Consider the following 55,521-nt stretch of genomic DNA (forward strand, 5'->3'; position numbering starts at 1 on the left):
CGATATCCGTGCCTGGATCGACACCTGGAACGACAACCCCAAGCCTTACGTCTGGACTAAGACCGCCGACCAGATCCTGGCAAGCATCGCCAACTACTGCAACCGAATTAATGACTCAGGACACTAGGTTGTTGCCGTCGGGATCGCGGACGAACGCGCCGTAGTAGCCCGGGTGATACTCGGGCCACAGGCGTGGGGCGTGCAGCGACTCCGCCCCGGCTTCCAGCGCCGCGTCGTAGAACGCTTGCACGGCCCCGGTGTCGGCGGCCTGGAACGCGACGTGGACCTCGCGGTTCGGGCCCGCGGCGTCGCCGGCGGTCATGTCAGCGATCCAGAAGTCGGGCTTGCCGTTCCTGCCGTACCCGATCGCGACCTGATAGTCCATCTGCCGCGTGTAGCCGAGTACGCCGAGAACCTTGTCGTAGAACGCTTTCGACTTCTCCCAGTCCGCGCAGTTGATTCCGAGGTGATCGATCATGGGCTGACCGTACATTCGGGGTATGACATTTGATCTCGTGATCCGCGGGGGAACCATCGTCGACGGCCTCGGTGGCGCACCGTTCACCGGGGACGTCGCCGTCCGGGACGGCGTCATCTGCGACGTCGGCGCCGCGGCCGGCTCCGGGATCCGGGAGATCGACGCGACCGGCCTGCTGGTCACTCCCGGCTTCGTCGACCTGCACACCCACTACGACGGGCAGGCGATCTGGTCGGACCGGCTCACACCGTCGTCGGCCCACGGCGTCACCACCGCCGTGATGGGCAACTGCGGCGTCGGCTTCGCGCCGTGCCGGCCCGATGACCACGACGTGCTCGTCGACGTGATGGCCGGTGTCGAGGACATCCCCGGCGTGGTGATGGTCGACGGCCTGCCGTGGCACTGGGAGACGTTCCCCGAGTTTCTCGACGCGCTGGACGCGGGGCGCAGGGATATCGATGTGGCGGCGTTCCTGCCGCACTCGCCGCTGCGGGTGTACGTGATGGGCGGGCGTGGAGTCGACCGCGAACCCGCCACGGCCGATGACCTGATGCTGATGCGCAAGCTCGCCGCCGAGGCCGTGCGGGCCGGCGCGCTGGGCTTCGCGTCCTCGCGCTTCACCCTGCACAAAACCGAGAGCGGCAAGCCGATCCCGACATACGACGCCGACCACGCCGAGATCGAGGCGATCGCACGGGGCGTCGACGACGCCGGTGGAGGTCTGATCCAGTTCGTCCCCGACCTGGTGGCCGGCGACTACGAACCCGTCCTGCAGACGGTGTTCGACGTGGCCGCCGCGGTCGGCCTGCCGGTGACGTTCACGCTGGCGATCGGCAACGCCGGTGACCCGTTCTACCTCGACGCGCTGCGGATGGTGGAGAAGGCCAATCAGAACGGCGGCCGCATCAGCGCTCAGATCTTCCCGCGGCCCATCGGGCTGATGCTGGGACTGGAACTGTCCGGCAATCCGTTCGTGATGTACCCGTCGTACCGGGAGATCGCATCGCTTCCGCTGGCCGAGCGGGTGGCCGAGATGCGCAGACCCGAGGTGCGCGAACGCATCCTCACCGACACGCCGGCCTCCGACGGGCACCCGCTGATGTTCGCCGCGCAAGCCTGGAACTACATGTTCCCCCTCGGCGATCCCCCGAATTACGAACCTTCACAGTCGGATTCGATCGGAGCCCGCGCACAGGCCCGTGGCGTCAGCCCGCAGGAGGAGGCCTACGACCGGTTGCTCGACGATGACGGTCACGCCATGCTGCTGGTCACGCTGGCCAACTTCCGCGACGGCTCGCTGGACACCGTCGCCGAGCTGATCCGGCGCGACGACGTGGTGCTCGGCCTCGGCGATGGCGGTGCGCACTACGGAATGATCTGCGACGCAAGCTTCCCGACCTACATGCTGACCCACTGGGTGCGCGACCGCGCCACGGGCCGGTTGTCGGTCCAGGACGCGGTGCGTGAACTCACCTCGGTGCCCGCGCGGGTGGCCGGGCTCGCCGACCGCGGCCGAATCGCTGTGGGCTACAAGGCCGATCTCAACGTCATCGACGCCGAGGCGCTACGGCTGCACAAGCCGGTCGTGGTCAACGACCTGCCCGCGGGTGGCCGCCGCCTGGACCAGAGCGCGGACGGCTACGTGGCCACGATCGTCTCCGGGGAGGTGATCGCCGAGAACGGCGCCCCGACGGCGGCCCGGCCGGGCAGACTCGTCCGGGGCCGCCAGCCCGCCCCCGTGGCATCACACCACGATCGTGTTGAACCATCAATGGAATGACCGTGCAGCCGATCGAACCCCCAGGCGCTCTGAGTACCCTCATCCCATGAGCGTGAAGGTGGATCCCGACCGGCTCGCCGAGGTTCTCGGTGACTTCCCGTTCGCGTATCTCGTCACCGTCGGAGACGATTACCGGGCGCACACCGTCGCGGTCGCTCCCGTGGCGACCGACGGGATCCTGCGGATCGACTCCATCGGAAACAGCACTCGCCGTAACGCGTCCGCCCATCCGGCCGTCACGCTGGTGTGGCCGCCGCGCGAGCCCGGTGGTTACTCACTGATCGTCGACGGCCGGGCCGAAGCCGCCGGCGACGGCATGCGTATCCGTCCGGCCGGGGCGGTGCTGCACCGCCCCGCTACGCCGGGCGTCCCCACCGCCTCCGGCTGCGGGGACGACTGCGTGCCACTGCGCGAGTGAGGACGACCTTTCCGGTCATTCCAGCGGTGGTCACGAACACACTGCACTACCCCACCACGGGATTTCATCCCGCGTTCGGATCAGCCCGCGCGAAAGTCTGGCGAAGTCCCGCCGAAGTTGGGCTGATAGATCCTCGTGACTGTCACGAATGCGCCCGCCCCCGATCAGCGGACGGTGACCCCGCAGGCCCGCACAGCCCTGTGGGCGAGCCTGGTCGGCACCACGATCGAGTGGTACGACTTCTTCCTCTACGCCACTGCAGCCAGCCTGGTGTTCAATCAGGCCTTCTTCCCCGACCAGACCACGTTCGTCGGCACCATGCTGTCCTTCGCGACGTTCGCGGTCGGATTCGTCGTGCGCCCGATCGGCGGCTTCGTGTTCGGGCACGTCGGCGACCGCATCGGCCGCAAGAAGACGCTGGCGCTGACCATGCTGCTGATGGGCGGGGCGACCGCGTTCATGGGTGTGCTGCCCACCGCCGCGCAGATCGGTGTGCTGGCGCCGATCCTGCTGCTGCTGTTGCGTGTCGTTCAGGGCTTCGCGCTCGGCGGGGAGTGGGCCGGGGCGGTGCTGCTGGCCGTCGAGCACGGACCGCCCCGCCGGCGCGGCCTGTTCGGCAGTATCCCGCAGGTCGGGCTGGCGCTCGGGCTCGCCTTGGGCACAGGGGTTTTCGCGCTGTTGCAAGTGGCACTGCCCAACGAGGCCTTCCTGACCTACGGGTGGCGGATCGCGTTCCTGTTCAGCATCGTGCTGGTGATCTTCGGCGTTGTGGTGCGGCTGAAGGCCAGTGAGACACCGTCTTTCGAGAAAGTACGGGAGAGCGACGACCGTGCCGCGGTCCCGGTGCGCGAGGTGTTCCGGCCGCCGATCCTGAAATCGACGGTGCTGGGCATGCTGTCTCGCTGGGGTGAGGGCGCGGCCTTCAACACCTGGGGTGTGTTCGCGATCGCCTACGCCACCGGCACTCTCGGGCTGGGGAAGGTGCCCGTGCTGCTCGTCGTCACCGTCGCGGCGCTTCTGATGGCGGCGCTGCTGCCGGTGTCCGGCCTGCTCACCGACCGCTACGGCGCCAAGCGGATCTACACCATCGGGATCGCCGCATACGCCGTGGCCGTCTTCCCCGTGTTCGCGCTGTTCGGCACTGGGGACATCGTCTTCTACGCGCTTGCGATGGTGGTGGTGTTCGGTGTCGTCCACGCGCTGTTCTACGGCGCCCAGGGCACGCTGTACGCCTCGCTGTTCCCGGCCCGGATCCGCTACACCGGCCTGTCGACGGTCTACCAGCTCTCCGGTGTGTACGCGTCGGGCCTGACCCCGCTGATCCTGACCGCGCTGATCGGGGTCGCCGGCGGCAGCCCGTGGCTGGCCTGCGGCTACCTGGTCACCACTGCCGTCATCAGCGTGCTGGCCACCCTGGCGCTCAAACCCGCACCGCTGCATACGCTCTAGCCCGCCGAGCGTGGGCCCTATGCACGGAGACTGCCGGATATCTGCGCATAGGCCCCACGTTCGATCAGTTTGGCGCGAACGCGTTCGACGATGACCTCGGGCCGGCGCAGCATGTCACTACTGACCCGTATCAGGGCCCATCCCGCAGCCTCCAGCAGTGCGAGTCTCTCGATATCCCAGGACCTCTGGCTGCGGTCGTTCCAGTGCTGGACACCGTCGTACTCGACGGCGACCTTCCACTCACGCCATCCCATGTCAACACGAATACGCAAGTCTTTGAACACGATCTGGGTCTTCGGGCGAGGCAGTCCACCGCGCACCAGGACAAGCCGCACCCTGGATTCCTGCGGCGATTCCGCACCGCCGTCGACGAGGTCCAGCAGCCGGGGTATCCCCGCGACACCGCGGGCACCCGGGTGCGCCGCAGCGACGGCTGCGATCTCAGCCGCAGAGACGCGTGTCGCGTTCATCAGCGCGTCGATGACCGGTATCGCCTGATCGGGTGGGCGGGTACGGCCGATATCGAAGGCGGTGCGTGCGGGTGTCGTCGCGTCGACGCCGGCGACGAGGCATGTCTCTTCAGCCGCCAAATGCCATGAGTGCGCGACAATGCCTGCGGCTGAGTGCCGGTCGGGGCGAACGATCTCTGCGGGTGCGGTCGCATCGATCCACTTGGTCCCGAAGACAGCGGCAGCCGACATCCCGCCGAGAACGGCGCCCGTCGCCAGCCACGCGCCTTCCGCTTTGATCCGGGCTGTGACTTCGACGTCCTTGGGAAGGTAGACATCACGGAAGATCGCGCGGTAATGGCGAGCCAGGCCACGGCGGGTGAAGCGGCCATTGCGCACAGCGGCACTGCCCAGAAAAGGTTCCATACCCCCGACCGTCGCCACGAGTGCCGACGAAAGTGGGCCTCCTGCACGCTTTTCGATGCAATCCTGTGCATAGGACCCACATTGGGGATGACGAAAGGCCCGGCCCCGCGAACGGGACCGGGCCTCTTCGTACAGGGACTTAGAAGTCCATACCGCCCATGCCACCGGTCGGGTCGCCGGCGGGTGCGGCGGCCTTCTCCGGCTTGTCGGCGACGACGGCCTCGGTGGTGAGGAACAGCGCCGCGATGGACGCCGCGTTCTGCAGCGCCGAGCGGGTGACCTTCACCGGGTCGGCAACGCCGGCCTTGAGGAGGTCCTCGTACTCACCGGTCGCGGCGTTCAGGCCGTGACCCGCGGGCAGGTTCGACACCTTCTCGGCGACGACACCGGGCTCCAGACCACCGTTGAAGGCGATCTGCTTGAGCGGAGCCGACAGCGCGACACGCACGATGTTGGCACCGGTGGCCTCGTCACCCTTGAGGCCGAGGTCGTCCAGCGTAGGAGCCGACTGCAGCAGGGCCACGCCGCCACCGGCGACGATGCCCTCCTCGACGGCTGCCTTCGCGTTGCGGACGGCGTCCTCGATGCGGTGCTTGCGCTCCTTGAGCTCCACCTCGGTGGCAGCGCCGGCCTTGATCACCGCAACACCGCCGGCCAGCTTGGCCAGGCGCTCCTGCAGCTTCTCGCGGTCGTAGTCGGAGTCGCTGTTCTCGATCTCGGCACGGATCTGGGCCACCCGGCCGGCGATGGCCTCGGGGTCACCGGCGCCCTCGACGATGGTGGTCTCGTCCTTGGTCACGACGACCTTGCGGGCCCTGCCCAGCAGCGAGACGTCGGCGGTCTCGAGGGACAGGCCGACCTCTTCGCTGATGACCTGGCCACCGGTGAGGATAGCCATGTCCTGCAGCATTGCCTTGCGACGGTCACCGAAGCCCGGGGCCTTGACGGCGACGGACTTGAAGGTGCCGCGGATCTTGTTGACCACCAGGGTCGACAGGGCTTCGCCCTCGACGTCCTCGGCGATGATCAGCAGCGGCTTGCCGGACTGGATGATCTTCTCCAGCAGCGGGAGCAGATCCTTGACGGTCGACACCTTGGAGGCGACCAGCAGGATGTAGGGATCCTCCAGGACGGCTTCCTGGCGCTCGGCGTCGGTCACGAAGTAACCCGAGATGTAGCCCTTGTCGAAGCGCATGCCCTCGGTGAGCTCGAGCTGCAGGCCGAAGGTGTTGCTCTCCTCGACGGTGATGACACCCTCGTTGCCGACCTTGTCCATGGCCTCGGCGATGAGCTCGCCGATCTGGGTGTCGCCCGCGGAGATCGCAGCGGTGGCGGCGATCTGCTCCTTGGTCTCGACCTCCTTGGCCGACTTCAGCAGCGTCTGGGTGACGGCCTCCACAGCCTTCTCGATGCCACGCTTGAGGCCGAGCGGGTTGGCGCCGGCGGCCACGTTGCGCAGGCCCTCACGGACCAGTGCCTGGGCGAGCACGGTGGCGGTGGTGGTGCCGTCACCCGCGACGTCGTCGGTCTTCTTGGCGACTTCCTTGACCAGCTCAGCGCCGATCTTCTCGTACGGGTCCTCGAGCTCGATCTCCTTGGCGATGGACACACCATCGTTGGTGATCGTCGGGGCGCCCCACTTCTTCTCCAGGACGACGTTGCGGCCCTTGGGGCCGAGCGTCACCTTTACCGCGTCGGCGAGGCTGTTCAGGCCCCGCTCGAGGCCGCGACGGGCCTCTTCGTCATACGCAATTGTCTTGGCCATTGCGAAGTGTTTCCTCCGGATTGGGGATGCACGTCTTGTCGGTCGGAATCGATGCCCGCGACGGACGGCTGGGGCTGTGCTCGCAGATGCGGCCCCGACCTCACCGGCCCGACCTAGCACTCACCGGTCGCGAGTGCCAATTGCATTCTTAGCACTCGACCTGGGTGAGTGCAAGGTTCAGTCGGCTCCCGCCGGGGCCCGCAAGCCGTCTTCGATCACCCGCGCCACCCTGCCTGCGACATCGTCGCTGTAGAGCTGCGGCACCTTGCACACCACCAGCAGGGCCTTGATCTCAGCGACCCCCACGTCGGCCCGAACCGTACCCGCCCGCTGCGCGGCACCCAACAGGTCGCCGAGCAAGCCGAGGAACGCCTCCTCGGCCCCCGGCGCCGCGGTCTCCAGGTCGACGCCGTAGCCGACGAGCGCGTCGACCAGACCGTGGTCGGTGGCCCCGGTACGAATCATCTCGCGCAGAAACGAGAACAGGGCTTCACCGTCGCCGACGGTGGCAAGCAGGTCGCGCGCTCGCGCTTCGATCCAGTGCAGCCGGTCCTCGGCCACCGCGACGAACAGCGCCTCCTTCGTGGGGAAGTGCCGATACACCGTGCCGGCACCCACGCCGGCCCGGCGCGCGATCTCGTCGATCGGGACGGCCAGCCCTTCCGCGGCGAAGGTGTCGTAGGCGACCTCGAGGACCCGGGCGCGATTGCGCGCGGCATCGGCCCGCAACGGGCGCATCGACGTCACCGCGATTTCCCTTCAGGCGAACACGAAACGGGGCGTGCGTTCCGTATAGTCGGAGCAACCGGGGCGTTTGGCCCAGTTTACCGAGTGTATCGAGCCCCAGGAGACAGACATGACCCATTGGACCGCCGCCGACATCCCCGACCAGACCGGCCGCACCGCCGTCATCACCGGCGCGAACACCGGCCTGGGCTTCGAGACCGCCAAAGCGTTGGCCGCCCGGGCGGCGCCCGCGTGGTGCTCGCGGTGCGCGACACCGAGAAGGGCCGGCAGGCAGCGTCCCGCATGGACGGTGACGTCGAGGTCCAGGAGCTCGATCTGACGTCGCTTGCCTCCATCGGCGCTGCCGCGGAAGCCCTGAAGAACCGCTACCAGCGCATCGACCTGCTGATCAACAACGCCGGGGTGATGACCACCCCGAAGGGCACCACCGCCGACGGCTTCGAGCTGCAGTTCGGCACCAACCACCTCGGGCACTTCGCGCTGACCGGCCTGCTGCTGGAGAAGTTGCTCGATGTCCCGGGCGCACGCATCGTGACCGTCAGCAGCAACGGCCACAAGATGGGCGGCGCCATCCACTGGGACGACCTGCAGTGGGAGCGCAGCTACAACCGGATGGGCGCCTACACCCAGTCCAAGCTGGCCAACCTGCTGTTCACGTACGAACTGCAGCGCAGACTCGCCCCGCGTGGCAAGACGATCGCGGTCGCCGCGCACCCCGGGACGTCAACCACGGAGCTGGCGCGCAACCTTCCGAGGCCGGTCGAACGCGCCTTCCTTGCCGCCGCCCCCGTCCTGTTCGCCCAGACCGCCGACCGGGGCGCGCTGCCGACGCTGCGCGCCGCGACCGATCCGGGCGTGCTGGGCGGGCAGTACTACGGACCGGACGGCATCGGCCAGCAACGGGGCAACCCCGTCGTGGTCGCCTCCAGCGAGCAGTCCTACGACATGGCGTTGCAGCAGCGGCTGTGGTCGGTCTCCGAGGAATTGACCAAAGTGGTGTTCCCGGTCGGCTGAGGCGGCGAGCTCACACCGTGTCCCTGGTCGTGGGCGCCTTCCGGACACGCCGCGCCAGGACACGCCGCAGAAATGCGGTGGCGGAACCGCCTGCCCTAGACTGCATTCCGGTTTCGCCGTCAGAGACGGCACGTTCGTCGGGAGGAGTCGTGGGTGCGGGCTGATCCAGCACCCACGGCCGGCGCCGCCGGGACGCCCAGCACCCAGGCGTTGCGCGGCTGGCAGCGACGAGCCCTGGTCAAATACCTGACGGCCAAACCGCGCGATTTCCTCGCCGTCGCAACCCCCGGCGCCGGCAAGACCACCTTTGCGCTGCGCATCGTCGCCGAGCTGCTGGCCGAGGGCACGGTCGAGGCCGTCACAATCGTGGTGCCCACCGAGCACCTCAAGATCCAGTGGGCACAGGCCGCCGCCCGGCACGGCATCGCGCTGGACCCGAAGTTCTCCAACTCGAACTCACAGACGTCCTCGGAGTATCACGGCGTCGTCGTCACCTACGCCCAGGTGGCCAGCCACCCGACCCGGCACCGGGTGCGCACCGAGAACCGCAGGACGCTCGTGGTCTTCGACGAGATCCACCACGGTGGTGACGCGAAGAGCTGGGGCGACGCGATCCGGGAGGCGTTCGACGACGCGACGCGCCGGCTCGCGCTGACCGGCACCCCGTTCCGCAGCGACGACAGCGCGATCCCGTTCGTCACCTACGAAGAGGACGCCGCCGGGTTCAGGACTTCGGTGGCCGACCACACCTACGGCTACAGCGACGCGCTGGCCGACGGGGTGGTGCGGCCGGTGATGTTCATGGCCTACTCCGGCGAAGCCCGCTGGCGTGACAGCGCCGGCGAAGAACATGCGGCGCGCCTCGGTGAACCGCTGACGGCGGAGCAGACGGCGCGCGCCTGGAAGTCGGCTCTGGATCCGAAGGGCGAATGGATGCCCGCAGTGATCGCGGCCGCCGACAAGCGGCTGCAGGGCAAGCGTCAGCACGTGCCCGACGCCGGCGGCATGATCATCGCCACCGACCAGACGGCGGCCCGCGCATACGCCGACCTGCTCACCAAGATCACCGGCGAAGTGCCGACCGTGGTGCTCTCCGACGACAAGGGCGCCTCAGACCGCATCTCGGAGTTCTCCGCGGGCACGTCGCGCTGGCTGGTCGCGGTGCGTATGGTGTCCGAGGGTGTCGACGTGCCTCGGCTGTCGGTCGGGGTGTACGCCACGAGCGCGTCGACGCCGCTGTTCTTCGCACAGGCCATCGGACGGTTCGTGCGCTCCCGCCGGCCCGGCGAGACCGCCAGCATCTTCCTGCCGTCGGTGCCGAACCTGCTGCTGCTGGCCAGTGAGATGGAGGCGCAGCGCAACCACGTGCTGGGCAAGCCGCACCGCGAGACGCTGGAGGATCCGCTCGACGCCGAGTTGCGCGAGCAGAAGCGCGACGAGCCCGGCGAGGAAGAGAACAAGATCGAGTACCTCGGCGCCGACGCCGAACTCGACCAGGTGATCTTCGACGGGTCGTCGTTCGGCACGGCGACCCCGGCCGGCAGCGACGAGGAGGCCGACTACCTCGGCATCCCCGGCCTTCTCGACGCCGAGTCGATGCGGGATCTGTTGCGGCGCAGGCAGGAAGAACAGCTCACCAAACGCACCGAAGCCGGGGTGCCCGCCCCGAGAACCACACACGGCCAGCTGCGCGAGCTGCGCACCGAGCTCAACACGCTGGTGTCGCTGGCTCATCACCGCACCGGCCGCCCGCATGGCTGGATCCACAACGAGCTGCGACGCCGCTGCGGCGGCCCGCCGGTGGCGGCCGCCACCCGCGAGCAACTGCAGGAGCGGATCGCCGCGGTCCGCGTGCTGCAACGCGAATTGACCGCATAGCGCGCCGTCAACGCGACGGGGCGCGAACCGCACTCTCCAGATCAGCCAACGGCCAGCTTGGCGAGGTTGGCCAGCGAGTTGTGCAGATGCTCTACGGGGAACGGCGGGAACTCGATGTGCTCGCGGAGGCCGGCGTCTACCGCCGACCAGTCGTAGGTCAGCGTGACCCTGGTCTGCCGCGGGCCGGCGGGCTCCAGGTCGTAGTTCCAGGTCCATCCGCCGTACTCGACGACCCCGTCCTCGCCGGCCTGTCCGGGCTCCCAGCCGATCGCTCGGTCGGGTTCGAAGGACAGCACCTTGTTGGCCATCTCGTAGTGGCCGTCGGGATGGTTTGGGTGATACATCGCCATCCGGAACATCTGTCCAGACCTGGTGATCACTTCGCCATCGAGGGACTCGCGCACCCAGCCGGTACCGTCGATCGCGGCGTGATTGGCGGGGTCAGCCAGCACCGCGAATACGGCGGAGGCAGGGGCATCGACGATCGTGTCAGTAATCAGTGTCTCGGTCATGCGGGTTAGACCGCCGCCGAGGGCAGGACTCATCGCAGCAGCGCGATGACCTCCGCGATGTCAGGCAGCGCCGACTCTCTCCCCGGTAGTTCGTCGAACACCGTCCAGTAGCCGATCCCGAACTCGCGCTGCCGCTGCACGAGTTGCTCGGCCATCTGCTCGTGAGTCCCGAGCAGCAGGAACGGCGAGTCCAGCAAGGTGTCCGGGTCGGTGTCCAACGTCTCCGCGAGCTCGGCGGCGGCGCGGCGCCGGTCGGTGGTGACGACCACCGCCTGGATCAGCGCGTTGAGTTCGATGTGTGCAAAACGCTGCCCCGCCGCATCCCGCACGACGGAGATCCGGTTGGCCAGGCCTGCACCGTCGAAGTGGCTGAGCCGCACTCTGGTGGCGTCCCGGTTGTGCGAGATTCCGGCGAACCCGACGATGTCGGCAACCCGACCGGCCAACCGCAGCACCCGGGTTCCGTTGCCGCCGACCAAGATCGGCACCGGCCGGGACGGCACGGCGACGATCTCCCCCGCCGCCGCGTGCACGTGGTAATGGTCGCCGTCGAAGTCGACGGCCTCCCCGGCGAGCAGCGCCTTGATGACGGCCACCGATTCGGCGAGCCGCGACACCCGGACGGCGCCGCCGTCGAAACGCAGTCCCGCCGCGTCGTATTCGGACTTCATGTGCCCGGCGCCGATACCGAGTTCGAACCGGCCGCCGGAGACGATCGCGACACCCGCACTCTCCCGCGCGGTCTCGACCGGATGGCGGAAGTCGTTGTTGAGCACCAGGGTTCCGACCCGCAGCCGGGACGTCACCGCCGCGGCGGCTGCCGCACCGCTGAACGGCGACACCGTCGGCGCCAGATGATCGGCGAAGGTCAGCACGTCTATTCCGGTTGCCTCGACCCGCTGGGCGAACTCCCGGGCGCAGACACCGTCGCGGGGCAGCGCGGTGGTCAGTCCGAACCGCATCTACAGCCCCAGCAACGCGGGCAGATCCGCCACCGAATCGATGACGTGGTTTGGCTGCATGGCGAATTCGTCTGCCGCCCAACGGTCCAGGGTGTCCTGGCGGAACTTACCGGTGCGCACCAGCACCCCCGTCATACCGACCACCTGACCGGCCAGCACGTCGTTGTTGAGGTCGTCGCCGACCATGTACATCTCCTCGGGGTCCACGCCCAGCCTGGCCGCCGCGGACAGGAAGCCCTCCGGCGCCGGTTTGCCGACGGCAGTCGCCTTGCGGCCCGAGGTCTCTTCCATCCCGATCAGGTACATGCCGGTGTCGACGCGCAGACCGTCGGTGGTGGTCCACGCGGTGCTGCGATGCATCGCCACCACGGGCACGCCCTGGGCCATCCAGTCGTAGACCCAGGACAGCGTCAGGTGGCTGTATTCGGGGCCGGCACCGCCGAGCAGCACGACGTCCGGCGCCTCCGGGGCCCGGGGACCGGTGAACTCCGACGAGTAGACGATGTCGATGCCCGGCATGTCCTCGGCGATCTGGCCGCTGTTGACCAGAAAGCAGCGGGCGTCCGGATAGCGATCCCGAACGTAGTCGGCGGTGAGCACCGCGGCCGTGATCACCTCGTCGGAGCGCACCGCCATCCCTGCCTCGGTCAGCAGATCGGCGATCTGCGCCCGCGTCCTGGTGGTGGTGTTCGTCAGATACGCGCACGCGATCTGGTTGTCCGCCAAGGTGCGCAGCGTCTCCGCGGCGCCCGGGATCGGCTTCCACGACGTGACCAGCACGCCGTCGATGTCGAAGAGAACCCCGCCGATCGCCATGTTGCGACAGTAAACCGCCGACGGGCGCACGCAACCTGAGACCCGGCTACCCGCGCGCCCACGACGTCGTACCGACCCACGGCGACGTCATCGCGGCGATGGACCAGGCGAGCTCGGCTGGAACGTCGACGACCTCGTAGCGCTTCACGCCCGCCGCGGTCGCGGCGATCAGGGTCGCCACCCCCGCCTTGCGCTGCAGCAGCGACTGCCGCACCGTCCATCCCACGATGCCGGCTGCGGCCACGCAGTCGCGGCGCCGCGCCAGACTGCCCGCCCTGGCCACCAGCCACCCGCCGCCGGCCCGGTGGCCCAGCGCCCGCGCCCGGTCGTGGGCCAGGCCGGCAGCGATCACGACGAGCAGCACGGGCAGCGCCCAGGCCCACAGCGCGACATCGCCCGCCACCGCCGCCACGGCCAGCGCCAACGCGACACCGGCGGGCACAGCCATGGCCCGGGTCCAGCGTCGCCGGGTCGCCGCCGGACCATGTGTGCGCAGCGGTCCTGTCACCGCGCCGGGATCGTCGATCAGGTCCATCAGCACCGCTTCGGCGGTGCCGCGCGGGCACGGCGGAAGCAGCTGCGAGGCCTCCCCGGCGCCGGCAACCCCGGTCATCACCGCATCCAGGCGCGCGCCGCCGAACAGGCGCACCAGCAGCGGTTCTCGCAGGGTGCCGCCCCGCAGCCGGCGCATGTCGAAGGTGTGCTCGCGCAGCCGCACCAGACCGTGCGACAGTTGCAGCACCTCGGCGTCGCGCCGCAGAATCAGATTGCCGTACCTGAGCAGCGACTGCGTCACCGACAGCGCCACCGACGCGAACACCACACCCAGGACGACCGCGACCACCGCGCCGATCACGCCGAGGCGCTGCGCCACCCTTTCACCTTCCGCGACCAGTGCCGAATCGCGCACCGCCGCAAGTACTCCCGGCTGCGAGATCACTCCGAGTGCGGCGATGATCATCACCAGGCCGGCCGAGGTCAGCGGGCTGTACCGCAACCAGGACGGCTGCCACCGCGCCAGCAGCCGGGTCGGTTCGGCGCGCCCGGGTGGCTCCAGCGACTCCGCGAGCAGGGTCGCGCGCAGCCTGGCCACCTCGGAGGTCGGCACCGCGTCAAGCTCGAAATCGTTGTCCCCCTTGGCTTCCTGCCCGGTACTGACCCGAAGCACGGTCAGCCCCAACAGCCGGTGCAGCAGCCGGGCGTCGGTGGACACCGACCGGATCCGGTTGCGGGGCACCGACAGCACGTTCCGCTGCAGCACCCCGGTGCGCAGTTGCACATCCTCGGCACCGATCCGGTACGTCGTGGTGAACCAGCGGGCCAGGCCGTAGGCCACCACCATCCCGACCCCGGCCACCGCCCACAGCGGGTTCCCCGTCGCCGAGCCCAGCACCAGCGACCCGATCAGCACCGGGATCTGGCGGGCCACCTCGTGCACCGGATGCACGAGCAGCATGCGAGGGCTCAGCCGGGACCACGCGGTACCTGCATCGCTGTTGGCGTCCGGGGTGCTCACGTGGCGTCCTCGGCACCCAGTGCGGCGATGTCGGTCAGCCGGGCCACCACCTGATCGGCGACCTCGGCGTCCAGCGCGACGATGCGCACCGCTCCGGCCGACGACGCCGTCGTCACCGTCACGTTGGACAAACCGAACAGCCGGTCCAGCGGGCCGCGGTAGGTGTCCACGGTCTGTACCCGGGAGATCGGTGCGATGCGGCGCTCTTGCACCAGCCACCCCGACCGGGTGTAGACCGCGGTGGAGTCGAGATCCCAGCGGTGCACCCGGTACCGCCACAACGGCGCGACCGCCACCGACACCGTGGCGCCCAGCACGGTGCCGATCGCCAGCAGCACGTGCAGCCACGGCAACCGACCGTCGACGGCGAACCACACCGCCTGCGCGATCGCCGCCATCGTCCACGGGACGGCTGCCCCGATGGCCCAGACAAGCGGCGCTTTCCGGCTCGGCGGATGCGCCGGTTCGACCAGGTGCACGGCTCCGAGACTAGTTGCGCGCCCAGACCGTAAGTTAACCCCATGACTTCCAAATGGACCGCCGCCGATGTGCCCGACCAGTCCGGCCGGGTCGCCGTCGTCACCGGCGCCAACACCGGTATCGGTTACGAGACAGCCGCGGTGCTGGCGGGCAGGGGCGCGCGTGTCGTCATCGCGGTGCGCAACCTGGACAAGGGCCGCAAGGCCGCCGACGACATCGCACGACGGCATCCCGGAGCCGACGTCACGCTCCAGGAACTCGACCTGTCGTCGCTGGCCAGCGTCCGCGAAGCCGCCGACGCGCTGCGGCTGGCATTCCCCCGCATCGACCTGCTGATCAACAACGCCGGGGTGATGTACCCGCCCAAGCAGGTCACCGCCGACGGGTTCGAGCTGCAGTTCGGCACCAACCACCTCGGGCACTTCGCGCTCACCGGGCTGTTGCTGGACACGCTGCTGGACGTGCCGGGCTCCCGGGTGGTGACCGTGGCCTCCATCGCCCACAACATCCGGGCCGGCATCCGCTTCGACGACCTGCAGTGGGAGCACGGCTACAACAGGGTCGCGGCGTACGGCCAGTCGAAGCTGGCCAACCTGATGTTCAGCTACGAGCTGGCGCGTCGCCTGGCCGCCAAGGGCGCCCCGACGATTGCGGTCGCCGCGCACCCGGGAATCTCGAACACCGAGCTCATGCGCCACATCCCCGGCTCGGGCCTCCCCGGGTTCTCGAAGCTGGCCGGGCTGGTCACCAACAGCCCCGCCGTCGGAGCTCTGGCGACGCTGCGCGCGGCGACCGATCCGGGCGCGCGCGGGGGCCAGTACTACGGGCCGTCCGGCATCCGGGAACTGGTCGGCCACCCGGTGCTGGTGTCGTCGAACGCGATATCCCGCGACGAGGACGTGCAACGGCGGCTGTGGACGGTGTCCGAGGAACTGACCGGTGTGAGGTACGACCTCTGATGCGGTCGGTCGACGAACACCGGCGCGTGGTCGCGTCGCTGGTCACGGCGCGGCCTTCGGTGACGGTCCCGGTCGCCGACGCGCTGGGACTGGCGCTCGCCGACGACGTGGTGGCCCCGCTGTCACTGCCGGGCTTCGACAACTCCGCGATGGACGGGTACGCGGTGTTCTCCGAGGACATCGCGAGCGCCACCGAGGCCGCGCCGGTGCGGCTTCCGGTGGCCGAGGACATCCCCGCGGGCCGCACCGACGTCCCCACCCTGCGGCCCGGCACCGCGCACCGCATCATGACCGGCGCGCCGCTGCCCGCCGGGGCGACGGCCGTCATCCCCGTGGAAGCCACCGACGGCGCGACCGACACCGTGACGATCCGCGCCGCCACCCGGCCCGGGCAGCACATCCGACGTGCCGGTGAGGACGTCACCGCGGGCACCACGGTGCTGCGGGCCGGCCAGGTGGTCACCCCGGCCGCGCTGGGCCTGGCGGCCGCTCTCGGTATCGGCGAGCTGACGGTGATCCCGCGCCAGCGCGTGCTCGTGGTGTCCACCGGCACCGAGCTGGTCGCCGCAGGCCGGCCGCTGCAGCCCGGGCAGATCTACGAGTCCAACGGGGTGATGCTGGCCGCCGCCGTCCGGGAAGCCGGGGGCGAGGTCATCGCCTGCCCGATGACCGGCGACGACGTCGACGCGTTCCGTGACGTGCTGCGCCGGCATGCGGGCGAGGCTGATCTGATCGTCACCACCGGCGGTGTCAGCGCCGGCGCCTACGAGGTGGTCAAGGACGCGCTGACCGAGGGTGGCGTCGAGTTCACCAAGGTCGCCATGCAGCCGGGTATGCCGCAGGGCGCCGGCCGGCTCGACGGCCCGGCGCCCGGCGTCCCGATCGTCACGCTGCCGGGTAACCCGGTCAGCGCGCTGGTGTCCTTCGAGGTGTTCGTGCGCCCGGCGGTACGCGCCGCGATGGGCCTGCCCGACACCGAGCGGCCGCGCCGCACCGCGATGCTGACCGAGGACCTCGTCTCACCGCGCGGTAAACGGCAGTTCCGGCGCGGCGTATTCGACCCGGTCAGCGACACCGTCACCAGTTACGGCCCCCCGGCGTCGCATCATCTGCGCTGGCTGGCCTCGGCGAACTGCCTGCTCGAACTCGACGAGGACACCGCCGAGGTGGCGGCCGGGTCCCGCGTACAGGTCTGGGACCTGCGATAGCGGCGGGGGACCCTGCGACAGCGCCGGGGGACCGTAGAATCGCGGCCACGATGGCCAGACGCCCAGACCTCAAGACAGGACCAGCGCGCCTGGCGGCCCTGGTTCGCACCTCCGTTCCCCCGATGCACCCCGCGGGTGTGCCGTTCGTCGGCGCCAGCCTCGCGGTCGCTCTGGCCGGCGGCAAGAGCCGATGGCTGCGCCGCGCCGGGCTCGCCTCGGCCGTGGCCAACGCGGCGTTCTTCCGCCACCCGCCGCGGACCCCACCGACCCGTCCCGGGGTGGTCGTCGCCCCGGCCGATGGGCTCATCTGCCTGATCGAGGAGGCCGTGCCGCCCGCTGAACTGGGGCTGCCCGCAACGCCTCTTCCGAGGATCAGCATCTTCCTCTCGGTGCTCGACGCGCACGTCCAGCGTGCCCCGCTGGGCGGCGAGGTCGTCACCGTCACGCACCGCCCCGGGTTGTTTGGCTCCGCCGACCTGGCCGCGGCCAGCGAGGACAACGAACGCAACAGCGTGGTGATCCGCAGCCCGGACGGCGACGAGGTGATCGCCGTGCAGATCGCGGGACTGATCGCGCGCCGGATCGTGTGCGATGTCAAACCCGGTGACAAGGTCGGGCTCGGCGACACCTACGGCCTGATCCGCTTCGGTTCGCGGTTGGACACCTACCTGCCGGCCGGCTCGAAGATCCTGGTCAGCGTCGGGCAGCGGACCTTGGCCGGCGAGACCGTCCTGGCCGAGCTGCCCCGATGAGGCCGCGCATCAAGAAGTCCGTCGTCAGCGTGCGGATTCTGCCGAGCGCGATGACGGTCGCCGCGATCTGCCTCGGGCTCAGCGCGGTGAAGTTCGCCCTCGACGACCGGCCCACCGAGGCGATGGCCTTCCTCGCGATCGCGGCGATCCTCGATGCGCTCGACGGCCGCACCGCGCGCGCCCTGAACGCGACCTCGCGCATGGGCGAGGAGATCGACTCGCTCGCCGATGCGGTGAACTTCGGTGTGGCACCGGCGTTCATCGTCTACGCCACCCTGCTGTCGACGTCGCGAATCGGCTGGATCGTGGTGCTGCTGTACGCGGTGTGCATCGTGCTGCGGCTGGCCCGGTTCAACGCGATGCTCGACGTCGACCAGCCCGCCTACGAGAAGAAGTACTTCGTCGGGATGCCCGCTCCGGCCGGTGCGATCGGGGCGATCGGTCCGCTGGCGGCCAAGATGCAGTTCGGTGACGGTTGGTGGACCTCCGAACCGGCGGTCGTCATCTGGATGATCGGAATCTCGCTGCTGGTGGTCAGCACCGTGCCGATGCGCAAAATCCACACGTTCTCGGTGCCGCCCAACATGGTGGCGCCGCTGCTGGCGCTGCTGGCCATCGGGGTGGCCGCCTCGATCCTGTACGGCTACCTCGTGCTGCTGGTGATCATCGCGGTCTACTTCCTGCACATCCCGTTCGCGATCCGCACCCGCCGGTTCCTGGCGGAACACCCCGAGGTCTGGGACGACAAACCCCGCCAGCAGCGCGCGGCGCGTCGCGCGATCCGGCGGACCCAACCGCACCGGCGTTCGATGTTGCGCCTGGGCCTGCGCAGGCCGCCGAGAGGATGACGTGTCCGAACTTCACCGGTCCGCCGAGCACCGCCCGTCGCGCGCGCAGCTGACGCTGACCGCGCGGCTGAACACCTCGGCGCTGGACTCCCGCCGCGGGGTGATCCGGCTGCACCCGGAAGCCATTGCGGCCCTGGGCATCCGCGAGTGGGACGCGGTGTCGTTGACCGGCTCGCGCACCACCGCCGCGGTGGTGGGGGTCGCCCCGGCGGGCACACCGACGGGCACGGCACTGCTCGACGACGTGACGCTGTCCAACGCCGGGCTGCGCGAGGACACCCCGGTGCTCGTCGCCCCGGTCACGGTGCTCGGGGCCCGCTGCGTGACGCTGAGCGGCTCGGCGCTGACCACCCGGTCGGTCTCCCCCGCCACACTGCGGCAGGCCCTGCTCGGCAAGGTGATGACCGTCGGTGACACCGTCTCGCTGCTGCCGCGCGATCTCGGGCCGGGCACGTCGACATCGCAGGCCAGCGCCGCCCTGGCGGCGTCGGTCGGGATCACCTGGACCTCGGAGCTGTTGACGGTGACCTCCGTCGACCCCGCCGGACCCGTCAGCGTGCAGCCGAATTCTTTGGTCGATTGGGGGGATTCGGCTGCTCCGGCACCGTCGGCCGGCACCGGCGAGCACGTGGTGACCGCGTCCGAGCAGTCCGGGACACCCGCGGTGAGCTACGACGACCTGAAGGGGTCGCACGCCCAGGCGGGTCGGCTCACCGAATGGCTCAAGCTCGCCCTCGACCAGCCCGAGCTACTCGAGAAACTCGGCGCCACAGCCAATCTCGGCGTGCTCGTGTCGGGGCCGGCCGGGGTGGGCAAGGCCACCCTGGTGCGGACGGTCTGTGCGGGCCGGCGGCTGATCGAACTCGACGGGCCGGGTGTCGGATCGCTGCGCGCCGAGGACCGATTGGCGAACGTGGCCTCCGCGGTCGCCGCGGTCCGCGACGGCGGCGGCGTGCTGCTGGTCACCGACGTCGACGCCCTGCTGCCGGTGCCCGCCGATCCGGTGGCCACGCTGATCCTCACCGAGTTGCGCTCCGCGGTGGCCACCCGGGGTGTCGCGTTCGTGGCCACCACGGCGGTGCCGGACAACGTCGACCCCCGGCTGCGCGCGCCGGATCTGTGCGACCGTGAGCTCGGGTTGACCCTGCCCGACGGTGCGGTGCGCGCCCAACTGCTCGAGGTGCTGCTGCGCGACGTTCCCGCCCAGGACCTGAACCTAGGCGAGATCGCCGAGCGCACACCGGGATTCGTGGTCGCCGATCTCGCCGCGCTGGTGCGCGAGGCCGCGCTGCGCGCCGCGGCGCGAGCCAGCGAGACCGGCGAGGCGCCGGCGTTGCAGCAGAGCGACCTGGTCGGGGCGCTCGGCGTGATCCGGCCGCTGTCGCGCTCGGCGACCGAGGAGGTGTCCGTCGGCTCGGTGACCCTCGACGACGTCGGCGATATGGCCGAGACCAAGCAGGCGCTGACCGAGGCGGTGCTGTGGCCGCTGCAGCATCCGGAGACATTCCAGCGGCTCGGGGTTCAGCCGCCGCGCGGGGTGCTGCTGTACGGGCCGCCGGGGTGCGGCAAGACGTTCGTGGTCAGAGCGTTGGCGAGTTCGGGCCGGCTCAGTGTGCACGCCGTCAAAGGTGCTGAGCTGATGGACAAATGGGTCGGTTCGTCGGAGAAGGCGGTGCGCGAGCTGTTCCAGCGGGCCCGCGATTCGGCGCCGTCGCTGGTGTTCCTCGACGAGATCGACGCGCTGGCTCCACGCCGCGGCCAGAGTTTCGATTCCGGTGTCACCGACCGCGTGGTGGCCGCGATGCTGACCGAACTCGACGGCATCGAACCGCTGCGCGACGTCGTGGTGCTCGGCGCGACCAACCGGCCCGATCTGATCGACCCGGCGCTGCTGCGCCCCGGCCGGCTGGAGAAGCTCGTGTTCGTCGAGCCCCCGGACGCCGAAGCCCGCACCCAGATCCTCAAGACCGCGGGCAAGTCTGTCCCATTGGTCTCGGAAGGACCGGAGGCCGTCGATCTCGCGGCGCTGGCCGGTGAGCTCGACGGCTACAGCGCGGCGGACTGCGTCGCGCTGCTGCGCGAGGCCGCGCTGACCGCGATGCGCCGTTCGATCGACGCCGCCGACGTCACTGCCGCCGACGTAGCGGCCGCCCGCGAGGCTGTGCGCCCGTCGCTGGACCCGGTGCAGGTCGAGGCGCTCCGGGCCTTCGCCGACGCCCGCTGATTCTCGTAAAGCGCCGAGAGTGCGGTGAGATCGCCGCATCGGACGTTTCGGCGACCTGTGCGCACTCTCGTTAGCGGAAACACATCTTGACACTGACTAGTTGAGAGTGGCACTGTCAAGACTAGTCATTGTCAAGATTTGGGAGGGACCGTGAGCTCCACCGTCACAACCACCGTCCGGGCCGGCGACCGTGACCGCGACGCCACCGCGGCCTTGCTCGGGCAGGCGCTGGCCCAGGGATATCTGGACATGGCCGAGTACGAGACCCGCCTGCAGGCCGTGTACGACGCGCACACCACGCCGGACCTCCGCGGACTCACCGCCGATCTGCCGGTGGCTGAGTTGCGCCGCAACGATCCGCAGCGTGCGGCCGCCCGCCGCGCCATGGCACGGCGAGGCATGCACCTTCATCTGGCGGGGTACCTGGCCATGGTCGTCGTGGTGCTCACGGTGTGGCTGGTCGTCGGGCTGACCGCGGGGTCCTGGTACTTCTGGCCGATCTGGCCGATCCTGGGCGCGGGTATCGGCGTGCTCGGCCACGCACTGCCGGTCAGGAACGCGTTCGGGCCGTGCGGTCGCTAGGCCGGGTCGCCGTACTCGTCGAACCAGTAGGCGAGCTTGCCGCGACGGCTGACCGCGCGCAGCCGCCGCTCGGCGAGCTCCCGCGTCACCGACGTCGTCACGATCAGCAGTTCGTCACCGACCTGCAGGCGGGTCACCGGTTGCGGGACGAACGGCCGACCCGCCCGGATGATGAGCGTGATGACGCTCGGATCGGGCAGCCTCAGCTCGAGCACCGTCACGTTGTGCAGCCGCGACCCCGGCAACACCGTCATCGTCAGCAGCTCGGCATCCAGCACGTCCAACGGTGCTGCGTCGATCTGAATCTCACGGGTGGTGTCGCGCGGGATCAGGTGCAGCCGCTCGGCGACCAGCCGCAGGCTCGGCCCCTGAATCACCGTGAAGAGCACCACGAGGATGAACACGATGTTGAGCAGGCGCCAGCTGTCGGGCACGCCCGCCACGATCGGGTAGGTGCACAGCACGATGGGCACGGCGCCGCGCAGACCTGCCCAGGACAGGAACACCTGTTCACGCCACGGAACCCGAAAACCGATGAGCGACACCACGACCGACAGCGGCCGAGCCAGCAGCAGCAGAACCAGCCCGGCCACGACGGCCGGCACCACCTCGTCGAGCAGTTCATCGGGCGACACCAGCAGACCGAGGATGACGAACACCCCGATCTGGGCCAACCAGCCGGCGCCCTCGGCGAACGAGCGCGTCGCCGACCGGTGCGGCAGACCCGAGTTCGCCAGCACCACGCCGGCCAGATAGGCGGCGAGGAACCCGCTGCCGTGCGCGGATCCCGCCGCGGCGAACGCGAGCATGCCCAGACCGAACGTGGCCAGCGGGTACAGCCCGGCCGCGGGTAAGGCGATGCGCCGCAACGTCATCGCACCGAGCACGCCGAAGCCGAGGCCGAGCACCGCCCCGATCGCCAGCTCGTAGGCCATCGTCCCGACGATTTCCACCGGGTCGAGGTCCAGCGGGACGACGCTGAACAACATCACCAGGATCACCGCCGGGGCGTCGTTGAAGCCCGACTCCGCCTCCAGCAGACCGCTCAGCCGCCGCGGCAGCGGCACCACCCGCAGCACCGAGAACACCGCGGCGGCATCGGTACTGGACACCACGGCTCCGAGCAGCAGTGCCAGCTGCCAGTCCATGCCGAGGATCCAGTGCACGGCCAGCGCGGTCACCGCGGTGCTCACCGCGACACCGACGGTGGCGAGCACGGCGGCCGGGGCCAGCACCTTGCGGATGTCCCCGAAGCGCGTCGTCAGACCGCCCTCGACCAGGATCACGGCCAGCGCCGCGGTGCCGAGATCTTGCGCGAGCTGGGCGTTGTCGAACTGCAGTCCCAGCCCGTCCTCACCGACGAGCACACCAACCCCGAGAAACAGCAATAGGCTGGGGAGGCCGATGCCGGTGGCCAGCCTCGTCGCGGCGACGCTCGCCAGGAGCACGAGCCCCCCGATGAACATCGCCACGTAGAGCTGGTGCAGTGTCACTGGAAAGAGTAAATCAGGACAGTCCTCACCCGGCCGGGCAAAAGGAGAGTCGATGCGGATCGCGATCGCCGGTGCGGGTGCCGTCGGCCGGTCCGTCGCGCAGGAGCTGGTCGAGTACGGCCACAAAGTCCTGCTCATCGAGAAGGAGCTCGGCCGCTACCAACCCGCGACGGTGCCCGGCGCCGACTGGCTGTGGGCCGACGCGTGTGAGGTCGCCTCGCTCGAAGAAGCCGAGATGCAGATCTGCGACGTCGCGATCGCGGCCACCGGCGATGACAAGGCCAACCTCGCGATGGCGCTGCTGGCCAAGTCCGAGTTCGGTATCGACCGCGTGGTCGCCCGGATCAACGACGCCCGCAACGAGTGGTTGTTCACCGAGGCGTGGGGGGTGGACGTGGCGGTCTCGACGCCGCTGGCGCTCGTCGCCGCGATCGAGGGCGCCATCGACGTCGGCCACCTGATACGGCTGATGGCACTCGGCAAGGACTCACGCGGCGATCTCGGGGCGCGCGCCGCCAACGTCGCCAAGATCACCCTGCCCGCCGACAGCCCGCTCGTGGCACAGCGCGTGCAGGACCTGCCGATGCCGGCCGACAGCGCGCTGGTGACGCTGACCCGCGGAAACCGTTTGATCGTCCCGGAACCGCAGGACGTACTGCATGCCGGCGACGAATTGCTGTTCGTGTCTGCGTCCGGCGTCGAGGAGCACATCAAAGCAATGGTGCGGGGTACCCGTAGACTGAAGTGACTCCAAAGTCAGTACGGCTGACACTTTTGTCCACCTGCCCGACGGTAAGCCCGCCCGACAGCGTGCCGCCCACGACGAGACGGAGCCATGCTCGCCATCCTCGCTGCCCATGCAGCCGCCGCCCTGCTGGCGCCCCTACTGGTGTATCGCTGGGGGCGAGCCGCGTTCTATCCCCTGGCGCTGGTGCCGCTGGCGTCATTGGTGTGGGTGGTGGCGAACTGGCCGGCGAAGGGCCAGTCGCACACGGTCGACGTGGCCTGGGTGCCGGGCCTGTCGATGGACATCACGTTGCGCTTCGACGCGCTGGCCGCCGTGATGAGCGTGCTGGTGCTGGGCATCGGCGCTCTCGTCCTCTTCTACTGCGCCGACTACTTCCGCCATCACGACGGTCGCGAGGAAAAACGCCTGCCCAGTTTCGCCGCCGAACTGGTGGCGTTCTCCGGCGCCATGTTCGGCCTGGTCACCAGCGACAACATGCTGGTGCTCTACGTGTTCTGGGAGATCACGACGGTCCTGTCGTTCCTGCTGGTGGGCCATTACGCCGAACGGGCGACGAGCCGGCGGGCCGCGATGCAGGCGCTGCTGGTGACCACGTTCGGCGGGCTGGCGATGTTGGTCGGCATCGTCGTCATCGGCAATATCGCAGGCACCTTCCTGCTGTCCGAGCTGATCGCGAATCCGCCGACGGGGCTGGCCGCCTCGGTGGCGGTGATACTCATCCTCATCGGCGCACTGTCGAAGTCGGCGATCGTGCCCATGCACTTCTGGCTTCCCGGCGCCATGGCCGCGCCGACCCCGGTCAGCGCATACCTGCATGCGGCCGCGATGGTGAAGGCCGGCGTCTACCTGATCGCGCGGATGACACCCGGGTTCGCCGACAGCCCCGAATGGCGCCCGACCGTCGTCACCCTCGGGCTGTTGACGATGCTTCTCGCCGGCTGGCGCGCGATCCGCGAGTACGACCTGAAGCTGATCCTTGCCTTCGGCACCGTCAGCCAGCTCGGCTTCATCACTGTGATGGTCGGTGTCGGCGGCAGCGAGATGATGCTCGCCGGCCTGGCAATGCTGTGCGCGCACGCGATGTTCAAAGCCTCGTTGTTCATGGTCGTCGGCATCATCGACCACGCCACCGGCACCCGCGACATCCGCAGGCTGGCCTGGCTGGGTGACCGCAGCAAGCCGCTGCTGATCATCGGCTGCGCGGCGGCCGCCAGCATGGCCGGGCTGCCGCCGTTCTTCGGGTTCGTCGCCAAGGAAGCGGACTTCGAGACGGTGCTGCACAGCCCGTACCTGGGCGCCGCGTCGCCGTTCGTGCTCGCCGGCATCGTGCTGGGCTCAGTGCTGACCACGGTTTACAGCCTGCGGTTCGTGTTCGGGGCCTTCGGCCGGAAAGGGCTGCCGCACCCGAGCACCCGGGTCGAGGAGATGCACCGCCCGGAGACGGGTTTCCTGATCCCGCCCGCGATCCTGGCCGCCGCGGGGCTGCTGTTCGGCCTGTGGCCGAAGCCGCTCGACAACGTGCTGCGCGACTACAGCGACACCGTGCCCGACCCACCGGGCTACAAGGGCGACTATCACCTGGCCCTGTGGCACGGGGTGAACCTTCCGCTACTGCTCTCGGTGTTGGTGCTGGCCACCGGCGTCGCGGTGTACTTCTCGCGGACCCGACTTCGTCGCGCACGCATGCCGTTTGTGCCGCTGGGCAACGCCGACCGCATCTACGACGCGGTGATCCGCGGCGCCGATGTGCTCTCGGTGCGCTTGACCGCGCTCACCCAGCGCGGGTCACTGCCGCAGACGCAGTCGTTCATCCTCATCACGCTGGTGCTCCTGCCGCTCGGTGTGCTGGTATCGGGCGCCCGCGACCGGCCCCACTTCCAGTTGTGGGACTCGCCGCCGGTGGTGGTGGTCGGGCTGCTGATGATCGCCGCCGCGCTGGCGGCCGTGGTGATGCGCAACCGTCTGGCGGCGGTCCTGCTGGTCGGTGTCACCGGTTACGGCTGCGGCGCGATCTTCGCGTTTCACGGCGCACCCGACCTGGCGTTGACGCAGTTCCTGGTCGAGACGTTGACGCTGGTCGCCTTCGTCCTCGTGCTGCGCACCCTGCCCGCCGAGACCAGTCGTGCGGAGAACACCCGCTTCCGGCTGCCGCGCGCCGCGCTCGCTGTCGCCGTCGGCGCGGCGGTGACGACGCTCGCGGCGTTTGCGATGGCCGCCCGCACCGGCCGGCCCATCGCCGAGCTGCTGCCCGAAGCGGCCTACGTGCGGGGCCACGGCTCGAATACCGTCAACGTGATCCTCGTCGACATCCGCGCCTGGGACACCATGGGTGAGGTTTCGGTGCTCCTCGTCGCCGCCACGGGTGTCGCGTCAATGGTGTTCCGCAGCAGGCGTTTCGGTGCCGCGCCACGCGTGTCCGACGCCGGTCAGCCCGACATCGGCCAGCTGCCCGCGGCGTTCAACACCAGTCCCGCCGCCGGGGACATCACCTGGCTGCGGGGCAGCGAACTGCGTGATCCACGGCACCGATCGCTGGTCCTGGAGGTCGCCACCCGGCTGATCTTCCCGGTCATGATGGTGCTGTCGGCGTACTTCTTCTTCGCCGGCCACAACGTGCCCGGCGGTGGATTCGCCGGCGGCCTGATGGCCGGGCTGGCGCTGGTGCTGCGTTATCTGGCCGGCGGGCGTTACGAACTCGGCGAGACGCTGCCGCTCGATGCGGGCAAGATCCTCGGCGCGGGTCTGACGCTGGCCGCCGGAACCGCTGCCGCCTCACTGCTTCTCGGTGCGCCCGTGCTGTCGTCGGCGGTCATCTCGTTCGACGTGCCGGTGCTGGGCACCGTCAAGTTCGTGACGGCACTGTTCTTCGACCTGGGCGTGTACCTGATCGTGGTCGGTCTGGTGCTCGACGTGCTGCGCAGCCTCGGGGCACGCATCGACGTCGAGATGAGCGAACAGCTGCGCCAGCGGACCGGCCGGACGGTGAGGCAGCCATGACCACATTTCTCGTACCGCTCATCCTGATCGGGGTGCTCACCAGCGCCGGGGTGTACCTGCTTCTCGAACGCAACCTCACCCGGATGTTGCTGGGTCTGTTGCTGATCAGCAATGCCATCAACCTGCTCATCCTCCACGCCGGCGGTCCGTCGGGTAACCCGCCTGTCCGCGGGCGCACCAGCGGCACGGAGACGGCAACCGCAGATCCGTTGGCGCAGGCCATGATTCTCACCGCGATCGTGATCACGATGGGCGTGGCCGCCTTCGTGCTGGCGCTGACCTACCGGTCGTACCGGATCAACACCATCGAGGAGGTCAGCAACGACCCCGAGGACATCAGGGTGTCCCAGCTCTCCGGCAAGGAGGACGACGAAATCGAGGAGCGCATGGTGCCGGACGTGTCCCGCGACACCGACCTGCCCGACGAGCTCGACGCTCTGCCCGGATACGAGGGGTCGCGATGATCGGCGCTCAGTTCGCGTCGGTACTCACACCGCTGCCCGTCCTCGTCCCGATGCTCGGTGCCGCGGCGACGCTGTTCGCCGGCCGCCGACCGCGACTGCAGCGCTCGATCGCGGTGTTCGGGCTGTCGGCGGTCGTGGTGGTGTCGGCGGTGCTGCTGTACCTGGCCGACCGCGACGGAACCATCGCCCTGCAGGTCGGCGGCTGGGGTCCGACCGAGGCCGGCATGGGTCCGTTGGGTGTGACGCTGGTGGTCGACAGGCTGTCGGCGCTGATGCTGGTCGTGTCGTCGATCGTGCTGCTCGCCGTGGTGTTCTACGCCATCGGGCAGGGCATCCGCGACGGCGACGAACGCCAGCCGGTGTCGATCTTCCTTCCGACCTACCTGGTGCTGTCGGCGGGCGTTTTCATGGCGTTCCTCGCCGGGGACCTGTTCAACCTGTTCGTCGGCTTCGAGGTGCTCCTCACCGCCAGCTTCGTGCTGTTGACCATCGGCGCCAGCAAGGAACGGGTGCGTGCCGGCATCTCGTACGTGATGGTGTCGATGGTGTCGTCGCTGGTGTTCCTCTTCGGCATCGCGCTGGTCTACGCGACCACCGGCACGCTGAATCTCGCCGAAATCGCGGTCCGCCTCGACGATGTGCCCGAGGGCACCCGGATGGCGCTGTTCGCAGTGCTGCTGGTCGCGTTCGGCATCAAGGCCGCTGTGTTTCCGCTGTCGGCGTGGTTGCCCGACTCCTACCCCACCGCTCCGGCGCCGGTCACCGCGGTGTTCGCCGGCCTGCTCACCAAGGTGGGTGTGTACGCGATCATCCGCGCGCACTCGCTGCTGTTCCCGGGCGGCGGGATGGACCGCATCCTGCTGGTGGCGGGTCTGCTGACGATGATCATCGGCATCTTCGGTGCGATCGCCCAGAGCGACATCAAGCGGCTGCTGTCCTTCACGCTGGTCAGTCACATCGGTTACATGGTGTTCGGCATCGCGCTGTCGACCCACCTGGGCATGGCGGGGGCCATCTACTACGTCGCGCACCACATCCTGGTGCAGACGACACTGTTCCTGGTCGTCGGCCTCATCGAACGCCAGGCCGGCGCGTCCACGCTGGAGCGGCTCGGCGGGCTGGCCGCGGCCAGTCCGCTGCTGGCGTTCGTCTTCGTCGTCCCCGCGCTCAACCTCGGCGGCATCCCGCCGTTCTCCGGATTCATCGGAAAGGTGGCGCTGCTGGAGGCCGGTGCCGAATCCGGATCTGTGCTGGCTTGGATCCTGGTGGCGGGCAGCGTCGTGACCAGCCTGCTGACGCTCTACGTGGTGGCCCGGGTGTGGACCAAGGCGTTCTGGCGGTCCCGCAAAGACGCACCCGAAGGGCACCTGTCGGGTCCGGCGCCGGCGGCTCTGCTGGACAACACCGAAGAAACCATGGACATCGAACTCGTCGACCGTGACGATGTGGGCCGGATGCCGGCCGGCATGCTCGCGCCCACCGGCGCCCTCATCGTGGTCGGCCTGTTGCTCACGATCCTGGCGGGACCGATCTTCGCCTACAGCGACCGCGCCGCCCATGAGGTGATGGACCGCGGCCAGTACATCGGGGCGGTCCTCGGGGGGACGCAATGAGAACAACGACCCTGCGCGTCTGGAGTGTGTGCTGGCTCGTGCTGGTGTGGGTCCTGTTGTGGGGCAACATCTCCGCGGCCAACCTTCTGTCGGGCCTGGCGGTGGCGCTCGTGATCACGCTGCTGCTGCCGTTGCCGCCGGTTCCCGTCGAGGGACGGTTCCACCCACTGTCGGTGTTGCGACTCGTCGCCACGGTGACGGGCTGGCTGGTCGTGTCGTCGTTCCAGGTGGCGGCGCTGGCCGTGAAACCCGGGCCGCCGCCGCTCACCGCGGTGCTGCGGGCGCACCTCCATGTCAAATCCGACCTGGTTCTGGCGCTGGCGGTCAACATCCTCAACCTGACGCCCGGGAACATCGTGCTCGAAATCGACCAGGCACGTCGCATGATCTACGTCCACGTTCTCGACGTCGGGTCCGACCGCACCGTCAACCGCTTCTACCACCAGATCGACAAACTGCAGAAGCTCCTGGTGGCGTCCTTCGAACGCGATGCGGACTGGAAACCCTCGGCGGATAAGGAGGTCGACCCCGCATGATGTACGTCTGGATCGTGGCAGGGGCGATGCTGTCACTCGCGGCGCTCGCCACCATGTTCCGCATGCTGCTCGGCCCGACCACGCTGGACCGGTTGGTCGCATTGGACACCCTGGTCGCCGTGACGATGTGCGCCATCGGTACCTGGGCAGCCTTCAGCCTCGACACGACCGTCACCTACAGCCTGACCGCGCTGGCGCTGATCACCTTCGTCGGTTCGGTGAGCGTCGCCAGGTTCCGTGTGCCGGACGTCGCCGACCCAGCCGACAAGGGGCACATCCGATGACCGTCTCCGACATCGTCGCCGCCGGGTTGATTCTCTCCGGTTCGGCTCTTGCCCTGACCGCCGCGATCGGCGTGGTCCGGTTCCCCGACACGCTGTCGCGGATGCACGCGGCCACCAAGCCGCAGGTGCTCGGTCTGCTGCTGGTGCTGGCGGGTGCCGCGATCCGGCTGCGCGGCAACATCGATGTCGGCATGCTGATCCTGACCGGCATGTTCACCGTGATCACCGCGCCGGTGATCGCGAACCGAGTGGGTCAGCTTGCCTACCGCGAGCAGAACATCCGCGACGACCTGCTGACCAGAGACGAAATGCATGATTTCGCCGCCGAACGGGAACACGGCGGCAATGACGGTTCTGGACGGTGACCCGGGCGCCATCGATGCCCGGCTGACGCCGTTGCGCGTGGCGAACGCACGTGCCGAAGAGGTGGAGTCACCCCGTCCGCTGTTCACCGATCCGTACGCCCGGCTGTTGGTCGAGGCGGCCGGATCCGGTGCACCGGAGCTGCCGTGGGTGACGAGTTACGTTGCGGCGCGGACGAAGTGGTTCGACGATTTCTTTCTGGCCGCAAGTTCGGCCGGGGTTTCGCAGGTCGTGATCGTCGGGTCCGCCCTCGACACCCGCGCGTGGCGGTTGCCGTGGCTCAGTGACACCGTCATCTACGAGGTGGAGCGGCCGGCACTGCTGGAGTTCAAGCAGCGCGTCGTGGCAGGGGCCGGCGCCTCCCCCGCGGCCCGGCATGTGCCGGTGCCGTCGGACCTTCGCGACGACTGGCCGCGGGCGCTGATCGCGGCCGGCTTCGACGCCGGCGAGCCGACGGTGTGGGCGGTGGAGGGTCTGCTCCCCGGTCTGTCAGTCGACGACCAGGAGCATCTGCTCGACAGGATCGACCTGTACAGCGCGCGGGGCAGCAGGATCGGGATCGAAGCACTCGCCGAAGGCCCCGACCACGCGTGCTGGTTGTGCGCGCGGATGTGGGAGATGAACGCGACGGCCACCGCCGATCTCATGGAGCGGTATCACCGCGCACTGCCGGCCGAGGCGGACGATCCGGCGACGCGGAGCGTGTTCCTCGACGGCCGAAAGCTCTGATTCGTCAATGGAACCGGTAAACGGTGACCTCTGCCGGGTGCTCACTCCGACAGCTGGAACATCACCATCGCCGTCACCGTGTCGACCGCCTCGGACAGTGCGGTGACGCGATCGGCCGCAGTCGGCGCGGCCAGCACCGAGTACCGGTCGGCCTGACCCATCGGAAGACGGGTCGCCAACGCGTACAACCACGTCGACGCCTCGCCGGACGCATCCGCGCCGGCCACGATGTCGCGGGCATTGACCTGCGCGCCCCGGGCCGTGGCAATCCGCTCGAACAGCGCCACCATCCGGTCCTCGATGTCGCGGATCGCGTCGACGTCCACCGGACGCCCCGGCTCATCGGGCCACACCTCGACCACCGCCCTCGGGTACGGGTCGTCGGGAAGCCATTCGAGCACCCGGATCCGCTCTCCCATCACGCATGTCAACCGGTACCGACCGGCCCCCAGATCAGCGTGTTCGGTGATGTGGGCCAACGCGCCCACATCGCTACGGCTGTCACCTCCGCCGACCTCCCGGCCCGCGGCGATCAGCACCGTGCCGAAAGCGGGATCGTCGGCGGCCAGGCACGCCTGTACCAGCGCCGAGTAGCGCGGTTCGAAAACCCGCAGCGGCAGCCCCTCCCCGGGCAGCATCGCCACCTCGAGCGGGAACATCGGCACCGTCGGCATCGGTTACAGCACCAGCTCACTCACCAGCGCGTCCACCACCGCGCGCAGGTCACCGTCATGCTCCTCGGCGACCCGACGCTGACGCTGGTACGACGCGCCGCGGTGGTAGATGTCGGGAACCCGAGACAACTCCTCGACACAGGACAGCCGTTTGGCCGCCGGTTGCAGACGTTCGACCAGGTCGTCGAGGTCCTCGGTCACCAGGCGTTCGTTGCTGTCGGCGTCCAGGATGATGATCGCGTCCAGCCCGTAACGCGCTGCGCGCCACTTGTTCTCCTGCACATGCCACGGCGGCATCACCGGCAGCGACTCCCCGGCGTCGAGCCGACGGTCCAAATCCACGATCAGGCAGTGGGTGAGCGCGACGAGGGCCGACAGCTCGTGCAGGTTGGAGACACCGTCGAAGACCCGGACCTCGATCGTCCCGAGATGCGGGGAAGGCCTTATGTCCCAGCGGATCTCATTCATATGATCGATGATGCCGGTCTTCTTCTGGTCGCTGACGAAGCGCTCGAACTCGCGCCATTCCTGGAAGTGGAACGGCAGGCCGGCGGTCGGCAGCTGCTGGAACATCATCGCCCGGTTGCTGGCGTAACCGGTGTCCTCGCCGTCCCAGTACGGCGACGAGGCCGACAGCGCCAGCAGGTGCGGGTACTGATGGAGCAGCGAGGTGATGATCGGCATCACCTTGTGCGCCGACGAGACGCCGACGTGCACGTGCACACCCCAGATCAGCATCTGCCGCCCCCACCACTGCGTCCGCTTGATCAGCTCCGCGTAGCGGGGGGCATCGGTGAGCTTCTGCACCGACCAGTCCGCGAACGGGTGTGTGCCGGCGCAGAACAACTCCATGCCCCGCTGCCGCACGACCGTGCGCACCGGCCGCAGCGTCGAGGCAAGGTCGTCCATCGCCTCGGCGGTGTTGTCACAGATGCCCGTGACCACCTCAACGGTGTTGCGCAGCAATTCCTTGTGCACGCGCGGGTTCTCACCGATCTCGGCGATCACCGACGCGGCTTCGTTGCTCAGATCGCGAGTCACCGCGTCGACGAGGGCGAACTCCCACTCGACGCCCAGGGTCGGCCGGACCGACCCGGCGAAGTCGATTCGACCGTCGGCCCTCTGGTCAGCGGCGGGTGATGACACCGCACGCCACCCGCGCTCCGGCGTCGCCGGTCGCCAGGGTGGTCTGATCCGGCGGCGGATCGCCGTTGATCTGCTGGTACCGCTCCGGCGGAATGTTGGCGAAATTGTCGGGCTTCTCGTGGATGATGATCGCCGTGCCCGCGCCGTCGAGCAGCTGCTCGGCGGTGAACGCGTCGGTGGTGGTCACCAGCTTCGCCGAGCCGTCCTCGCGCACCTGCAGCGACGACAGGTCGCCGCTGGCGGGGTGGCCGCTGTGGCCGGGCACCTGCAGGTGTCCGCCCGCGGAGTTGAAGTTGCCCGGTGCACCGCCGGTCGGGGCGACGGAGTTGGCCTCGCACTTGCCCACCGAGTGGATGTGCATGCCGTGGAAACCGGGCTCGAGTCCACCACCGGTCGCCTCGACCGTGACGGTCGCATAACCGTCCGAGAACGCGATGTCGGCGGTGGCCACGGTGGTGCCGTCGGCCAACTTCAGGTCGGCCTTCAACGTTTCCCCGGCGGCCGCCGAGCCGCCTCCGTGTCCGGCACCGTGCTCGTCCGGCCCCGCCGACGGCGAGGGCGAACCGGTCCATACCGGCGGCGTGGTGCCGGGTGAATCCGAGGGCACTTCGCCGGGAGGAGAGCACGCACTCAACGCAAGTGCGGGCACTGCGAACAAGGTGGCAGCAGCAACGGACCTGAGCATGAGCAAGAGCCTAGCCGGTGACCAGCACGACGACGCCCGGTGGCTGCTCTGTGAGCTCGGGCACCCGCGGAGCGACGGGCGCCTCCAGCACACGGCCCACCTCTTCGGCGGCCTCCTGCTCACCGGGCGTCTCGCCGAAGTACACCGTGGTCGCCGCGACGTCGGGCACGGTCAAGTTGCCGGTCTCGGTGACGTTCCACTCGGCGTCGCGCAACCTCGTGGCGGTCGCCTCCGCGGCCCCCGGGGTCTCGGAGATGTTGAAGACACGCACCTCGGGCCGGGCGGGCTCCTGCGGAGCCGCACTCGTGGCGGTGGTCGTCGACGTCACGGTCGCCGAGGACGCCGAGGACTCGTCGTCGTCGGAGCCACCCAGGGACTGGAGGCCGACGAGCAGGAATATGACACCGAGGAACAACAGCACCATCACCATGGCACGAATGGGCAGCCCGGAGGAATCTCGCTGGTTCATCGGCGCCTACTGTATCCCGGGCCCGCGTGTCCGGCGGTGACCCTAAGTGACCTCGAAACCGAGACGACGCGCCGCGCGCGCCTTCTGCCTGCTGGCGCGCAGCCTGCGCAGGCGCTTCACCAGCATGGGGTCCGCCGCAAGCGCTTCGGGCCGATCCACCAGCGCGTTCAGCACCTGGTAGTAGCGGGTCGCCGACATGGAGAACAGCTCCTTGATGGCGTCTTCCTTGGAGCCGGCGTACTTCCACCACTGCCGCTCGAAGGCGAGAATGTCATGCTCTCGACGGGTCAGTCCGTCGGTGGGCTCGGTGTCGTCCCCAGAACGCTCAGCCCGCGCGATGGCGCCGTCCATTTCGCTACTTGGACCCTTCCGGAAATCGAGAATGACATCAATGTGGTTTCGGCGAGTATTCAATCACGGTTGAGTCACGTGCACCGACAACATCGCCGCGAGTCGGCGGTGGAAACAACCGCGGACACCCCGCACCCTAAGCTTCCTCGCATGGCCGTTAGACCCATCCGCATCGTGGGAGATCCCGTCCTGCACACCGCGACCGAACCGGTGCCCGTCGGGGACGACGGTTCGCTGCCGGCCGATCTGGCCGATCTGATCACCGATCTGTACGACACGATGGACGCCGCGCACGGAGTGGGGCTGGCCGCCAACCAGATCGGGGTCAACAAGCGGGTCTTCGTCTACGACTGTGCCGACGCCCGCAAGAAGACCACCCGCCGGCGCGGCGTGGTGGTCAACCCGGTGCTGGAAACGTCCGAGGTGCCCGAGACCATGCCTGACCCGGATGACGACGACGAGGGCTGCCTGTCGGTGCCCGGCGAGTCGTTCCCCACGGGCCGCGCCGACTGGGCGCGGGTGACGGGACTGGACGCCGACGGTCAACCGATCACCATCGAGGGCACCGACTTGTTCGCCCGGATGCTGCAGCACGAGACCGGCCACCTCGACGGCTTCCTCTACCTCGACCGCCTGATCGGCCGCAACGCCCGCGCGGCCAAGAAGGCGGTGAAGTATCACGGCTGGGGCGTGCCCGGGCTGTCGTGGATGCCCGGCGAGGACCCCGACCCGTTCGGCCACTGAGCGATGACCGAGCTGCCTGAGGTCGGATCTCGGGTCAGCCTGCGTTACCGGCTCCCCACGGGTTCCGAACGGCCGATGTCCGACGTGGTCGGCCACATCATCGAATCCGGCGCAGACACCGGTGAGGTGGTGCGGATCCGCACCCGGCACGGCGACGTCGTCGAGGTTCTGCGTGAGGACGTGCTGGCAGTGCGGGTGGTGCCCGAGATGCCGGTGCGCACGGGGGAGATCCGCAACCTGGAGCACGCGGCGGCGCTGGGGTGGCCGGGCACCGAGCACCAGTGGCTGGACGGCTGGCTGCTTCGACACGGGCAAGGAGTCACCCGGCGCGCGAATTCGGCGGTGCCATTGAGGTTTTCGTCACACAGCGAGATCACACGGGTGATCGAGTGGTACTCGGAGCGAGGGCTGCCCGCGGTGGTTTCAGCTCCGGATCGGCTGCTGCGGTTACCCGCTGGTATCACCACTGATGCCGAGAATCTGGTCATGGCAACGGATGTCGCCGGCGGCCGAGCGACCGACGTGTCCGTCGCAGCGAGACCCGACGACACCTGGATGGCGCTGTACCAGCGGGACGTGCCGGTGGATGTTCTCACCGCGGTGGTCGACGGCGCAGTCGGCTTCGGCGAACTCTCCGGGGCCGCGGTGGGGCGGGTGGCGGTGACGGACGCGCCGGACGGTACCCGGTGGGCCGGGATCTCGGCGGTGCGCGTGTCGGAGGAGGCCCGGCGCCGAGGCCTGGCCAGGCGACTGTGCGAGGGGCTGCTGGACTGGGCGCACACTCGCGGCGCCACACGCGCCTACGTCCAGGTGGTGACCGACAATTCGGCCGCGCGCGCGCTCTACGAGTCGATGGGATTCCGCGTGCACCACCGTTCCCGGTACGTCCGCGCCGAGGGCCTACTGTAAGCCCATGCGACTGGCCACCTGGAACGTCAACTCAATTCGGGCCCGTGTCGATCGCGTCACCGATTGGCTGGAACGCGCCGATGTCGACGTGCTCGCAATGCAGGAGACGAAGTGCTCCGATGACCAGTTCCCGACCATGCCGTTCGCCGCGCTCGGCTACGAGATCGTGCACTGCGGTTTCAACCAGTGGAACGGAGTGGCGATCGCGTCGCGGGTCGGAATCGACGACGTCGAGGTCGGATTCGACGGCCAGCCCACCTGGAGCGACAAGCCCGAGGTGGAGGCCGCGGCCGAGGCCCGCGCGCTGGGCGCGACGTGCGGCGGGGTCAGGGTGTGGAGTCTCTACATCCCGAACGGTCGCACCGTCGGTTCACCGCACTATGCCTACAAGCTGGAATGGCTTGCGGCGTTACGCGACACCGCTTCGGCGTGGCTGACGCCAGAACCGTCGGCGCCGATCGCCCTCGTCGGCGACTGGAACATCGCTCCCCTCGACGATGACGTGTGGGACATTTCGCTGTTTCAGGACAGCACCCACGTCACCCCGCCCGAGCGGGCAGCGTTCAACGCGGTCGTCGATGCCGGGTTCACCGACGTCGTAAGGCCTTTCACGCCGGGACCTGGCACATTCACGTACTGGGATTACACACAGCTGCGGTTTCCGAAAAATCGCGGCATGCGCATCGATTTCATCCTGGGTTCCCCCGCACTGGCCGAGCGCGTCATCCACGCCGAGATCGCCCGAGACGAACGCAAGACCGGCAAGAACCGCGTGGGCACCCCCAGCGATCACGCCCCGGTCGTCGTGGATCTGACCGACTGATCGCACGAAGACGGGGCACCTCCGGTTGGAGATGCCCCGTTGCTCGTCGCTTACTCGACGATCTCGTCGCTCACTTCACGTCGACGTGGTACACGTAGCCCGTGACGCTCTGCTGGAAGGTCCGGTCGTAGCGGTAGTCGCGAACGGTCGAGCGGATCTCGCCGCCCTTGTTGATGCCGACGACGGTGGCTTCGCTCAGCGGAACGTCCGAAAGGCGATTGACCACGACGCGGTTGCCCTCAGCCTCCAGCTGGCTGATCGTCGCGTCGGCGTTGCCACCCGTCGGGGCAGCCATGGCGGGGGCGGCCAGTCCGAGGACGGCGGCGCTCAGGCCGGCTGTGATGGCGGAGGCCATGGTGAGTTTCTTCATTATTGTTGCGCTCTTCCCTTGGTCGGGTCGGAGCCGTCGGAACATGTCGCGCGGTCTCGACTTGTGATGTCTCGTTCGGATCCTCTGTGATCCGTCTCCTTGAACCAGCAGGTCAGGCGAATAATTCCCATGGCAGAAAGTTGCGGCCGGTTGGCATTACTACGCCGGTGAGACTTGTCGCAGCCGGCATCTAGCATCGAATGCATGTTCGAGTCGCGGTCGGAGGCGTCGGTGCTGGCTGAGCTGCTTGACCGGCGCATCGGCGCACAACCCGACCGCGACATGGAGGCAAGTCGATGATCACCGGTTTCGCCCTGGTCGCGCAACGGCCCCCACCCCCACAGCCCGACACCAACCCCGACCACAACGAACCCCCACCCGTCTAGGAGCAGCCGATGAAAATCCTTGTGGCTACCGGCCATACGCAGGGGACACACCCCGGTGACTATCACTTCTGCATCGAGCGGGAGCTGGTGTGGATACAGGAACCGTGCGACCGGGACCGCCGCGATCCCGACGGCCCGTGCGGATGTGGACGCGGGTTCGCCGGCGCGGCGTCGCACCGCGCGACCACGACTGCGATGGTCGTCGAGTCCGAGATGAGTCGCGACGACGTGGTCCTGGCATTCCAGACGAGTCTCGCCGACGGCGGCTGGCCCGTCTCCTGGGCCGATGACGTCGCCGACGACAACCTGGAGATCGCCGCACAATTGCCTGTCGGCGCGATCATCACACGCAGGCTCGAGAACTTCTTCTTACGCGGCGCACTGTTCTAGACGGCATGGGTGACGCTCGATCCTTGACACGCGGATGCGATCCAGCCGAAACACCCTCCTGCGATCGCGCCGCCGTCAAGATGAAACGGATCGAAGGACAACGCGATCGCCGCGACGGTGAACACCGCGAAACCGATGTTGTAGATACGCACCCGGCCGAACATGTCGCCGAGCCGCCCGAAGGGCACCACCAGCACCGCGGTCACCACGAGATAGCCCATCAACATCCAGAGCAGGTAGCTGATGTTGGCCGAGGCGAGGGGGTTGAGCCCGATTCCGCGGAAGATGGCCGGCAGCGAAATCAGCACGATCGACGCGTTGATCGTGGCCAGCAGCGTTCCCAGCGTGGTGTTCGACAGGACAATCCACTTGTAGTGGGGGTGCTCGGCATTCATCCGTCTGCGGCGTCCCTCTGTCTCCGCCGCCGCACCGGTCTGAATCGTCGTCGTCACCGCACCCAATTCGTCCACAAAACATACGTTAGCTATATAAATTTGGTCGGGGCAATTCGCACCGCGCCCGCGCGTGCTGTTCCCTGCGCCCGGTCGCTGCGCTAGCGTGGCACCGACACCACACGCGGGAGCGCGTACCGAGCGCGCTGAGAGGACGGGTAGGCCCGTCGACCGTACGAACCTGACCGGGTAATGCCGGCGTAGGGAGAACTCATATGTCTGACGTCGTCAATGTCACCACCGGGCCCATCCAGGGCAGCACCAAGGTGTACCGGAACGGGGTGCCGTTCCGCCGGGTGAACCTCACCAACGGGGAGCATCTCGACCTGTACGACACCTCCGGCCCGTACACCGACGGCAGTGCCGTCATCGACCTGGGCGCCGGTCTGCCCCGCCGCACCGTCGTGCGCGACCGCGGCACTCAGCTGCAGCGGGCCCGGGCCGGCGAGATCACCGCCGAGATGGCGTTCATCGCCGAACGCGAGGGCGTCTCGCCTGAACTCGTCCGAGACGAGGTGGCCCGCGGCCGCGCGGTGATCCCCGCCAACCACAACCACCCCGAGGCCGAGCCGATGATCATCGGCAAGGCGTTCGCGGTGAAAGTCAATGCGAACATCGGTAATTCGGCGGTGACCTCGTCGATCGCCGAGGAGGTCGACAAGATGGTGTGGGCCACCCGCTGGGGCGCCGACACCGTCATGGACCTGTCCACCGGCCGCGACATCCACCAGACCCGCGATCAGATCCTGCGTAACTCGCCGGTGCCCGTCGGCACCGTCCCGATGTACCAGGCCCTGGAAAAGGTCGGCGGCGATCCGGTGAAAATGACCTGGGAGGTCTACCGCGACACCGTCATCGAACAGTGTGAGCAGGGCGTGGACTACATGACCGTGCACGCCGGCGTGCTGCTGCGCCACATCCCACTGACCGTCGACCGCGTCACAGGCATCGTCTCGCGCGGCGGCTCGATCATGGCCGCGTGGTGTCTGGCCCACCACCGGGAGTCGTTCCTCTACACCAACTTCGAGGAACTGTGCGAAATCCTCGCCCGCTACGACGTGACGTTCTCGCTGGGTGACGGCCTGCGTCCCGGATCGATCGCCGACGCCAACGATGCCGCCCAGTTCGCCGAGCTGCGCACCCTGGGTGAACTCACCAGGATCGCGAAAGCCCATGGCGTGCAGGTGATGATCGAAGGACCCGGCCACGTCCCGATGCACAAGATCGTGGAGAACGTGCGCCTGGAGGAGGAACTCTGCGAGGAGGCGCCGTTCTATACGCTCGGCCCGCTGGCCACCGACATCGCCCCGGCCTACGATCACATCACCTCCGCGATCGGCGCAGCCATCATTGCGCAGGCCGGTACCGCGATGCTGTGTTACGTGACGCCGAAGGAACACCTCGGGCTGCCCAATCGCAAGGACGTCAAGGACGGCGTCATCGCCTACAAGATCGCCGCCCACGCCGCCGATCTCGCCAAGGGCCACCCGGGGGCTCAGGCCAGGGACGACGCCCTGTCCAAGGCGCGCTTCGAGTTCCGCTGGGAGGACCAGTTCAACCTGTCACTGGACCCTGACACCGCCCGCGAGTTCCATGACCAGACCCTGCCGGCCGAACCGGCCAAGACCGCTCACTTCTGTTCGATGTGCGGACCCAAGTTCTGCTCGATGCGGATCAGCCACGAGGTGCAGGAAGCCATGAAGCAGAAGTCCCGAGAGTTCGCCGACCAGGGCAACAAGGTGTATCTACCGGTGGTGACGTCATGACTTTCCTGCCGCTCACCGCAGCGGGACAGGCCCCGCGACGGGTGATGACCATCGCCGGATCGGACTCTGGCGGCGGGGCGGGCATCCAGGCCGACATGCGGACCTTCGCACTGCTCGGTCTGCACGGCCTGGTCGCCGTCACCGCCGTCACCGTCCAGAACTCAGTGGGTGTCAAAGGTTTTCACGAGATCCCGCTCGATGTCGTGGCCGGCCAGATCGAGGCGGTGGCCTCCGACATCGGGCTGGAGGCTGCCAAGACCGGGATGCTGGCGTCGCCGGAGATCATCGAGACCGTCTCCGACACCTGGGTCGAGCAGGGGCTGCACGGCAGGGTCCCCCTGGTGGTCGACCCGGTGTGCGCCTCCATGCACGGCGACCCGCTGCTACACCCGAGCGCATTGAACGCGCTGCGTGACAAGCTTTTTCCGCTCGCAACCCTGGTGACCCCGAACCTCGACGAAGTGCGCCTGCTCGTCGACATCGACGTGGTCGACCGGGAGTCCCAGCGCGCCGCCGCCCGCGCACTGCACGCGCTCGGACCGCAGTGGGCCCTGGTGAAGGGCGGGCACCTGCGCTCGTCGTCCCACAGCCCCGACCTGCTGTTCGACGGCACCGACTTTTACGAGTTCGACTCCACTCGCATCGACACGGTGCACGATCACGGCGCCGGAGACACCCTGGCCGCGGCCACCGCGTGTGCCCTCGCGCACGGCTACACCGTCCCCGACGCGGTCGCGTTCGGGAAACGCTGGGTCACCGAATGCCTGCGCGCGGCCTATCCGCTGGGCCGGGGGCACGGACCGGTGTCAGCTCTGTTCCGGCTCGGGACATGACGGCGGGCCGCGATCTCGACGACATCGCGGGCATCGCGCACGAACCCGACGGCGCCCCCGCAGGCGTCGTCGCGCTGACGCACGGCGCCGGCGGCAGCCGGGAATCGCCGATGCTGGCGGCGCTCTGCGACCAGTGGGCACGCCGCGGCTGGCTCGCCGTGCGCTACAACCTGCCGTACCGCCGCCGCCGTCCCAAGGGCCCGCCGTCCGGTTCCGCGGCCGCTGACATGGCCGGCATCGTCGAGGCGGTCGCCGCCGTGCGCTGTCTGGCCGACGGCCCGGTGATCGCCGGCGGGCACTCCTACGGCGGCCGGCTCACGTCGATGGCGGTGGCCGACGGCCTGGAAATCGACGTGCTGACCTTGTTCTCCTATCCGCTGCACCCGCCCGGCAAGCCGGAACGCGCGCGCACCGAGCACCTGCCGCGGATCACCGTGCCCACGGTGTTCACCCACGGCACCGCTGACCCGTTCGGCACCCTCGACGAGCTCCGGCCCGCGGCCGCGCTCATCGCCGCCCGCACCGAGATCGTCGAGGTCACCGGCGCGCGCCACGACCTGAACTCCAAGAAACTCGACGTTGCGGCCCTTGCCGTCGATGCCGCCCTGCGGATGCTGGCCTGAGTTATCGTCGCAGCGTGACCGTGCCACCACCCGGCGGCTATCCACCGCCGCCTCCGCTGCCGTACCAGGGCGGGCCGGTTCAGCCTTTTGCGACACCCGCCCCGCGGACCAACTGGTGGGCGGTCGTCTCGCTGGTCTTCGGCGTCATCGGCGGGGTCCTGATCAGCCTGGTCTGCGGCTTCGTCGGCCTGAAGAAGGCCAAGCAGTACCGCAGCGGCCGCGGCATGGCGATCGCGGGACTCGTGCTCTCGGCGCTGTGGTCGGTCGGGATCGTCGTGCTCGCGATCGTCGCGGTCGTCTCCGATGACACCGTCGCGGCGACGAAGGTGAAGCTGGGCGACTGCCTGGCCGAGATCCCCGGCGGGGACCGGGTGCTCGACGTCACGACGGTCAGTTGTGACCAGCCCCACGCCGGTGAGGTGTTCGCCGTGCTGACCATGCCGGACGGCGTGTTCCCCGGTCAGGCCGCGGTCGAGGGCTATCACCAGAAATGCGCTCCTGAGCTGCGCAGCTACTCGCCGCAGTCCGTATCCGACGATTCGGTGCAGCTCTACGTGCTCTTCCCCACGGCCGAGACCTGGGCCGACGGCGACCGCGCCGTGACCTGCATCGCGACGGTCAACCCGCCGCGGGCGGGATCGCTGCGCGGCTGAATCGGCACGAACCTCGGGTACCGTTGCGCCATGGCTTCGGAGCACTTCGAGGCGGTCATCGTGGGAGCCGGCTTCGCCGGTATCGGTGCTGCCATCCAGTTCAGGCGGATGGGCATCGAGAACATCGTGATCCTGGACCGAGAGGATGACCTCGGCGGCACGTGGTACGTCAACCACTACCCGGGTCTCGCGGTCGACGTCCCGACGACCACCTATTCCTACTTCTTCGAGCCGAACCCGAACTGGTCGCGGCTGTTCTCCACCGGCGCGGAGATCAAGCAGTACGCCGACGACGTCGCCGACAAGTACGACGTACGCCGCCACATGCGCTTCGGGGTCACGGTCGAGGGTGCGCGCTGGGACGAGGACGCCAAGCTGTGGCGGGTCAACCTCGCCGACGGCTCCACACTCGCCACGCGGTACCTGGTCACCGCCACCGGATTCCTGTCCCAGCCCCGCATGCCCGACATCCCGGGCATCACCGAGTTCGACGGCCGGATCATCCACACCACCGCCTGGGACGACTCCTACGACCCGACCGGCGACAGGATCGCCGTCATCGGCACCGGTGCCACCGCGGTGCAGTTGATTCCCGAACTCGCGGACAAGGCCGCCGACCTGACGGTCTACCAGCGCACCCCGATCTGGGTCGCACCCAAGGTCGACTTCCGGTTCTCCGAACGCGCCAAGCGGCTGTTCGCCCGAATGCCGTGGACGCAGCGCATCATTCGCGCGATCACCGACACCGTCTACGAGACGATGATCAACGTCGGTGTGGTGCACTACCGCGTCCCGTTGTTCCGCCGCCTGAACATCTCCGCGATGGACCTGTGCAAGATCAACCAGTTCATCCAGATCCGGGACAAGGACCTGCGCCGCCGGATGACACCGGACTACGACATCGGATGTAAGCGGCCGACCTTCTCCAATAAGTACTTCCGCACGTTCACCCGCCCGCACGTGCACCTGCAGAGCGATGGTATCGAGCAGGTCACCGCCGACGGGATCGTCAACGCCGACGGCTCCAAGACCGTCATCGACACCCTGGTGCTGGCCACCGGATTCGACCTGTGGGAGGCGAACTTCCCGGCCATCGAGGTGATCGGCCGGGACGGCCGCAACCTCGGGAAGTGGTGGCGGGAGAACCGGTTCCAGGCCTACCAGGGCGTGTCGATGCCCTACTTCCCGAACTACCTCAGCCTGGCCAGTCCGTACGCGTTCCTGGGTCTCAACTTCTTCAACACCATGGAGTACCAGATGCGGTTGATGGACCGGCTTTTCGGTGAGCTCAAGCGCCGCCACGCCACCACCTTCGAGGTCACCGAGCAGGCCAACACCGCGTACCTGGACAAGATGACCGAACTGCTCGGTGACTCGTTGTGGACGCTGGGCAATTGTGCGGCATCGCGCTCGTACTATTTCAACCCGCACGGCGAACCGAGTCTGCTTCGGCCGATGTCGACGCAGAACGCCATCACAGAAGCTTCGACCTTCCCGCTCAGCGACTACCAGATCGTCTAGTATCCGGTTGTGCCCAAAGAAAACTCACGCGTCGCCACTATCGCCGGACTGCTCCTCGCCGGTGCCGGGGTCTCGCACTTCGTCGCCCCCGCTCTCTACGAGGGTCTGACCAAGCCCGCGTTCCCGACCGACACCCGGCAGCACGTGTACATCGACGGCGGCATCGAGACCGCCGTCGGTCTCGGCCTCGCCTACCCGAAGACGCGCAAGCTGGCCCTGTTCGGGCTGGTGGGCTATCTGCTCTACTTGGCCGGCAACGTCGCCCGTAACCGGTAGCGGCCCAGCAGCGTCACGTCCACCAGGCCCTGCACGGTCTGCCTGGCGTCCTCGGAATCCGCGTAGCGGACCAGGCGTCCCAGGTCGACCACCAGGGCCATGGCGGCGTGCACGGCGAAGCGCGCCTCGGCGGCGCTCCACTCCGGCCGCACCGCGACGACGAGCTCGACCCAGGACTCCACGGTGGCACGCTGCAGGTCCCGCACGATGCGTTGGTCGGCGGCGGACATGTTCAGGCGCTCGCTGTAGTAGACGCACTCCAACTCGGGTTGATCGAAGGTCCGCTCGACATAGCCGTCGATGACCGCGGTGAGCGCCTCCTCGGGGTCTGACACCGTCGCGACGACCGACGTCAGTTCGGCCGACACTCGATCGGCGGCGCGCCGGAAGATCGCGGCGAGGATGTCACTTTTGCCCGAGAAGTACTTGTAGATGCCGGAAGTCGGTATCCCGACAGCCGAGGCGATCTCCTCCATCGTGGTGTCTCGGTACCCGTTGCGGTTGAACAGTCGCATCGACTCCGTCAGCAGCGCTTCGTATTTCGACGCCTCAACCGCCGGCCGCACCGGCGCCGGCCCGACGCGGACGCGCGGCGGGTCACCCGTCGGCTCGGCGGCCAGCACCTCGCGGCAGATCTGCGCGAACAGCCGGTGCACCTGCGCGGCAGGCAGTTTCGCGCGATGGTCGACGATGCTGCCGACGATCGAGAGCACCGCCGTCGACCGGATCGACAGCTGCCCGTCGCTCAGCTCCGGCCGTAACACCGCCAGCGGCCGGTGGATCCGTCCATGCACGGTCTGAATCTGTTCGAGCAGGGTCGCCTGGTCCTCACCGCGCAGATACCGGTTCTCCCAGCGGTACAGGCCTCCCGAGCTGCGGTTGGCCAGCGCGGTGTCGGTCAACGCGGACACCAACCGGTCGAGCACCTCCTGCGGGTCGTCCCCGTCGATGTCCGCGGTGCCGTCCACCAACTGCTGACCGAGGTTGAGCACGGCGTCGCGGAACAACTCGTACTTGCCGGCGTAGTGCCGGTACAGGGCGGCGGCGGAGATGCCGACGCGGGAGGCGATCATCTCCATGCTCACGCCGTGGTAGCCCAGCGCGCTGAATGCTTCGGCCGACGCGCGCGCGATCTGCGCTTTACGGTCCTTGGGCCGACGTCGGATGCCGTTTTCCCCGGCGGTGCTCGCCACCGTCCCACGATATCGTGGGTCCGTGAACTCGCCCGATGAGTCGGCATTGCGGCGGCGTCTCGGATTATTCGACACCGTCACTCTCGGGCTCGGGTCGATGATCGGGGCGGGCATCTTCGTCGCGCTGGCGCCGGCCGCGGCCGCCGCGGGCGACGGGCTGCTCGCCGCGCTCGCTGTCGCCGCCGTGGTCGCCGTCTGCAACGCGATGTCGTCGGCCCGGTTGGCGGCGCGCTACCCGCAGTCGGGCGGCACCTACGTCTACGGCCGGGAACGGCTGGGGCCCTTCTGGGGTCACGCCGCGGGCTGGAGCTTCATCGTCGGCAAGACCGCGTCGTGCGCGGCGATGGCACTGACGGTCGGGGCGTACGTGTGGCCGGCCCACGCCCACGCGGTGGCGGCCGCATCGGTGATCGCGCTGACCGCGCTGAGCTACGCCGGGGTGCAGCGGTCCGCCGCGCTCACCCGCATCATCGTGGCGCTGGTACTGGCGGTGCTGACGGTGGTGGTGGTCGTACTGTTCGGCGCCGGCCACGGGTTTGAGCTGGTGCCCGGTCCCGGCGTCAGCGCCTACGGCGTGCTGCAAGCGGCGGGGCTGCTGTTCTTCGCGTTCGCCGGCTACGCCCGCATCGCCACCCTCGGCGAGGAGGTGCGCGACCCGGCGCGGACGATCCCGCGGGCGGTCGCGCTCGCACTGGCACTCACACTGGCGGTGTACGCGTTGGTGGCGGTCGCCGTGGTCGGTGCACTCGGCGTCGCGGGACTGGCGTCGGCCACCGCGCCCTTGTCGGATGCGGTGCGCGCGGCCGGTTTTCCGGCGCTGGCCCCGGTGGTCGGTGTCGCCGCGGCGGTCGCGGCGACAGGTGCACTGCTGGCGCTGTTGCTCGGGGTGTCGCGCACCGTGCTGGCGATGGCGCGCGACGGGCACCTGCCGATGCGCCTGGCCGCCGTGCATCCGCGGCACGGCACGCCGTACCGTGCCGAGGTCGCCGTCGGGCTGGTCGTCGCGGTGGTCGCCGCGCTGGTCGACGTGCGGGCCGCGATCGGGTTCTCGTCGTTCGGAGTTCTGCTCTACTACGCGATCGCCAACGCGTCGGCATGGACCCTGGGCCACCGCCTGGTGCCTGCCGTCGGCCTGGCCGGCTGTCTGGCCCTGGCATTCACGCTCCCGCCGGCGTCCGTGCTGGCCGGCGCGGTGGTGGTCCTGATCGGCGTGCTCGCCTACTGGACTGGCGGCGCGCACCGTCATGGTGTGTAGTCGCACCGTGGCTTTCCCAATGAAGACGTGGCAGCAGGTGGATTCGCGCTCGGATCCGGATTTCGTCGTCGCACCGGGCGAGCGGCTGAGCTGGCCACGCACGGTCGGCCTCGGCGCCCAGCATGTCGTCGCGATGTTCGGTGCGACGTTCCTGGTGCCGGTGCTCACCGGGTTCCCACCCGCCACGACCCTGTTGTTCTCCGGGGTCGGCACCATCCTGTTCCTGCTGATCACCGGCAACCGGCTGCCCAGCTATCTGGGGTCGAGCTTCTCGGTGATCGCTCCGGTGACGGCGGCGGTGGCGTCGGAGGGCACCGGCAGCGCGCTGGGCGGGATCGTCGCGGTGGGCCTTTTGCTCGTGTTGGTCGGCGGTGTCGTGCACGTGGTGGGTACCCGCTGGCTCGACATCGCGCTGCCTCCCATCGTGACCGGTGCGATCGTCGCGCTGATCGGGTTCAACCTGGCGCCTGCGGCGAAGACCAACTTCGAGCAGGGTCCGCTGCTCGGGTTGGTGACATTGGTGCTGCTCGTCGCCGCGCTGGCATTCTTCCGCGGGATGATCGGCAGGCTCGCGATCTTCGTCGCGGTGGCCGCCGGATACGTGCTGGCGCTGCTGCTCGGCGAGGTGGACACCTCAGGCATCGCGGCCGCGCCCTGGATCGGTCTGCCCGAGTTTCAGACGCCGACGTTCACGCTGTCGGTGCTGCCGATGTTCCTGCCCGCGGTCATCGCGCTGATCGCCGAGAACATCGGGCACGTGAAATCGGTGAGCCAGATGACCAAGACGGACCTCGACCCGTTGATGGGGCGCGCCCTGGCCGCCGACGGTGTCGCGACGACGCTGGCCGGGTTCGGCGGCGGGTCGGCGACGACGACCTACGCGGAGAACATCGGGGTGATGGCGGCGACGCGGGTGTACTCGACGGCCGCGTACTGGGTGGCCGCGCTGGTGGCGGTCGCGTTGTCGCTGTGCCCGAAGGTCGGTGCGGTCATCGTCGCGGTCCCGGCCGGGGTGCTCGGTGGAGCGACGGTGGTGCTCTACGGCCTGGTCGGCATCCTGGGCGTGCGCATCTGGCTGACCAACCAGGTCGACTTCTCCAAGCCGATCAACCAGATGACGGCCGCCATCCCGCTGATCATCGGCATCGCCGACTTCACCTGGAGCGCAGGATCATTGACGTTCACCGGGATCGCGCTGGGTTCGATCGCCGCGTTGCTCATCTACCACGGCATGCGGCTGCTGGGATTCCGGCAGCGCGAGGCTACGGCGTCCGCCGGTCCCGTTGCTCACGGGTAGGCACGCCGTTGACACCCTCGATCGACCGCGCGTAGGTGCCGACGGCGAATGCGACCGACGACGCCATCACCGCGAGAGCCTCGCGGTCGATGTTGTCGATGGTGTCGCCGCGGGTGTGGTAGTTGGGGTCGAAGGGCGCTCCGGCCTTGCCACCCCAGAGTCGGGCCTGCACATCGGTTTTGCGCTGCGACGAGCCGGTGGTGAGGCCGCCGACCGGGATGCCCGCGGCCAGGAACGGCTCGTAGTCGGTGATCCGCTGCAGCGGGATGTCCGCCGGGCGCACCCCCGCCGTATTCAGCCTGGCGGCCAGGGTGCGTTCGATACCCGCCGAACCCATTGGCGCCGGGACGATCTCACCGGTCTGTGCGGACTGGTCGCCGTCATCGGTGAAATATCCGGGATTCGGCGAGCCGAGCATGTCGAAGTTCAGGTACATCGCGATGTCGTCAAGCTGCTCATCACCCAGTGACGCCAAATACTTCTTGGTGCCGTCCATCGACACTTCCTCGGCGCCCCAGAACGCGAAACGCACCGCGTTGGCGGTGTCCGGCGCGCCGCCGAGTTGCAGCGCCGTCTCCAGGACGGCGGCCACGCCGGTGCCGTTGTCGTTGATCCCAGGACCAGAACGGACGCTGTCGAGGTGGGCACCGACCATGACGACGTTGCGGGTGTCGCCGGTTGTGGTCTGGGCGACGACATTCCGGGATTTCGTCATCACCGGCTCGTTGTCCAGAACCAGGGTGACCGGCGATTCGGTGCGGCGCAGCGCGGCGTCCGCGGCCGGGTCGATGACCCCGACCGGGATGGTCAGCTCGGTGTAGTACGCCGTGGTGAACAGCGTCGGCGGTGAGCCGGTCGGCCTCGTCGGGGTGGCCTGGCTGACCACGAGCATGCCGACCGCGCCTTCCTGCAGCGCGACCCGGTGTTTGTCGACGACCGAGCATCCGGTGTCGTCGACGACGGCGATGGCCTTGGCGACCGACACGTCACCGTAGTCGGCGGCCGCGCACCCGGCCGGTCTGCGCGGCCGCAACGTGGGCGCCTTCAGCCCGCCGGGCACGGTGGTGATCAGCAGCGAGGCCTGGTCCACTCGGAAGTCGCGGCCGGCCACCGTCAGGGCGGGACTCCCGCCCTTCGAGCCGGACAGCCGCTCGAACTCCGGGGTCTGCACGTCGAAGCCGTTGTCGCGCAGGAGTTGGGCGACGTAGTCGACACTGGCCTGATAGCCGGGTGTGCCGTCGGCCCGGTTGCCGTCGTGTGCGTCGGCGATGTTCTGAAACTCGACCAGGTGCCGGTAGACCCCGTCGATCGTGACCTTGTCGGCGAGTTCGGGTCCCAGCTGCGGCGCGGGCGGCGGGCTGCCCGGCGCGCACGCCGCGACCAGCGCGCCCACCACGACCACGGCCGCCCACCGGCCGGTCATGGTGTGGTCAGCTTGTGCCGGACGCGGTCCTCGCGCACCGGAATCCCGTTGCGCCCGCGCTGGTCCTGGGCATACAGCCCGACCGCGAAGGCCACGCCGCCGCCGTGGATTTGCAACGCGGTCCTGTCGATGTTTCCGATCGTGTCGGTGGCCTTGTGGTAGTTCGGGTCGAACGGCTGGTCGGCCTCACCGCCCCACAGCTCGGCCTGTTCGGCGGACTTCTTGTCTTCGGCCCCCGAGAACAGGCCTCCCACAGGCACTCCCGCTCTGGTGAAGCCGTCGTAATCGGATCGGCCGTCGAAGGAGGTGTCCTGTCCCGGTTTACCGGCCCGGTCCAGGTAGGCGGTCAGCGTGCGCTCGATGCCGGCCGACCCCTCGGGCACCCGGGGCACGCCCTCACCCGGTCCGGGCCTGGTGGACTGGTTGCCGTCCAGGGTGAAGTAACCCGGGTTCGGGGAACCGATCATGTCGAAGTTGAGGTACAGCGCGATGTCCTTGAGCGCCTCGTCGTCCAGCGACGCCACATAGTCGGTGGAGCCCAGCAGACCTTGCTCCTCGGCGCCCCAGAACCCGAACCGCACCGCGTTGGCCACATCCGGCGAAGTGCCCAGCTGCAGCGCGGTTTCCAGTACCGCGGCCACCCCGGAACCGTTGTCGTTGATCCCGGGCCCCTCCTCGACGCTGTCGAGGTGGGCACCGACCATCACGACGTCGGCGGTCGAGCCGGTCGTGGTCTGGGCGATCACGTTGCGGGTCCGCTCCTGGCGAACCCCGGCGTTCAGGTTGATCACCGTGGTCGCCCCCTGCTGCGCGCGCAGCTGCTCACCGACCTCCTTGCTGACTGAGATGACCGGGATCTTGACGTCGGTGGTTTCGCCGAGGGTGCCGGCACCCATGTCGGGACCGCCCTCGTTGTTGGCGACGATCAGCGCCACCGCACCGCGCTCGGCGGCCACGGCCTGTTTCCCGCCGAACGGGCAGGCGCCGCGGTCGACGAGCACGACCGCGCCCCGGACCGGCAGCCCGTCGTAGTCCTCGGCGGTGCAGCCCGGGGTGTCCTCGGCACGCGCCGCGACCAGCGGACCGGAGACCCCTTCGGGCCCGGTGCCGATCGTGAACTGCAGCGGCCGCGCCTCGGCCTTGCTGCCCGCCACCGTCAGCGACGGCTCCTCGGCCCACGGTATCCGCACCTCGAACTCCGGCGTTTCAACCTGGAAGCCTTTGTCCCGCAGAGCTTTCGCGATGAAGTCGACGCTCGCGTCGTATCCGGGTCTGCCCAGGGCGCGATTGCCGCCGTGTTCGTCGGCGATCTCCTGCAGCCGGTCAAGGTGCGCCATCAGCGCGTCGGCGGTGATCTTGCGCGACAGCGCGTCGGCGAACTCGGTGGCCGCGCCGGTGTCCCGGACCGGCTGGGGCGCCGGGGCGGCGTCGCGTCCGCAGCCCGCGAGGGCCAGCACGGGGACGGCCGCCATGGCCACGAGTCTCGTCCGGATCACGACCCCCACGTTAGCGCGGACCGGTGCGGTCACCGAGAAAGCCCAGAACCGCCGACGCGGTGTCCTCGGGTCGCTCGATCTGGACGAAGTGCCCGGCCCCGGGGATCATGACGACCCTGCTGCCCGGGGGCAGCGCCGCGCCGATCGGTTCGACGTACTCGGCCCGCATCGCGCCGTCCTGCTCGCCATGGACGTGCAGGACCGGCACCCGCGGCATCGCAAAGCAGTGGTGGTGCAACTCGGCATACTTCTGCCCCGGCCGCGACGGCCGCACCAGCGCGCGGTAGTAGCCCACCGCCGCGCGGCGGTGGACCGGGCTGGGCAGCGCGGCCAGCGCGTCGTCCAACTCGGAGCCGGTGTCATGGCCGGCGGGTCCCCAGTCCTGCCACAGCCTCGGAATGACGCGCGACAGAACGCGTTCGGGCAGCTGCGGAAGTTGGAAGAACAGGATGTACCAGCTGTTACGCAGCTGACGCGGCATCATCCGCAGTTGCCGGCCGAGCGAACCGCGCATGCGCCTGACCGCACCGATCGGCGGTACGGCGATCGTAATGTGCTCGGCGAATGGCGATTCCGGGTACGCCGCGAGGGCGCCTGCGGTGAACCCACCCCAGTCGTGGCCGATCAGCACCGCGTCCTCGGGCGCACCGAGCCCGCGGTGCACCGCCAGCGCGTCGTACATCAGCGCACCGATGTGATAGTCGCCGTCGGGCGCGGGTCCGGTCGGCGCGTACCCGCGCGAGAACGGCGCGACCACCCGCATACCGCGTTCGGCCAGCAGCGGAGCCAGCTTTCGCCACCCCCACGCGCTATCGGGGAACCCGTGCAGACACAAGGCGAGCCGACCGTTTGGCGGACCCCAGGCCAGCGCGGTCACCTTCAGGTGCGGCAGATCGAGTTCGAGCGTCTGCGGTGCGGTCACCTGCGCCATGCTAGGCGTCGCGCCGGTTGACGGTGATGACCGCCGCGACGAACACGGCGCCGGCCAGGACCGCAAAGCACACCAGCGAGCCCGCCGGGCCCCACCGCATGACGAACCCCGGGTACAGCCACTGCACGTCGAGGAATCGCAGCGCGTTGCCGAACGGCAGGTAGGGGCCGAGCTGCCAGCCGCGGCCGGGCAGGTTGGCCAGCAGCGGTTCCACCAGCAGAGGCCACAGCAGCAGCACGGTCACCGCACCGGCGGTGTGCCGGAACAACACCGCGACCCCGACTCCGAGCACGGCTGCCGACGCCGCGTACAACGCCACTTTCGCGGCGAAGCCAAGCGTGGCCGGCACCGTCAGCGCGGCCGCGACGCCGGGATCGGCGGTCAGCCGCGCGGCCGACACCGCGCCCAGCACCATGACCGCCGCCCAGGCCGCTGAGAAGACGGCGCTGACAACAGCTTTGGCGCATATCACCAGTGTGCGGCCAGGCGTGGCCAGGAAGGTGAGCACGATCAGCCCGCTGCGGTACTCCCCCGTCACCGTCATCGCCGCGACGATCATCAACACCGGAATGCCGAACACCGCGACTCCGAGCGCCGCCTCGGGCACGGTCAGCCGGGCGTAGCCGGAGGCGACCGAGGTCTGCAGCGCGGCGAGCCCTACGCTCAGCGCGGTGGCCGCCAGGGCCGCCCACAGCGGTGAGCGCAGCGTGGTCAGCTTGATCCGTTCGGCGTCGAGGACGGCGGCGGCGCGCCTCATCGGGACCCTGCCCGGAACTCGGTGGCGTCGTCGGTGGAAGCCAGGTAGGCCTGCTCGAGCGAGACGTGGTGTGCGCTCAGTTCGTGCAGCGCGATCGACTGCGCCGCGGCGACCTCACCGACGGCGTCGGTGGTGGCGTCCCGCACGGTCAGGGCGTCTGGTTCGGCCGCAACGGTGAACCCGGCCGCGGTGAGCGCGGCGTGCAGCTCCGGCAGCCGCGGACTACGCACGCGTACCGTCGCGGCACCGGAGCGCCCGACGAACTCCGACACCGTGGTCGACGCGATCAGCCGGCCCTTGCCGATCACCACCAGCCGATCGGCGGTGTTGGCCATCTCCGAGAGCAGGTGGCTGGACACCAGCACAGTGCGGCCTTCTGCGGCCAGCGTGCGCATCAGGGTGCGGACCCAGTGGATGCCCTCGGGATCGAGGCCGTTGACCGGTTCGTCGAACAGCAGCACCGGCGGATCGCCCAGCAGCGCCGTGGCGATGCCCAGGCGCTGACTCATCCCGAGCGAGAGCGTGCCGGCACGGGAGCCGGCCACCGAGGACAGCCCCACCGTCTCGAGCACCTCGTCGGGACGGCGTCTGCCGAGCACGTTGCTGGCGGCGATCCAGCGCAGATGGTTGCGCACCGTGCGGTTCGGATGGATCTGCCGGGCGTCGAGCAGCGCACCAACGGTGCGCAGCGGGTCACGCAGCCGGCGGTAGGCGCGGCCGTCGATGGTGGCGGTGCCCGAGGTCGGGTGGTCGAGGCCGAGGATGATCCGCATCGTGGTGGTCTTGCCCGCGCCGTTGGGGCCGAGGAACCCGGTCACGACGCCGGGTTCGATCGTGCACGTCAGCCCGTCGACGGCCCGCGTCGAGCCGTAGGTCTTGCTCAGCGCGGTCAGTTCGATCACGCGGCGGCCACCACAAGGTCGGCGACCGCGCGCATGCCCGCGGCGTTGGGATGCAGCGGCGCCGGCCGGCCCGGCACGGGCAGCCCGAATCTGGCAGGCAGGGTGGTCCAGGGCTGCGCTGACCAGGCGTGGTGATCGCGGCTCGCTTCGGCCGCGCGCACCAGGCCGCACCCGCTGGCCCGGGCGGCGTCGGCCGTGAGCTGTTCCAGCGTGTCCGCAATGTGCCTGCCCAGCGTCAGCTCCGCGGCGCGCAGCGGCGGCGCGTCGCCCGTGGCCGGCAGCAGCGTCAGATAGTCCACGAACAATACGGTGGCCCGCGGTGCCCGCCGCCGGATCTCGTGTCCGACCTCGATCAGGGCACTGCCGGCTTCCCGGAGCGCCAGGTAGCGGGCCGCCGGGTCCAGCAGGTCGCGCAACCGGCTGCCGAGCAGCGGCACCGACCGCAGTGCCCGCGGCAGCCCAGCCGCGAAAAGCATCGGGACGTAACCGGCGTCGTTGCCGCCGATCGTCACCGTCACCAGCGACTCGGTGCCGTCGAGCGCGCGGATCTGCGGTGGTGCGCCGTGCTGGGTCTCGCGCAGCACGTGCGCCGTCGTCGCCCCGGAGAAGGTGACGTCGGTCAGGTCCAGACCCAGCGCGTCGGCGACCAGGTGCGGATAGTTGCGCGCCGATCGGCCCGCCGCGCGCGGGGAGCCCGGTGCCCGCGGCCCGATGCCCGGCCCGGCGGCCATCGAACTGCCCAGGGCCACATATCTGTTCACAGGGCCGGGCTGCTCGCCTGCGCCCAGAACCTCTTCGGGATGCGGCCGGCCCGGCGGGCCAGATACCCGGCCCGCACGGCGGCGGCCATCGCCGCGGCCATCGCGGGCGGATCGGCGGCGCGGGTGACGGCGCTGGCCAGCAGCACCGCGTCACAGCCCAATTCCATCGCCAGCGCCGCGTCGCTGGCCGTGCCGATGCCGGCGTCGAGGATCACCGGGACCTCGGCCTGGTCGACGATCATCTCGATGTGGTGCGGGTTCGCGATGCCCAGGCCGGTGCCGATCGGGGAACCGAGCGGCATCACCGCCGCGCAGCCGGTGTCCTCCAGCCGTTTTGCCAGTACCGGGTCGTCGTTGGTGTAGGGCAGCACCACGAACCCATCGTCGACCAGTTGCTCTGCGGCCCTGACCAATTCGAGCGCGTCGGGCAGCAGGGTGCGTTCGTCGGCGATCACCTCGAGTTTGACCCAGTTGGTGTGCAGCGCCTCGCGGGCCAGTTGCGCCGTCATCACCGCTTCGGCGGCTCCGCGGCAACCGGCGGTGTTGGGCAGCGGCGTGATGCCCAACCGCGTCAGCAGATCCAGCACGCCGGTGCCGCCGTCGGCGTCGACGCGGCGCATCGCCACCGTGGTCAGCTCGGTCTCCGAGGCCACCAGCGCCGACTCGAGCACCGCGAGGTTCGCGGCGCCGCCGGTGCCGAGGATCAGCCGGGAGCCGAACTCGCGGCCGGCGATGCTCAGCTTGCCCGCCGAGAAAGAGGTGCACACGTCAGCCACCCTGCACCGCCGTCACCACCTCGACCTTGGCGCCGTCGGAAAGCGCGGTGTCCCACTGCGAGCGCGGGATCACCGACCAGTCCACCGCGACCGCGATCCCCTTCTCGGGGAAGCCGAGGCCGTCCAGTAACGAGGCGATCGTCGTGCTCTCGTCGACTTCCACCGTTTCGTCGTTGACCGTGACCTTCATCGAACCAGTGCTCCTTCCAGCTCGGCGGCGATCGTCTGCGCCGTCCACGGCGCCAACAGGAAACCCGACCGACCGTGCCCCGCGGCGACAAGGGTGCGCTCGTCGACCCTGCCGACAAGCGGCAGGTTGTCGGGCGTCATAGGCCGCAGACCGGCGCCGACCTCGGCGAGCTCGTACTCGCCGAGAGCGGGCATCACCGCGCAGGCGTCGTCGAGCAGATCCCGCACGCCGCTCACCGTGGGCGCGGTGTCGCGGCCGTGTTCGTACTGCGTCGCGCCGACCACGACGCCGTCCGCACGCGGCACCACATAGACCTGACGGCCGTGCACCCGGGCGCGCACCACCAGTTTCGGCACCGGCAGACACCCGCGACGCCAGCGCAACCGCAGCACCTCGCCCTTGACGGGGCGCACCGGCAGCCCGGGCCACAGCGTCGGGGCGTCGATGCCGTTGGCGATCACGACGCTGTCGGCGGCACCGGTCTCGGCCAGCGAAGGCACCGGCGGGGCCCACTGCACGCCGAGCCGTTCGCACTCGGCGGCGAGGCCGGCGACGACGGCGCGGTTGTCGACGGCGAGTTCGGTGTCGGCCACAAAGCCGTGCCGGATACCTTGGGCGAGAAGGGGTTCGATATCACGCGCCGACGTGGTCGGCGTCACCGGGTGACCTTGTTCGGACAACCACCCCGCAACGGTCCTGAGGTCGGCGGCGTCCGCGCGGTCGACGGCGACGACCAGCGACCGGCGCGCGGTGACGACCTCAGGCGGCAGCCCGTCGAGGAAGCCGTCATGCCACAGCTGAAGGGATTCCAGGCCGATCCGCAGCAGTTGTTCCTCGCCGGGCCAGCCCTCGCTGTGCGGGGCGAGCATGCCGCCGGCGACCCAGGACGCGCCGGCCTGCTCGGCACGGTGCACGCGGACCGCCCAGCCGTCCTGCAGCGCCCGCCGTGCCACGGCGAGCCCGATGACACCGCCCCCGA

General features: G+C 69.2%; 56 protein-coding genes, 3 pseudogenes and 1 riboswitch (1 of these 60 only partly in view). Of the genes and pseudogenes, 32 read left to right on the forward strand and 27 right to left on the reverse strand.

Annotated features, from left to right (window positions below):
• Positions 1-127, forward strand: a pseudogene (locus ACTWP6_RS19765) (IS630 family transposase); the annotation flags it as partial.
• Here the strand turns inward: ACTWP6_RS19765 and ACTWP6_RS19770 are convergent.
• Positions 116-478, reverse strand: coding sequence for a VOC family protein (locus tag ACTWP6_RS19770; RefSeq protein ID WP_443188573.1), 363 nt, complete (start codon positions 476-478; stop codon positions 116-118). The pseudogene ACTWP6_RS19765 and the gene ACTWP6_RS19770 overlap by 12 nt on opposite strands.
• A 22-nt stretch (positions 479-500) precedes the next feature.
• On the opposite strand from ACTWP6_RS19770, the gene ACTWP6_RS19775 reads away from it, so the two are divergent.
• The 3 genes from ACTWP6_RS19775 (at position 501) to ACTWP6_RS19785 (ending at position 4,125) form a co-directional block, all read left to right on the forward strand.
• A complete protein-coding gene (locus ACTWP6_RS19775) occupies positions 501-2,258 on the forward strand; it encodes an N-acyl-D-amino-acid deacylase family protein (RefSeq protein ID WP_443188574.1) in 1,758 nt (585 codons plus the stop codon).
• Between the two features lie 46 nt (positions 2,259-2,304).
• The gene (locus ACTWP6_RS19780) at positions 2,305-2,676 is read left to right on the forward strand and encodes a pyridoxamine 5'-phosphate oxidase family protein (RefSeq protein ID WP_260756779.1); all 372 of its coding nucleotides are present in this window, start codon (positions 2,305-2,307) and stop codon (positions 2,674-2,676) included.
• A 135-nt stretch (positions 2,677-2,811) separates the two neighbouring features.
• Complete coding sequence (locus ACTWP6_RS19785) at positions 2,812-4,125, forward strand: MFS transporter (RefSeq protein ID WP_443188575.1); 1,314 nt, start codon at positions 2,812-2,814, stop codon at positions 4,123-4,125.
• 17 nt (positions 4,126-4,142) lie between these two features.
• Here ACTWP6_RS19785 and ACTWP6_RS19790 read toward each other — a convergent pair whose 3' ends face one another.
• The 3 genes from ACTWP6_RS19790 to ACTWP6_RS19800 all read right to left on the reverse strand — a co-directional run bounded on the left by ACTWP6_RS19790 (position 4,143) and on the right by ACTWP6_RS19800 (position 7,503).
• Entirely contained in the window at positions 4,143-5,000 is an 858-nt protein-coding gene (locus ACTWP6_RS19790; protein ID WP_443188576.1) for an endonuclease domain-containing protein, read from the reverse strand.
• 139 nt (positions 5,001-5,139) lie between these two features.
• Positions 5,140-6,765 (reverse strand): chaperonin GroEL, encoded by a 1,626-nt coding sequence (gene groL / locus ACTWP6_RS19795; RefSeq protein ID WP_260756776.1) that lies wholly within the window; start codon positions 6,763-6,765, stop codon positions 5,140-5,142.
• 177 nt (positions 6,766-6,942) lie between these two features.
• Positions 6,943-7,503, reverse strand: coding sequence for a TetR/AcrR family transcriptional regulator (locus tag ACTWP6_RS19800; RefSeq protein ID WP_443188596.1), 561 nt, complete (start codon positions 7,501-7,503; stop codon positions 6,943-6,945).
• A 118-nt stretch (positions 7,504-7,621) separates the two neighbouring features.
• Between ACTWP6_RS19800 and ACTWP6_RS19805 the strand changes: the two are divergent.
• Together ACTWP6_RS19805 and ACTWP6_RS19810 are read left to right on the forward strand one after the other, a co-directional pair.
• Positions 7,622-8,526 (forward strand): annotated as a pseudogene (locus ACTWP6_RS19805) (SDR family NAD(P)-dependent oxidoreductase).
• A gap of 153 nt (positions 8,527-8,679) precedes the next feature.
• Complete coding sequence (locus ACTWP6_RS19810; protein WP_443188577.1) at positions 8,680-10,404, forward strand: DEAD/DEAH box helicase; 1,725 nt, start codon at positions 8,680-8,682, stop codon at positions 10,402-10,404.
• 41 nt (positions 10,405-10,445) lie between these two features.
• On the opposite strand, the gene ACTWP6_RS19815 is transcribed toward ACTWP6_RS19810, so the two are convergent.
• Genes ACTWP6_RS19815 through ACTWP6_RS19835 form a run of 5 tightly spaced genes read right to left on the reverse strand, consistent with a single transcriptional unit; the run spans position 10,446 to position 14,689 of the window.
• The gene (locus ACTWP6_RS19815) at positions 10,446-10,916 is read right to left on the reverse strand and encodes an SRPBCC family protein (RefSeq protein WP_260756774.1); all 471 of its coding nucleotides are present in this window, start codon (positions 10,914-10,916) and stop codon (positions 10,446-10,448) included.
• A 29-nt stretch (positions 10,917-10,945) separates the two neighbouring features.
• A complete protein-coding gene (locus ACTWP6_RS19820) occupies positions 10,946-11,878 on the reverse strand; it encodes a TIGR03621 family F420-dependent LLM class oxidoreductase (RefSeq protein WP_260756773.1) in 933 nt (310 codons plus the stop codon).
• The gene (locus ACTWP6_RS19825) at positions 11,879-12,694 is read right to left on the reverse strand and encodes an HAD-IIA family hydrolase (RefSeq protein WP_260756771.1); all 816 of its coding nucleotides are present in this window, start codon (positions 12,692-12,694) and stop codon (positions 11,879-11,881) included.
• A gap of 46 nt (positions 12,695-12,740) precedes the next feature.
• Complete coding sequence (locus tag ACTWP6_RS19830) at positions 12,741-14,150, reverse strand: PH domain-containing protein (protein ID WP_443188597.1); 1,410 nt, start codon at positions 14,148-14,150, stop codon at positions 12,741-12,743.
• Between the two features lie 56 nt (positions 14,151-14,206).
• A complete protein-coding gene (locus ACTWP6_RS19835) occupies positions 14,207-14,689 on the reverse strand; it encodes a PH domain-containing protein (protein WP_260756770.1) in 483 nt (160 codons plus the stop codon).
• Between the two features lie 42 nt (positions 14,690-14,731).
• Here ACTWP6_RS19835 and ACTWP6_RS19840 point away from each other — a divergent pair, with 42 nt between their 5' ends.
• The 6 genes from ACTWP6_RS19840 to ACTWP6_RS19865 all read left to right on the forward strand — a co-directional run bounded on the left by ACTWP6_RS19840 (position 14,732) and on the right by ACTWP6_RS19865 (position 21,263).
• Positions 14,732-15,649 (forward strand): SDR family NAD(P)-dependent oxidoreductase, encoded by a 918-nt coding sequence (locus ACTWP6_RS19840; protein WP_260756769.1) that lies wholly within the window; start codon positions 14,732-14,734, stop codon positions 15,647-15,649.
• Complete coding sequence (moeA, locus tag ACTWP6_RS19845) at positions 15,649-16,857, forward strand: molybdopterin molybdotransferase MoeA (protein ID WP_260756768.1); 1,209 nt, start codon at positions 15,649-15,651, stop codon at positions 16,855-16,857. The genes ACTWP6_RS19840 and moeA overlap by 1 nt, the downstream gene beginning before the upstream one ends.
• 50 nt (positions 16,858-16,907) lie before the next feature.
• Positions 16,908-17,609: a phosphatidylserine decarboxylase gene (locus ACTWP6_RS19850; protein WP_260756767.1), complete on the forward strand. Its 702-nt coding sequence runs from the start codon at positions 16,908-16,910 to the stop codon at positions 17,607-17,609.
• Positions 17,606-18,457: a CDP-diacylglycerol--serine O-phosphatidyltransferase gene (pssA, locus tag ACTWP6_RS19855; protein WP_260756766.1), complete on the forward strand. Its 852-nt coding sequence runs from the start codon at positions 17,606-17,608 to the stop codon at positions 18,455-18,457. The genes ACTWP6_RS19850 and pssA overlap by 4 nt, the downstream gene beginning before the upstream one ends.
• Before the next feature lies 1 nt (position 18,458).
• Positions 18,459-20,681 (forward strand): AAA family ATPase, encoded by a 2,223-nt coding sequence (locus ACTWP6_RS19860; protein ID WP_443188578.1) that lies wholly within the window; start codon positions 18,459-18,461, stop codon positions 20,679-20,681.
• A 150-nt stretch (positions 20,682-20,831) separates the two neighbouring features.
• Positions 20,832-21,263: a DUF1707 domain-containing protein gene (locus tag ACTWP6_RS19865; protein WP_443188579.1), complete on the forward strand. Its 432-nt coding sequence runs from the start codon at positions 20,832-20,834 to the stop codon at positions 21,261-21,263.
• Here ACTWP6_RS19865 and ACTWP6_RS19870 read toward each other — a convergent pair.
• Positions 21,260-22,756: a potassium/proton antiporter gene (locus tag ACTWP6_RS19870; protein ID WP_260756763.1), complete on the reverse strand. Its 1,497-nt coding sequence runs from the start codon at positions 22,754-22,756 to the stop codon at positions 21,260-21,262. The two genes, ACTWP6_RS19865 and ACTWP6_RS19870, sit on opposite strands and share 4 nt — an antisense overlap.
• Before the next feature lie 52 nt (positions 22,757-22,808).
• On the opposite strand from ACTWP6_RS19870, the gene ACTWP6_RS19875 reads away from it, so the two are divergent.
• The 8 genes from ACTWP6_RS19875 (at position 22,809) to ACTWP6_RS19910 (ending at position 30,490) form a co-directional block, all read left to right on the forward strand.
• On the forward strand, positions 22,809-23,504 hold the full coding sequence (locus ACTWP6_RS19875) for a potassium channel family protein (RefSeq protein WP_260756762.1): 696 nt from the start codon (positions 22,809-22,811) through the stop codon (positions 23,502-23,504).
• An 87-nt stretch (positions 23,505-23,591) separates the two neighbouring features.
• Positions 23,592-26,501, forward strand: a complete 2,910-nt coding sequence (locus ACTWP6_RS19880) for a Na+/H+ antiporter subunit A (RefSeq protein WP_260756761.1) — start codon at positions 23,592-23,594, stop codon at positions 26,499-26,501.
• Positions 26,498-26,965 (forward strand): Na(+)/H(+) antiporter subunit C, encoded by a 468-nt coding sequence (locus ACTWP6_RS19885; RefSeq protein ID WP_260756760.1) that lies wholly within the window; start codon positions 26,498-26,500, stop codon positions 26,963-26,965. The genes ACTWP6_RS19880 and ACTWP6_RS19885 overlap by 4 nt, the downstream gene beginning before the upstream one ends.
• Positions 26,962-28,578, forward strand: a complete 1,617-nt coding sequence (locus ACTWP6_RS19890) for a Na+/H+ antiporter subunit D (RefSeq protein ID WP_443188580.1) — start codon at positions 26,962-26,964, stop codon at positions 28,576-28,578. Before ACTWP6_RS19885 ends, ACTWP6_RS19890 begins: the two co-directional genes overlap by 4 nt.
• A complete protein-coding gene (locus ACTWP6_RS19895; protein ID WP_260756758.1) occupies positions 28,575-29,114 on the forward strand; it encodes a Na+/H+ antiporter subunit E in 540 nt (179 codons plus the stop codon). Before ACTWP6_RS19890 ends, ACTWP6_RS19895 begins: the two co-directional genes overlap by 4 nt.
• Complete coding sequence (locus tag ACTWP6_RS19900) at positions 29,111-29,398, forward strand: monovalent cation/H+ antiporter complex subunit F (RefSeq protein WP_260756757.1); 288 nt, start codon at positions 29,111-29,113, stop codon at positions 29,396-29,398. Before ACTWP6_RS19895 ends, ACTWP6_RS19900 begins: the two co-directional genes overlap by 4 nt.
• Positions 29,395-29,763 (forward strand): monovalent cation/H(+) antiporter subunit G, encoded by a 369-nt coding sequence (mnhG, locus tag ACTWP6_RS19905; RefSeq protein ID WP_260756756.1) that lies wholly within the window; start codon positions 29,395-29,397, stop codon positions 29,761-29,763. Before ACTWP6_RS19900 ends, mnhG begins: the two co-directional genes overlap by 4 nt.
• Entirely contained in the window at positions 29,744-30,490 is a 747-nt protein-coding gene (locus ACTWP6_RS19910) for an SAM-dependent methyltransferase (protein WP_443188581.1), read from the forward strand. Before mnhG ends, ACTWP6_RS19910 begins: the two co-directional genes overlap by 20 nt.
• Positions 30,491-30,531: 41 nt before the next feature.
• On the opposite strand, the gene ACTWP6_RS19915 is transcribed toward ACTWP6_RS19910, so the two are convergent.
• Genes ACTWP6_RS19915 through ACTWP6_RS19935 form a run of 5 tightly spaced genes read right to left on the reverse strand, consistent with a single transcriptional unit; the run spans position 30,532 to position 33,815 of the window.
• Complete coding sequence (locus ACTWP6_RS19915; RefSeq protein WP_260756753.1) at positions 30,532-31,164, reverse strand: LON peptidase substrate-binding domain-containing protein; 633 nt, start codon at positions 31,162-31,164, stop codon at positions 30,532-30,534.
• A gap of 3 nt (positions 31,165-31,167) precedes the next feature.
• Positions 31,168-32,310 carry a glutamate--cysteine ligase gene (locus tag ACTWP6_RS19920; protein ID WP_260756751.1) on the reverse strand — a complete coding sequence of 381 codons (1,143 nt, stop codon included), beginning with the start codon at positions 32,308-32,310 and terminating at the stop codon, positions 31,168-31,170.
• Entirely contained in the window at positions 32,291-32,995 is a 705-nt protein-coding gene (gene sodC / locus ACTWP6_RS19925; protein ID WP_260756750.1) for a superoxide dismutase[Cu-Zn], read from the reverse strand. Before sodC ends, ACTWP6_RS19920 begins: the two co-directional genes overlap by 20 nt.
• Positions 32,996-33,005: 10 nt before the next feature.
• Positions 33,006-33,464: a LytR C-terminal domain-containing protein gene (locus ACTWP6_RS19930; protein ID WP_260756748.1), complete on the reverse strand. Its 459-nt coding sequence runs from the start codon at positions 33,462-33,464 to the stop codon at positions 33,006-33,008.
• A gap of 42 nt (positions 33,465-33,506) precedes the next feature.
• Positions 33,507-33,815: a DUF3263 domain-containing protein gene (locus ACTWP6_RS19935; RefSeq protein WP_067955004.1), complete on the reverse strand. Its 309-nt coding sequence runs from the start codon at positions 33,813-33,815 to the stop codon at positions 33,507-33,509.
• A 150-nt stretch (positions 33,816-33,965) separates the two neighbouring features.
• Here ACTWP6_RS19935 and ACTWP6_RS19940 point away from each other — a divergent pair, with 150 nt between their 5' ends.
• The 3 genes from ACTWP6_RS19940 to ACTWP6_RS19950 are packed head-to-tail and all read left to right on the forward strand — an operon-like array spanning position 33,966 to position 36,291.
• Positions 33,966-34,559 (forward strand): peptide deformylase, encoded by a 594-nt coding sequence (locus ACTWP6_RS19940; protein WP_260756745.1) that lies wholly within the window; start codon positions 33,966-33,968, stop codon positions 34,557-34,559.
• A 3-nt stretch (positions 34,560-34,562) separates the two neighbouring features.
• Positions 34,563-35,468 carry an N-acetylglutamate synthase, CG3035 family gene (locus tag ACTWP6_RS19945; RefSeq protein WP_260756744.1) on the forward strand — a complete coding sequence of 302 codons (906 nt, stop codon included), beginning with the start codon at positions 34,563-34,565 and terminating at the stop codon, positions 35,466-35,468.
• A 4-nt stretch (positions 35,469-35,472) separates the two neighbouring features.
• Positions 35,473-36,291 (forward strand): exodeoxyribonuclease III, encoded by an 819-nt coding sequence (locus ACTWP6_RS19950; protein WP_260756742.1) that lies wholly within the window; start codon positions 35,473-35,475, stop codon positions 36,289-36,291.
• Positions 36,292-36,361: 70 nt separating this feature from the next.
• On the opposite strand, the gene ACTWP6_RS19955 is transcribed toward ACTWP6_RS19950, so the two are convergent.
• Positions 36,362-36,661 (reverse strand): hypothetical protein, encoded by a 300-nt coding sequence (locus tag ACTWP6_RS19955; RefSeq protein ID WP_260756741.1) that lies wholly within the window; start codon positions 36,659-36,661, stop codon positions 36,362-36,364.
• Positions 36,662-37,056: 395 nt separating this feature from the next.
• On the opposite strand from ACTWP6_RS19955, the gene ACTWP6_RS19960 reads away from it, so the two are divergent.
• On the forward strand, positions 37,057-37,437 hold the full coding sequence (locus ACTWP6_RS19960) for a DUF7715 family protein (RefSeq protein WP_260756740.1): 381 nt from the start codon (positions 37,057-37,059) through the stop codon (positions 37,435-37,437).
• Here ACTWP6_RS19960 and ACTWP6_RS19965 read toward each other — a convergent pair.
• Positions 37,437-37,832 (reverse strand): annotated as a pseudogene (locus ACTWP6_RS19965) (hypothetical protein); the annotation flags it as partial. The gene ACTWP6_RS19960 and the pseudogene ACTWP6_RS19965 sit on opposite strands and share 1 nt — an antisense overlap.
• 171 nt (positions 37,833-38,003) lie before the next feature.
• A riboswitch (TPP riboswitch) is annotated at positions 38,004-38,113 on the forward strand.
• On the opposite strand from ACTWP6_RS19965, the gene thiC reads away from it, so the two are divergent.
• The 6 genes from thiC to ACTWP6_RS19995 all read left to right on the forward strand — a co-directional run bounded on the left by thiC (position 38,105) and on the right by ACTWP6_RS19995 (position 43,561).
• Positions 38,105-39,655: a phosphomethylpyrimidine synthase ThiC gene (gene thiC, locus ACTWP6_RS19970; RefSeq protein ID WP_443188582.1), complete on the forward strand. Its 1,551-nt coding sequence runs from the start codon at positions 38,105-38,107 to the stop codon at positions 39,653-39,655. It overlaps the preceding riboswitch by 9 nt.
• On the forward strand, positions 39,652-40,488 hold the full coding sequence (gene thiD, locus ACTWP6_RS19975; RefSeq protein ID WP_443188583.1) for a bifunctional hydroxymethylpyrimidine kinase/phosphomethylpyrimidine kinase: 837 nt from the start codon (positions 39,652-39,654) through the stop codon (positions 40,486-40,488). Before thiC ends, thiD begins: the two co-directional genes overlap by 4 nt.
• Positions 40,485-41,111 (forward strand): alpha/beta hydrolase family protein, encoded by a 627-nt coding sequence (locus ACTWP6_RS19980; protein WP_260756735.1) that lies wholly within the window; start codon positions 40,485-40,487, stop codon positions 41,109-41,111. Before thiD ends, ACTWP6_RS19980 begins: the two co-directional genes overlap by 4 nt.
• Positions 41,112-41,125: 14 nt before the next feature.
• Positions 41,126-41,764, forward strand: a complete 639-nt coding sequence (locus ACTWP6_RS19985; protein ID WP_443188584.1) for a septum formation family protein — start codon at positions 41,126-41,128, stop codon at positions 41,762-41,764.
• Positions 41,765-41,794: 30 nt separating this feature from the next.
• Positions 41,795-43,285 carry a flavin-containing monooxygenase gene (locus tag ACTWP6_RS19990; protein WP_443188585.1) on the forward strand — a complete coding sequence of 497 codons (1,491 nt, stop codon included), beginning with the start codon at positions 41,795-41,797 and terminating at the stop codon, positions 43,283-43,285.
• Between the two features lie 9 nt (positions 43,286-43,294).
• The gene (locus ACTWP6_RS19995; protein ID WP_260756730.1) at positions 43,295-43,561 is read left to right on the forward strand and encodes a hypothetical protein; all 267 of its coding nucleotides are present in this window, start codon (positions 43,295-43,297) and stop codon (positions 43,559-43,561) included.
• Here ACTWP6_RS19995 and ACTWP6_RS20000 read toward each other — a convergent pair.
• The gene (locus tag ACTWP6_RS20000; RefSeq protein ID WP_443188586.1) at positions 43,528-44,754 is read right to left on the reverse strand and encodes a TetR/AcrR family transcriptional regulator; all 1,227 of its coding nucleotides are present in this window, start codon (positions 44,752-44,754) and stop codon (positions 43,528-43,530) included. The genes ACTWP6_RS19995 and ACTWP6_RS20000 overlap by 34 nt on opposite strands.
• Before the next feature lie 22 nt (positions 44,755-44,776).
• Here ACTWP6_RS20000 and ACTWP6_RS20005 point away from each other — a divergent pair, with 22 nt between their 5' ends.
• Together ACTWP6_RS20005 and ACTWP6_RS20010 are read left to right on the forward strand one after the other, a co-directional pair.
• Positions 44,777-46,009, forward strand: a complete 1,233-nt coding sequence (locus ACTWP6_RS20005) for an APC family permease (RefSeq protein WP_396884985.1) — start codon at positions 44,777-44,779, stop codon at positions 46,007-46,009.
• A 19-nt stretch (positions 46,010-46,028) separates the two neighbouring features.
• The gene (locus ACTWP6_RS20010; RefSeq protein WP_443188598.1) at positions 46,029-47,306 is read left to right on the forward strand and encodes a uracil-xanthine permease family protein; all 1,278 of its coding nucleotides are present in this window, start codon (positions 46,029-46,031) and stop codon (positions 47,304-47,306) included.
• Here ACTWP6_RS20010 and ACTWP6_RS20015 read toward each other — a convergent pair.
• The 9 genes in view from ACTWP6_RS20015 to thiO are tightly spaced (at most 34 nt apart) and all read right to left on the reverse strand, a layout consistent with a single transcriptional unit that may run on beyond the window.
• A complete protein-coding gene (locus ACTWP6_RS20015; RefSeq protein ID WP_443188587.1) occupies positions 47,272-48,729 on the reverse strand; it encodes a M20/M25/M40 family metallo-hydrolase in 1,458 nt (485 codons plus the stop codon). The two genes, ACTWP6_RS20010 and ACTWP6_RS20015, sit on opposite strands and share 35 nt — an antisense overlap.
• A complete protein-coding gene (locus tag ACTWP6_RS20020; protein WP_260756727.1) occupies positions 48,726-50,201 on the reverse strand; it encodes a M28 family metallopeptidase in 1,476 nt (491 codons plus the stop codon). Before ACTWP6_RS20020 ends, ACTWP6_RS20015 begins: the two co-directional genes overlap by 4 nt.
• 34 nt (positions 50,202-50,235) lie before the next feature.
• Complete coding sequence (locus ACTWP6_RS20025; RefSeq protein WP_260756726.1) at positions 50,236-51,147, reverse strand: alpha/beta fold hydrolase; 912 nt, start codon at positions 51,145-51,147, stop codon at positions 50,236-50,238.
• 10 nt (positions 51,148-51,157) lie between these two features.
• Positions 51,158-51,913, reverse strand: a complete 756-nt coding sequence (locus tag ACTWP6_RS20030) for an ABC transporter permease (protein WP_443188588.1) — start codon at positions 51,911-51,913, stop codon at positions 51,158-51,160.
• On the reverse strand, positions 51,910-52,815 hold the full coding sequence (locus ACTWP6_RS20035; RefSeq protein WP_443188589.1) for an ATP-binding cassette domain-containing protein: 906 nt from the start codon (positions 52,813-52,815) through the stop codon (positions 51,910-51,912). Before ACTWP6_RS20035 ends, ACTWP6_RS20030 begins: the two co-directional genes overlap by 4 nt.
• A complete protein-coding gene (locus ACTWP6_RS20040; RefSeq protein ID WP_260756723.1) occupies positions 52,812-53,576 on the reverse strand; it encodes an SGNH/GDSL hydrolase family protein in 765 nt (254 codons plus the stop codon). Before ACTWP6_RS20040 ends, ACTWP6_RS20035 begins: the two co-directional genes overlap by 4 nt.
• Complete coding sequence (locus ACTWP6_RS20045) at positions 53,573-54,343, reverse strand: thiazole synthase (RefSeq protein WP_443188590.1); 771 nt, start codon at positions 54,341-54,343, stop codon at positions 53,573-53,575. Before ACTWP6_RS20045 ends, ACTWP6_RS20040 begins: the two co-directional genes overlap by 4 nt.
• Before the next feature lies 1 nt (position 54,344).
• The gene (gene thiS, locus ACTWP6_RS20050) at positions 54,345-54,542 is read right to left on the reverse strand and encodes a sulfur carrier protein ThiS (RefSeq protein ID WP_260756722.1); all 198 of its coding nucleotides are present in this window, start codon (positions 54,540-54,542) and stop codon (positions 54,345-54,347) included.
• Positions 54,539-55,521, reverse strand: the 3' portion of a protein-coding gene (gene thiO, locus ACTWP6_RS20055) for a glycine oxidase ThiO (RefSeq protein WP_260756721.1). 34 nt of this gene lie beyond the right edge of the window; 983 of the gene's 1,017 nt are visible here — the last part of the coding sequence; its start codon lies beyond the right edge, outside the window; the stop codon is at positions 54,539-54,541. The genes thiS and thiO overlap by 4 nt, the downstream gene beginning before the upstream one ends.

The organism is Mycobacterium sp. 4D054 (assembly GCF_052245755.1).
GTDB lineage: Bacteria > Actinomycetota > Actinomycetes > Mycobacteriales > Mycobacteriaceae > Mycobacterium.

Coding starts and splice junctions, on each gene's coding strand:
- ACTWP6_RS19770 (WP_443188573.1), bottom strand. CDS start 478: ATGATCGATCACCTCGGAATCAACTGCGCGGACTGGGAGAAGTCGAAA.
- ACTWP6_RS19775 (WP_443188574.1), top strand. CDS start 501: ATGACATTTGATCTCGTGATCCGCGGGGGAACCATCGTCGACGGCCTC.
- ACTWP6_RS19780 (WP_260756779.1), top strand. CDS start 2,305: ATGAGCGTGAAGGTGGATCCCGACCGGCTCGCCGAGGTTCTCGGTGAC.
- ACTWP6_RS19790 (WP_443188576.1), bottom strand. CDS start 5,000: ATGGAACCTTTTCTGGGCAGTGCCGCTGTGCGCAATGGCCGCTTCACC.
- groL (WP_260756776.1), bottom strand. CDS start 6,765: ATGGCCAAGACAATTGCGTATGACGAAGAGGCCCGTCGCGGCCTCGAG.
- ACTWP6_RS19800 (WP_443188596.1), bottom strand. CDS start 7,503: ATGCGCCCGTTGCGGGCCGATGCCGCGCGCAATCGCGCCCGGGTCCTC.
- ACTWP6_RS19815 (WP_260756774.1), bottom strand. CDS start 10,916: ATGACCGAGACACTGATTACTGACACGATCGTCGATGCCCCTGCCTCC.
- ACTWP6_RS19820 (WP_260756773.1), bottom strand. CDS start 11,878: ATGCGGTTCGGACTGACCACCGCGCTGCCCCGCGACGGTGTCTGCGCC.
- ACTWP6_RS19825 (WP_260756771.1), bottom strand. CDS start 12,694: ATGGCGATCGGCGGGGTTCTCTTCGACATCGACGGCGTGCTGGTCACG.
- ACTWP6_RS19830 (WP_443188597.1), bottom strand. CDS start 14,150: ATGCTGCTCGTGCATCCGGTGCACGAGGTGGCCCGCCAGATCCCGGTG.
- ACTWP6_RS19840 (WP_260756769.1), top strand. CDS start 14,732: ATGACTTCCAAATGGACCGCCGCCGATGTGCCCGACCAGTCCGGCCGG.
- moeA (WP_260756768.1), top strand. CDS start 15,649: ATGCGGTCGGTCGACGAACACCGGCGCGTGGTCGCGTCGCTGGTCACG.
- ACTWP6_RS19850 (WP_260756767.1), top strand. CDS start 16,908: ATGGCCAGACGCCCAGACCTCAAGACAGGACCAGCGCGCCTGGCGGCC.
- pssA (WP_260756766.1), top strand. CDS start 17,606: ATGAGGCCGCGCATCAAGAAGTCCGTCGTCAGCGTGCGGATTCTGCCG.
- ACTWP6_RS19875 (WP_260756762.1), top strand. CDS start 22,809: ATGCGGATCGCGATCGCCGGTGCGGGTGCCGTCGGCCGGTCCGTCGCG.
- ACTWP6_RS19880 (WP_260756761.1), top strand. CDS start 23,592: ATGCTCGCCATCCTCGCTGCCCATGCAGCCGCCGCCCTGCTGGCGCCC.
- ACTWP6_RS19885 (WP_260756760.1), top strand. CDS start 26,498: ATGACCACATTTCTCGTACCGCTCATCCTGATCGGGGTGCTCACCAGC.
- ACTWP6_RS19890 (WP_443188580.1), top strand. CDS start 26,962: ATGATCGGCGCTCAGTTCGCGTCGGTACTCACACCGCTGCCCGTCCTC.
- ACTWP6_RS19895 (WP_260756758.1), top strand. CDS start 28,575: ATGAGAACAACGACCCTGCGCGTCTGGAGTGTGTGCTGGCTCGTGCTG.
- ACTWP6_RS19900 (WP_260756757.1), top strand. CDS start 29,111: ATGATGTACGTCTGGATCGTGGCAGGGGCGATGCTGTCACTCGCGGCG.
- mnhG (WP_260756756.1), top strand. CDS start 29,395: ATGACCGTCTCCGACATCGTCGCCGCCGGGTTGATTCTCTCCGGTTCG.
- ACTWP6_RS19910 (WP_443188581.1), top strand. CDS start 29,744: ATGACGGTTCTGGACGGTGACCCGGGCGCCATCGATGCCCGGCTGACG.
- ACTWP6_RS19915 (WP_260756753.1), bottom strand. CDS start 31,164: ATGCCGACGGTGCCGATGTTCCCGCTCGAGGTGGCGATGCTGCCCGGG.
- sodC (WP_260756750.1), bottom strand. CDS start 32,995: ATGCTCAGGTCCGTTGCTGCTGCCACCTTGTTCGCAGTGCCCGCACTT.
- ACTWP6_RS19930 (WP_260756748.1), bottom strand. CDS start 33,464: ATGAACCAGCGAGATTCCTCCGGGCTGCCCATTCGTGCCATGGTGATG.
- ACTWP6_RS19935 (WP_067955004.1), bottom strand. CDS start 33,815: ATGGACGGCGCCATCGCGCGGGCTGAGCGTTCTGGGGACGACACCGAG.
- ACTWP6_RS19940 (WP_260756745.1), top strand. CDS start 33,966: ATGGCCGTTAGACCCATCCGCATCGTGGGAGATCCCGTCCTGCACACC.
- ACTWP6_RS19945 (WP_260756744.1), top strand. CDS start 34,563: ATGACCGAGCTGCCTGAGGTCGGATCTCGGGTCAGCCTGCGTTACCGG.
- ACTWP6_RS19950 (WP_260756742.1), top strand. CDS start 35,473: ATGCGACTGGCCACCTGGAACGTCAACTCAATTCGGGCCCGTGTCGAT.
- ACTWP6_RS19955 (WP_260756741.1), bottom strand. CDS start 36,661: ATGAAGAAACTCACCATGGCCTCCGCCATCACAGCCGGCCTGAGCGCC.
- ACTWP6_RS19960 (WP_260756740.1), top strand. CDS start 37,057: ATGAAAATCCTTGTGGCTACCGGCCATACGCAGGGGACACACCCCGGT.
- thiC (WP_443188582.1), top strand. CDS start 38,105: ATGTCTGACGTCGTCAATGTCACCACCGGGCCCATCCAGGGCAGCACC.
- thiD (WP_443188583.1), top strand. CDS start 39,652: ATGACTTTCCTGCCGCTCACCGCAGCGGGACAGGCCCCGCGACGGGTG.
- ACTWP6_RS19980 (WP_260756735.1), top strand. CDS start 40,485: ATGACGGCGGGCCGCGATCTCGACGACATCGCGGGCATCGCGCACGAA.
- ACTWP6_RS19990 (WP_443188585.1), top strand. CDS start 41,795: ATGGCTTCGGAGCACTTCGAGGCGGTCATCGTGGGAGCCGGCTTCGCC.
- ACTWP6_RS20010 (WP_443188598.1), top strand. CDS start 46,029: ATGAAGACGTGGCAGCAGGTGGATTCGCGCTCGGATCCGGATTTCGTC.
- ACTWP6_RS20015 (WP_443188587.1), bottom strand. CDS start 48,729: ATGACCGGCCGGTGGGCGGCCGTGGTCGTGGTGGGCGCGCTGGTCGCG.
- ACTWP6_RS20020 (WP_260756727.1), bottom strand. CDS start 50,201: ATGGCGGCCGTCCCCGTGCTGGCCCTCGCGGGCTGCGGACGCGACGCC.
- ACTWP6_RS20030 (WP_443188588.1), bottom strand. CDS start 51,913: ATGAGGCGCGCCGCCGCCGTCCTCGACGCCGAACGGATCAAGCTGACC.
- thiS (WP_260756722.1), bottom strand. CDS start 54,542: ATGAAGGTCACGGTCAACGACGAAACGGTGGAAGTCGACGAGAGCACG.